This window comes from Blastomonas sp. CCH9-A1 (genome assembly GCF_001557175.1).
GTDB classification, from domain to species: Bacteria; Pseudomonadota; Alphaproteobacteria; order Sphingomonadales; family Sphingomonadaceae; genus Blastomonas; species Blastomonas delafieldii_A.
Genome location: NZ_LSHM01000032.1, coordinates 1 through 57,213 on the forward strand (window position 1 = coordinate 1; position 57,213 = coordinate 57,213).

The following is a 57,213-nucleotide window of genomic DNA, read 5'->3' on the forward strand; positions in this document are numbered from 1 at the left end:
CACCAGCAGCACCTAAATCTCCACCGAAAATTACACCACGAGCGCGGACGCTAACCGCGCTTATCATGCAGCTATCGCAGCAGCGGCCATCCTGACCTTGTCGGGTTGCGGCAACATGGCCAGCAACCGGGGCCTGGATAGCGTCCACCAGGCCGTCGTATCGCGGAGCAACTACACGCTCGACCTGAATGCGGCGGGTGGATCGCTGCCCGCGCAGGAGCAGCGCCGACTGGCCGAATGGTTCCAGGCAATGGACCTGGGCTATGGCGACCGCGTTTCGATCGACGATCCGGCCGGCCGCAATGTCGTGGTCAAGTCCGCGATCGAGGCCGCAGCCTCGCGCCATGGCCTGCTGGTCAACGACGTGGCACCGGTCACCACCGGAGAAATCGCGCCCGGCGCGGTCCGCGTCGTGGTCACGCGCAGCACTGCCGAGGTGCCGGGCTGCCCCGATTGGAAGACGAAGCTCGAGATGAACTATCGCAACGCGACCAGCAGCAATTTCGGCTGTGCCTTCAATGCGAATGTCGCGGCGATGGTCGCGAACAAGGAAGACCTGGTGCGGGGCGAGCCGGGAGCATTGACCACCTCCACCCAGCGTTCGGACACCGCCATCAAGCAATATCGCGAGACCCCGCCGACCGGCGCTCAGGGCCTGAAGCAGGGCGCGACCCAGCAGGGAGGATCGCAGCAGTGAACGCACCCTGGAAACCGGGCATGACGGCCAATCGCGACCAGTTCGCGGCCTTTGTCTGTGACGAGGCGACGCTCGACATCGTGCGCGCGATGGCGATCAACATGGGCTGGCCGCCGGAAAAGTGCAGCAAGGGCGGCCTGCGCAATGCAGTCCAGTCGTTGTCGATCACCGCAAGCCCCAACATCCTGCTGGTCGATCTTTCGGAATCGGGCGATCCACTCAATGACATCAACGCGCTGGCCGAGGTCTGCGAGCCCGGCACCGTGGTGATCGCCATGGGCCAGGTCAACGACGTCCGGCTGTATCGCGACCTGATCGCGAGCGGCCTGCACGACTATCTGCTCAAGCCCGTGGGGCCGGATCAGATCCGCGATACCATCCTGCAGGCGCAGGCGATGCTGAACGCACCCAAGGCGGGGGAAGCGGCGATCGAGCGCGCGCATGTCGGCATCATGGTCATCGGGACGCGCGGCGGCGTCGGCGCATCGACCGTGGCGACCTCGCTCGCATGGCAGCTCAGCAAGAACGCCGGTCGCATGACCGCGCTGCTCGACCTCGACCTGCATTTCGGCACCGGCGCGTTGACCATGGACCTGGAGCCTGGCCGCGGTCTTACTGACGCGATCGACAATCCCAGCCGCATCGACGGCCTGTTCATCGAACGTGCGATGATCAAGGCCAATGACAAGCTGTCGATCCTGTCGGCCGAAGCGCCGATCAGCTCACCGCTGATCACTGACGGCACCGCCTTCTTCCAGCTGCAGGAAGAATTCCGCCACGCGTTCGAAAATACCGTGGTCGACCTGCCGCGCCAGATGCTGATCGACTATCCGCATCTCGTCGCCGAGACCAACATGGCGGTGCTGGTGACCGAGTTGACGCTCGCCTCCGCACGCGATGCGATCCGGCTGCTCGCCTGGCTCAAGTCGAACGCGCCCGCTGCGCGCGTGCTGGTGGTGGCGAACAAGGTGCAACCGGCCGCGCTGGAGATCAGCCGGGCCGATTTCGAGACCACGATCGAGCGCAAGATCGATTTCCTCATCCCCGCCGATCCCAAGACCGCAGCCCAGGCTGCCAAGCTGGGTCAGCCTTTCTGTGAGGCGGGCAAGTCGACCAAGGCCGGCGCGGTGATGAAGGCGCTGACCGACCGGTGCCTCGGCCTGGCCGAGGAAGAGGCCGCAGCGGAAAAGGACACCGGCGGCGCCAAGAAGTCGCTGCTCGGCAAGTTCGGCGATTTCAAGTCGCTGCTTCCGGCCAAGCCGGGCAAGGCCGCAAAGGCCGCCAAGAAGTAACCGGTACCGCCGCGCCATATCGGCCAGCGGCGGCCCGAAATTACGGGTGAAGAGCGCATGGATATGGTGCAGACATTGCTGTTGGCGGCGGGCCTTGCGAGCGTCTTCGGTCTGCTCGTCTTGGCGTTTTCCGGCCCGTCCGAACGCAAGGAACTGCAGCGCCGCATCCTGACGGTGCGCGAGCGCTATAGCGAGAATGCCAGCGCCAAGGTCGAGGCGCAGATGCGCAAGGCCATCGCCAATCGCAAGCCGCGCTTCAACCAGACCGGTGAAGAGCTCACCAAGGTGCAGATGCTCGCGCGTCGCCTGGCGATGACCGGCAAGCACTGGACCGTGGTCCAGTTCGGGCAGGTCGTGGTCGGCCTGGGCCTGCTCGTGGCAATGGCGGTCTATTTCCGCACGGGTCAGCTGATGATGAGCCTGTTCGTCGGATCGGCGCTGGGCTTCGGATTGCCGCACATGGTGGTCGGCCATTTCATCAAGCGGCGCCTCAACCAGTTTACCGCACGCTTTCCCGACGCGATCGACCTGCTGGTGCGCGGCCTGCGTTCGGGCCTGCCGGTGACCGAGACGCTCACCGTGGTGGCCAAGGAAATTCCCGGCCCGGTGGGCGAGGAATTCAAGCTGGTGACCGAGCGGATCAAGATTGGCCGCTCGATGGAAGACGCGCTGCAGGAAAGCGCCAACCGGCTGCAGACCCCGGAGTTCAACTTCTTCTGCATCACCCTGGCGATCCAGCGCGAGACCGGCGGCAACCTCGCCGAAACGCTCTCGAACCTTGGCGCCGTGCTGCGCTCGCGCGCGCAGATGAAGCTCAAGATCCGGGCGCTGTCCTCCGAATCCAAAGCCTCGGCCTATATCGTCGGATCGCTGCCCTTTCTGGTGTTCATGATGATCTGGTGGGTGAACCCCGAATATCTGGCCGGCTTCTTTGTCGAGGAACGCCTGATGATCGCCGGTATCGGCGGTCTGGTGTGGATGGGCATCGGCGTGTTCATCATGGCCAAGATGGTCAGCTTCGAAATCTGATCGGGGACTAGGGACGATGCAGGAAGCAGCCAATCCTACCCTGATGGGAATTGACGTGATCTTCGTGGCGACGATGCTCGCTGCGGTGGCGACGCTCGCGGTGCTGATCGCGATCTATGCCGCGACCACGGTGCGCGATCCGATGGCCAAGCGGGTCAAGGCGCTGAACGAGCGACGCGAGCAGCTCAAGGCCGGGATCACCGCCTCCACCGCCAAGAAGCGCGCCAAGATCGTTCACAAGAACGACACCACCGACAAGATGCGCAGCACGCTGCAATCCTTGCGCGTGCTGCAGGACGAACAGCTCAAGGCCGCGCAGCAGAAGCTGGCCCAGGCCGGCATCCGCTCCAAGGACGTGGCGGTGTCGATCATCTTCGGCCGCATGGTGCTGCCGATCGCGCTGGGCGGCCTCGCCGCGCTGCTGATCTATGGCCTCGACGTGCTGGTGCCCGACTGGTCGCCTATCAAGAAATTCGGCCTGTTTGCTGCCATCCTGATCGGCAGCTACAAGGCGCCGGACCTGTTCGTGCAGAACATGATCACCAAGCGCACCGATGCCATCCGCAAGGGCCTGCCCGACGCGCTCGACCTGCTGGTGATCTGCGCAGAGGCGGGCCTCACGGTCGATGCGGCCTTCAACCGCGTCGCCAAGGAACTCGGCCGCGCCTATCCTGAACTGGGCGACGAATTCGCGCTGACCGCGATCGAACTCGCGTTCCTGACCGAGCGCCGCCAGGCCTTTGAGAACCTGGCCTATCGCGTGGCGCTGGAATCGGTGCGCGGGGTGGTGACGACGATGATCCAGACCGAGAAATACGGCACGCCGCTCGCCTCCGCGCTGCGCGTTCTCTCGGCCGAATTCCGCAACGAGCGCATGATGCGCGCCGAGGAAAAGGCCGCGCGCCTGCCCGCGATCATGACCGTGCCGCTGATCCTTTTCATTCTGCCGACGCTGTTCGTCGTGATTCTCGGCCCGGCGGCATGCTCGATCGCCGATGCCTTTGCCAAGCAGTGACCGGTCGGGCCACCGACACGCGGACGGAATCAAAAAAGGGGCGGTAACCGTTGCCGGCACCGCCCCAGGTCACTGATGTTCACTGCCCGATGGTGTCCTATCGGGCAGTGTCCCCCATCAATTCACGATCTCAATATTTCGCGCGCAGCGTGATGCCGTACATCCGCGGCTCTTCGACAAAGGCGATCCGCGAACGGGTGCCGGCACCGCCGCGCAGCGGGGTGTTGGCGGTGATGCCGCGCGTGATCTCGTTGTTGAGGTTCGTGCCCCAGAATTCGAACGAGAAGCGGTCATCCGGCGTGGTGAAGCCGAGGCGCGCATTCATCTTGAAGAAGGCGGGCTGGATGTCGAGCGGATTGGGCAGGCCATTGGTGTCGAGCGCCGAGGTGGCGGTACGACGGCTGCTCGAATAGTTGATGTTGAAATTGGCCAGCATCTTCCAGCCGGAATCGGTGATCTCGTTGTCATAGGTGATGCCCGCAACACCCGTGAACTTCGGCGCGTTGGTGAGATCCTGGCCGCACAGGGCCCGGATCGTCACCAGGGTCGGCGCGGATGCGACGACACCATCGGCGCAATTGCCGGGATAGCGCGCATCTGCATAGGTCATCGCCAGATTGACCGAGATTCCTGATTCAAACTGTCCGAACAGTTCGAGTTCGGCACCGGTCGATTTTGCCGCAGCGACGTTGAAGGTCTGGAACTGCACGCCGGTAAAGTCGAGCACCTGGAAGTCGCTCATGTCCATGTGGAACACGGCAAGGTTGGCGCGGATCCGGCCATTGGCGAACTCGGTCTTGATCCCCGCCTCATAGGCATCGACCTTTTCCGAATTGAAGCGCGGATCGGCACCCAGTGCGGCCGCTGCCGGGTCAAGGTTGAAACCGCCCGACTTGAAGCCCCGGCTGAAGCCCGCATAGGCGAGGAAGCCGTTGTTGCTGTTATAGGCCAGCTGCGCGGTATAGGTCAGCTCGTCATCCTTGAAGACGAGGTCATATTCGCGCGGCAGCGGCAGGCCGGGAATGGTGTTGGCCAGAACCGTGCCACCCGTGCCCGGCACCGTGATGCGCGCCGAGGTTGCGAACGGGAAGCAGGTCAGGCCCAGCGCGCCAGCGCGCAATGCGGCCGGGATGGCACCGGTGATCACGCCATTGACGATCGCCTGACAGGCCGGGGAGTTGGCAGCCAGCTGATTGAAGCTGCCATCCTTGGTCTCCTCGACATAGCGAGCACCCAGAGTGAGGCTGATATTGTCGGTGAAGTTGATGACATTGTGGGTGAAGATCGAGAAGCTTTCGGCATCCTGCCGGAAACGATTGACGGCAAAATTGCCTGCAGCATTGACCGGCACGCCGCCATTGCCCAGCGCGGTCAGCGCAAACAGCGGATTGACGCCGGCGACATTGCCGAAATTTCCGGCGCTGACGGCGCGCTGGAAGTCGGTCCCCAGCGTCAGCGACTGGATCTCATCGATCTTTTCGTCCGAATAATAGGCGCCGACCAGGAAATCGAGCGCATCATTGAAGGCGCTGCCCTGGAAGCGCAGTTCGTGCGTCATCGTCTTGATCGGGCCGCCATTGCTGGGCGTGGTCGGCGCTGCCGTCGATCCCGCACCCGAGCTGAAGATGTTCAGGCCGACAAAATCCGATTCCTGGTCCGACGAAGCCTCGAAGTGGCGATAGGAACCGATACTAGGTCATCTGCACCGGGCCGATGTCCCACTTCAATTCGCCCGAGAAGCCATATTGCTCGGTATCGTTGTTGAAGAGCTGGCTGTTGGTCTGCAGCCGCCTCAGCGCCTGCGGACCGGAAGCAGCGACCCCGCCATTGGCCGGCAGGCCCTGGAAGGCGAAGAACGGCAGCAGCTCGGTTTCGCGCACGATCACCGCGTCGCAGCAATTCTCATCGGCCTTGGCGTAATCGCCGATCAGCCGAATGCTGACATCGGGCGACGGCTCCCAAAGCAGCTGCGCGCGCAGGATGTAGCGATCGCGATTGCCGCTGCGGGCACCGGGGACGGTCACGCTGCGCAGATAGCCGTCGCGCTTGCGATAGGCTCCCGAGATACGCAGACCGAGCTGGTCGGTGACCAGTGGCACGCTGACACCGGCCTGGACGTTGAAGAAATCGTAATTGCCGTAGGTCACGTTGCCGAAGGCCTTGACCTCGGTCAGGTCGGGGCGCTGGGTCGTGATGTTGAGCGCGCCAGCCGAAGTGTTGCGCCCAAACAGCGTGCCCTGCGGGCCGCGCAGGATCTCCAGCCGTTCCAGATCGAGCAAATCGCCCAGCGCGATCCCCGGACGCGACTGGTAGACGCCATCGATGAACACGCCGACCGAGCTTTCAAGGCCCGTATTGTTGCCGGTGGTTCCGACGCCGCGGATGCGGATCGAGGTGCCCTGGCTTTCGGTCTGCGAGGACTGGATGCTGAAGCTGGGCGAGATCGAGGTCAGCGCCTTGATGTCCTGCACGTTCTGGCGGTCGAGCTCGGCCGGGCTGACAGCGGTCACCGCCAGCGGAATATCCTGCACATCGGCCGCGCGCAGCGTCGCGGTCACGATGATGACATCGCGCTCGGGCGCCTGATCATCGGCTTGCGCATCCTGCGCCTGAGCCATCGATGTCATTGAGACAGTGCAAAGCAAGCCCAGAACGGGCTTCCACAAAGTGCGCATCCTCTTCTCCCACAAGCAACCTGTTGGTTGTGCTTTTGCCCCCCTCACTCTGCAGGTGATGTTGGGTGCGAAGTGAAAGCTGTCACAATGGCTGCCGGAATGCAATTCGTTTTAATTCCCTGATTAAACTTTTGCAGTGCGGCAAGAATGGCGGAAATCCTGACCTTTTTATTTGTTGCAATGCAACATCAAGCTTCCGTTACGGGAAGGTCACTGTTCCGCAACACCCGCACCCTGCATTTTGCATCGCGGCGATCAACCCACTTGCCAGCCCGCGCCCTGACCTCGAAATCGGGCTTGCATTGGACGCCGTCGACGCTAGCGTGCGCCCCTTAATCGATCAGTTAAACAAGGTGGAGAGATATGGCGGGTGCACTGGCAGGCGTGACGATCATCGAACTGGCGGGAATCGGTCCCGGCCCGTTTGCCGCGATGATGCTGGCCGATCATGGCGCGCGCGTCATCCGCGTCGAGCGCGCCACCGGCCGTGCGACCATGGGCGATTCCGGCAATCGCGATATCCTCAACCGCAACCGCGAGGTGATTGCGGTCGATCTCAAGTCACCCGATGGCATTGCCCATGTCCGTGAACTGGTCCGCGCCGCCGACGGGTTGATCGAAGGCTTCCGTCCTGGCGTGATGGAGCGGCTGGGTCTGGGTCCCGACGTGCTGCTCGCCGACAATCCCCGCCTCGTCTATGGCCGCATGACCGGATGGGGGCAGACCGGTCCCTACGCGCCGCTTGCCGGGCACGACATCAACTATATTGCGCTGTCGGGCGCGCTGCACAGCTATGGCCGCGCAGGCGAGAAGCCGACCCCACCGGTCAACGCCGTGGGCGATTTCGGCGGCGGCGGCATGTTCATGGCGTTCGGCATGGTCGCCGGCATCCTGTCCGCGCGCAGCACGGGAAAAGGCCAGGTCATCGATTGCGCGATGACCGATGGCGCGGCGGTGCTCTCGGCGATGACCTATACCTTCCTCGCCAACGGCCAGTGGCGCGACGAGCGCGGGGTCAACCTGCTCGATACCGGTGCGCATTTCTATGACACCTATGAATGCGCCGACGGCAAGTACATCTCGATCGGGTCGATCGAACCCCAATTCTACGCGCTGCTGCGCGAGAAGGCCGGCCTTTCCGATCCCGCCTTCGACCTGCAGATGGACCCGCGCCAATGGGGCCCGCTCAAGGAAAAGCTCACCGCACTGTTCCTTTCGAAGACGCGCGACGAATGGTGCGCGATCATGGAGCATACCGATATCTGCTTCGCCCCGGTGCTGAGCCTCAAGGAAGCGCCCGAACACCCGCACAACAAGGAGCGCGGCACGTTCATCGAGGTGGACGGCATCCTCCAGCCCGCCCCCGCGCCAAGGTTCAGCGAGACGCCTGCGCCGCCGGTGCGGATGGGGTAGCCACGTCCGGCAAGCTGAGCACGGCGCTCAGGTTGCTCAGCCGCGCGCCAAGGCTCTGGACAGCCGATTTCAATCCCTTGAGCTTCTCTGCAGCTGCTGCCTGATCGATGAAGACCTGCGACGTTACGATAGCAGTCGCAGACAGCTGCGTCAGCTTGAGTTCCACCAGCCAGTGGCCATCCTTGTCGAGATACAGAGTTGATGCACCATGACACACGCTGTTGCGTAGGTCGGCATAGGGCTGGAAACGATCAAGCGAATGGATCGCAAGGCGCGCTCGCTTCGGGTCTGTGGCTTCCAGCGCTTGCAAGCCGTTGCGCAGTATCTGCAGCTTCTGGCCGAACAGATATGCCTTGCCGAGCTCGACGCAAACGGACGATTGGTGCGCCATAAGAAGCAACGATGCGCTAACCACGCTCTCCGCCTGCGTAAAGCAGTCGAGGCAACGTCCCAGCCATAGATGCAGATCGATCTGCGCTCGGTCCCAGTCGGCGAGGGGGGCTGCAGGGCCAAGACTTGTCAGGGCGTTCATACCAACCAGTGTATCAGCTCCTCCTTTATTAATAATTGCACCAAATCAGTTCAAACAAACACGCTCCACCCGGTCGCCTCGACCAGTTCCTCGAGCGCGATCGCGCCGACCATCGAGGTGCCCGAGGCGTTGAGCCCGGGCGACCAGACCGCGATCGCGCCATGGCCCGGCGCGATGCACAGGATGCCGCCGCCGACGCCGGACTTGCCGGGCAGGCCGATGCGATAGGCGAAATCGCCGCTATTGTCGTAATGGCCGCAGCTCATCATCACCGCGTTGATGCGGCGGCAATTCTCGCGCGTCACCAGCTGCTCGCGGTTGATCGGATCGCAGCCATCGAACGCCAGGAACAGGGCGGCGCGCGCCAGCTGGCGGCAGCTCATGCGCACAGCGCACTGGCGGAAATAGGCGCCGAGGCTCTCTTCGACCGGATTGGCCATATTGCCGAACGCGGCCATGAAATACGCGAGCGCGCGGTTGCGCGATCCGGTGGCGGATTCGGATTCCGCCACCTCCTCGTCCACCGCAATGCTGTCATCGCCCGACAGCCGGTGGAAGCGCCCGAGCAGTTCCGCCTCAAACGCTTGCGCACCGCTGCGCGCCACCAGCATGTCGGTCACCACGATCGCGCCTGCGTTGATCAGCGGATTGCGCGGGATGCCCTTTTCGTTTTCCAGCTGGACGATCGAATTGAACGCGCTGCCCGAAGGCTCGCGCCCCACCCGGTCCCAGACATGTTCGCCATAATGCTTGAGCGCCAGCGAGAGGGTGAACACCTTGGAGATCGACTGGATCGAGAACGGTTCGTGGCTGTCGCCCAATGTCACCATCGTGCCATCGCCCAGCACGATCGCCATGCCGAACTTGGTCGGATCGATCCGCGCGAGCGCGGGGATATAGTCGGCAACCTTGCCGGTGCCGATATGCGGGGTGACCGCAGCCTCTATGCGCGCGGTGATCACCGGCCAGTCCATGCCCCCTCCCCCAGAATTCGGCGCTGGATCGTTCCGATCGTTGCGCAACCGAACAAAACATAGCAGGGGGAAGCGGCATGTCGATTCTTACGCGCTTCATTCCCGACCGGTTCGTGCTGATGCTGCTGCTGACCGTCGCGGTCGCCGCCGTGCTGCCCGTGACCGGCCAGGCGGCGGTCTATGCAGGATACGGCGTCTCGGTCGCGATCTTCCTGCTGTTCTTCCTCCACGGCCTGCGCCTGCCGCGCGCCGAGGTGATCGTCGCGATGAAGAACTGGCGGCTGCAGGGCCTGATCTTCGCGTTCACCTTTGCGTTCATGCCGCTGCTGGGTCTGGCGGCGTCGCAGGCACCGGCCGGACTGCTGCCGCACGGGCTGGTGATCGGGCTGCTGTTCCTCGGCATCCTGCCCTCGACCGTCCAGTCTGCGATCAGCTATTCCTCGCTCGCGGGGGGCAATATTGCCGCCTCGGTCATGGCATCGGCACTGCTCAACCTTGCCGGTATCATCATGACCCCGCTGCTCGTCGCGCTGCTCATCGGCGCGGATGGCGGCGCTGCGATCAGCAGCGATACCGTGATCAAGATCCTCTCGATCCTGCTGCTGCCCTTTGCGCTGGGTCAGATCGTTCAAGCCTGGCTTGGCGCCTGGGCGCAGCGCAACAAGTCTCTGCTCACCCTGCTCGACCGCAGTTCGATCGCGATCGCGGTCTATGTCGCCTTCAGCTCGGCGGTCGCGGGCGGCAAGATGCAGACGCTCGGCTGGAGCGTCCTTGCTATGCTGTGCGCCATCATCCTGCTGATGCTGGTGCTCTCGATGCTAGCCGCCTGGGGGCTGGGCGGGCTGCTCGGCTTGCCCCGCGCCGACCGCATCAGCCTGTTGTTTGCGGGATCGCACAAGAGCATCGCGACCGGCGCGCCGCTCGCCGCAATCCTGTTTGCAGGGCCGCAGGCGGGCATCGTTATCCTGCCCGCGCTGATCTATCACCAATTGCAGCTCGTTCTATCGGCTCCGCTGGCATCCAGACTGGCGAAACACGACGAGGCCTGACGCTTTTCGCTTGGCGGCGATCGGCGACGCAGCGATATAGTCAGCAGCATGAGCACCGCCGCCAGCCCGTTCGCGATCGACAATGCCCCGCCGCTCAACCCGGCCAAGTTCCGCGACCCGCTGGTCACCGCCAAGGGCGAAACGCGCGCGAGCGTCCGCATGACCGGGCTGGAGACGCTGTGGTTCAACACCGGAACCCTGTGCAACCTCGCGTGCCTGAGCTGCTATATCGAAAGCTCTCCGCGTAACGATGCGCTGGTCTATCTCTCGCTCGCCGAGGTCACTGAATATCTCGACGAGATTGCTGCCAGCGGCCTCCCCACGCGCGAGATCGGGCTGACCGGGGGCGAGCCGTTCATGAACCCGGACATCATCGCGATCCTGGAACTTTGCCTGGCGCGCGGCTTCGAGACGCTGGTCCTGTCGAACGCGATGCGCCCGATGCGGCGGCACGAGGCGGCGCTGCTCGAGCTCAAGGCGCGGCATGGCGACCGGCTCACCATCCGCGTCAGCCTGGACCATTACACCCAGTCCGTCCACGAGGCCGAACGCGGCGCGAACAGCTGGGACAAGGCCTTGTCCGGCCTGCAATGGCTGGCGCAGCACGGCTTCAGGATCGCGATCGCCGGACGGCATCTGGCGCACGAAAGCGATGCCGAAGCGCGCGCCGGTTTTGCGGCGCTGTTCGACCGGCTGGGCCTTGCCATCGACACCGGCAATCCGCAGCAGTTCGTGATGTTTCCGGAAATGGACGCAGGCGCCGACATCGCCGAGATCAGCACGGGCTGCTGGGACATATTGGGCAAGAGCCCCGATGCGATGATGTGCGCGACCAGCCGCATGGTGGTGAAGCACAAGGGCGCACATGCGCCGACCGTCGCGGCGTGCACGCTGCTGCCCCATGATCCCGGTTTCGACATGGGCGCGACGCTGGCCGAGGCATCGCGCGCGGTATCGCTCAACCATCCGCATTGCGCGCGCTTCTGCGTGCTGGGCGGGGCGAGTTGCAGCTAGGCAGGCGCGCACCTACATAGCGGGCGAGGCGCGCGCCTATCCCGGTCGCGCCAAGCTGACAGGCCGACACACCCCGATGCTCCCCCCCAGAACGCGATCTTCCGGCCAGGCCGTCCCCAGCGGCCGCCTCTCCCGCTTTGCCAGCTTCGGCACCATGGTCGGCGGCGTCGCCGGATCGATGCTCGTCGATGGCACCAAGCAGCTCGCGCAGGGCCGCCGTCCCTCGATCGGCGACCTGCTGCTCACCCCCGCCAACGCGCGCAAGATCGCTGACCGGCTGGCGACGATGCGCGGCGCGGCGATGAAGCTGGGCCAGCTGATGTCGATGGACACCGGCGATTTCCTTCCGCCCGAGCTGACCGATATATTGAGCCGGTTGCGCGCCGATGCGCAGCACATGCCGCAGGGCCAGCTGCGCAATGTGCTCAATCAGAACTGGGGTCGCGGCTGGGAAAAGCGCTTTGCCAGCTTCGATTTCAGGCCCGTCGCCGCCGCCTCGATCGGCCAGGTGCACCGCGCAAAGACACTCGACGGGCGCGACCTTGCGATCAAGGTGCAATATCCCGGCGTGCGCCAGAGCATCGACAGCGATGTCGACAATGTCGCCGCGCTGATCAAGCTCACCGGGCTGCTGCCGCCCGAGCTCGACATCGACCCGATGCTGGCCGACGCCAAGGCGCAGCTGCACGAAGAGGCCGACTATGCGCACGAGGCGGCGCACCTGGCGCGCTTCGGCGAGCTGCTCGCAGGAAATGCGGACTTCCGCGTCCCCGCATTGCATGCCGACCTCACCACCACCGACATCCTCGCGATGGATTATGTCGAGAGCATCGCGATCGAGGACACGATCGCCATGGACCAGGCGACGCGCGACGGCATCGTGCTGCGGCTTGTCGGATTGCTGCTGCGCGAGCTGTTCGAGTTCAAGCTGATGCAGACCGACCCCAATTTCGCCAATTACCGCTTCGATCCGGCCAGCGGCAAGCTGGTGCTGCTCGATTTCGGCGCAACGCGCATCGTCAAGGATCGGGTGTCGAACGCCTATCGCACGCTGCTGCGCGGAGGGCTGGAGCGCGATATCGCCCTGATGCGCGAGGGAGGCCTGACCCTGGGCATGCTTCATCCCGATGCGCCCGAGAGCCACAAGGTGGCGGTGTTGGGGATGTTCGACACGGCGTTCGAGCCGCTGCGCATCGACGGGCCGTTCGACTTCTCTTCCAACGAGATGACGAGCGAACTGCGCGACGAGGGCATGGCCTTTGCCAAGGAACGCACCTTCTGGCAGGTCCCCCCGGTCGATACGCTGTTCATCCAGCGCAAGATCGGCGGCGTGTTCCTGCTCGGCAGCCGGCTAAAAGCCAATACCAATGTGCACCGGCTGATCCGCGACGCGGTGATGTAATCCGCACGTTTACTTGCCGAGCGCGGTGACTTCCTGGCCCGCCGGGCTGGTGAAGGTGAAGCCCGACAGCTTGTTCTTGGCCAGCGTGTTGACGAAGGCCTGCGCCTCGTCCGCGCTCTTGAACGGCCCGGTCAGCAGCCGGTTGGTGGCATTGAGCGGCGTCCACCAGCCCTGCTTGCCCTTGAACAGGGCGGGCGAGGTCGTGGTCAGCCGCTTCCATTCCTTGGAAAGGTCGGCGCGATTGGCACCGCCTGCCACCTGCACCCAATAGCGCTTGGGATGCTTGGGCTCGGCCTTTTTCGCAGCCGCAGCCTTTTTCTCGGCTGCCAGCTTGTCCGCTGCCTTCTTGTCCGCCAGCTTCTTGTCGGCGAGCTTCTTGTCCTCTTCCGCCTTCTTGACGGCAAGTTCCTTCTCGTCGGGCTTTTTCGGTGCTGGCGGCAGCTTGGTAACATCGACCGCATAGTCCGCTGGCGCGAGCTCGGCTGCGGGAACCTGAATGCTGGCAATGACCGACGCCAGGCTGATCCGGGCAGGCTCTGGTGCGGATGGCAGCGGCTGCACAGTCGCCGGAGAAGCCCCCGCGCTGGCCGTCGTGGCACTGGCCGCCGCCGGACTGGAACTGGACAAGGTCAAAGGCGCCTGCCCCGGCGCAACGGCATTGGTCGACGTCACTGCAGAGCCTGCAAGCCCCGTTGGCGCTGCCGAGCCTGGCGCGCTGGTCGCAGGCGGAGGGGGCGGCGTCGCGCTCGTCGTTGCCGCTGTCGGATTGGCGACCGAAGTGAAGCCGGGCCGCGGCAACTCTGTCATGCCTGAAAGCACGACCACCTTGTCATCAGGGCCGATCAGCGGGCCCTGCGTTGCCCGATCGCGCGCGGACGATGGTGCTGGCAGTTCCTTGAGGTCAGTGACCCTGACCGAGGTCGCGAGCGCGAGCTGGTTATCCGCCGGTCGGTCAGGCTGTACGCCGGATTGGACGTTGGTCGCCAGGGCAGGACGATCGCCGCCGCCACGTGCGACGTTGGCCGGGGCTGCCGCCGCGTTGCGTGACGCCGCACTGCTGTCGGGCAAGGACTGAACGGTCGCGCGTGATCCGGGCAGCGGCTGAACGGTCGCGCGGGCGGTCTGCACATTCTGGATCGTCTGGATGGTCTGCTGCGATGGCGCCGATGAGGTGCCGCGCCCGGGCATCAGCAGATCGGGCGGCGGCACGGGACCCGGCGCGCGTGTTTGAACCGGGACGGGCTGTGCAGCGGCCTGCGCCTGGGCAAGCGCGATCGCCTCGCGCTCCTTTTTCGAGAGCTTGCCCGGGATACGCCGCTGCGACTTGTCGACCTTTGCCACCCGGCGGCTCTTGGTCTCGGGCGTCGGACCCAGCGGCTCGCCCGCCGGGATCAGCCCTGCATCGGCACGGCCCGAACGGACGCGCGGCGTACCCAGCGATGCATATTGCCGGTTGCGCGGATCGTCCTTGCCCACCGCCGCCGCTGCCGGGAAATGCCCGAAATGTGCCGCTGCAGCCTGTTGTGCCGGGGTGAGCCGGCCCATGAAGCGGAAAAAGGGCTCGATCGACGCGGCCATGCGCTTGGGCATCGTCGCATCGGCAATCGCAATGGCCCCTTCGGCATCGCCCGACACTGCGAGCACGAAGGCGCGGGTGCGCCAGGCCGCAGCGTCGCGCTTGCGCAGCAGCGGATCGAGCTGGGCTTCGGCAGCCGCCCGGTCGCCCGAAATGCCCAGCGACAGCGCATAGCGACGGATGGTCTCGTCATCGGCTCCGCGGCGCAGTGCCAGTTCGTAATCGTCCTGCGCGGCGTTCGAATTGCCGACCAGGTCGTAGGCGAGACCCCGGTCTGCGGCATAGACGGTCTCAGGCACGCCCAGCCTCTTCGCCTCGTCGAACAGGCGCAGCGCTTCATAGGGGTTCTCGTTGAGCAGCAGCGCCGAGCCCAGCCCGGCCTTCACCCGGCCATTGCCCGGCGACATCTCATCGGCGCGCGCGAAAAAGCCGATCGCCGCCTGCGGGTCCTGCAGCAGCAGGGCGGCATTGCCTGCATCGATCAGCGCGTCGATGTCACCGGGATAGAGCGCCAGCCGCTGCAACGCATTCTGCAACTCGCGCGTGCCGCGTGGCTGCGCGACATCGAGCGAGCTATAACCGGTTTCGGGCGCATCGGGCCCTTCCTCCTGCGCCTGGGCAGAGGTGAGCGAAACACTGGCAACCGCGCCAAGCAGAGCAGCGAAACGAAGTTTCCGGTGACGCAAAAACGGGGTCAAAGCCATATCGCCCCGTCAGTCGCGCTTTGCAGGCACGATTGCAAGCGCAGCATACCGGGCATCACGGCAGGGCGTGTGCGGTATTCGGTGGCTTGCGGGAACCAAATGCCCGCCGGGTGCACAGGCACGCGGCGGGCAGCAGGATTACTGGTTGTTCTGGCGGCCCAGGAAGCGCGGGATGTTGAGCGGCGGTGCATCGGCACCGTCGTCATCTCCCTCGTCCTCGCTGCGGGCACCGCCGCGCGACAGGCTCGACATCCGTTCGAACAGGGTGCCACCGCCGGTTGCGACACGCGGGGCCTTGGCGACCGGATCTGCCGTCTGCGCGGGCGGCGCAACGAACGGTGCGGGCTCCTGCGGCAGCTGGGCGCTCGCGGGATCGAGCAGCAGCTCATCGGCGCCGGCATCGTCGTCGAGCGACTGGGCTGCAACGCCGAGGTCAAGCGCTTCGGGCTCGGCCGCCGCAATTGGCGTGGGCGCCGGAGCAGGGGCGGGTGCCGGGCGCGGGGCCGCGGCGAAGCTGGGTGCGGGCGTCGGCGCAGCGAAGGCGCGCGGGGCGGCCTGGTTCAGCGAGAACGGACGCGCCTCTTCCTGCCCCTGCTGCATCGCATCGCCATCGATTCCGGTGGCGACCACCGAGACGCGGATCTTGCCTTCGAGATCGGGGTTGAACGCGCTGCCCCAGATGATGTTGGCATCGGGATCGACCAGTTCCTTGATATGGTTGGCCGCTTCGTCGACTTCCATCAGGCGCATGTCGTCGCCGCCGGTGATCGAAACGATGACGCCCTTGGCGCCCTTCATCGACACGCCATCGAGCAGCGGGTTGGCGATCGCGCGCTCGGCGGCTTCGAGCGCCCGACCATCGCCCTCGGCCTCGCCGGTGCCCATCATCGCCTTGCCCATTTCGCGCATCACCGAACGGATATCGGCAAAGTCGAGGTTGATCAGGCCGGGATTGACGATCAGGTCGGTGATCGAACGCACGCCCTGTTGCAGCACCTCGTCCGCCAGCTGGAAGGCTTCCTTGAAGGTCGTGTTCGGGTTGGCGACCAGGAACAGGTTCTGGTTCGGAATGACGATCAGCGTGTCGACATTCTTCTGCAGCTCGGCAATGCCCGCTTCGGCAGCGCGCATGCGCCGCGTGCCTTCGAAGGTGAACGGCTTGGTGACGACGCCGACGGTCAGGATGCCGCGATCGCGCGCAGCCTTGGCGATCACGGGCGCTGCACCGGTGCCGGTGCCGCCGCCCATGCCGGCCGCGATAAAGCACATGTGCGTGCCTTCGAGGATCGCCTCGATATCGCCGACGGTCTCTTCCGCTGCCGCACGGCCGACTTCGGGCCGCGATCCGGCGCCCAGACCCTGGGTGACATCGGGACCCAGCTGGATGCGCTGCTCGGCGGTCGAGCTGTTCAGCGCCTGCGCGTCGGTATTGGCGACGATGAAATCGACGCCCTCGACGCTGGCCGCGATCATGTTGGCGATGGCGTTGCCGCCAGCCCCGCCGATCCCGATCACCGCAATGCGCGGGCGCAGTTCGTCGACGGTCGGCGGTCCGATGGTGATGCTCATGCCTTAATTCTCCCCTGCTTCATTATTCTGAAGCAAATACCAAAAACCACATTGCACAGATTGATTCGCGAATTCACCCAAAAAATCGGGTTTTTCCACCACTTCCTGCATGCAAGACGACGAACCGCGCCGCATCGTCAGAAATTTCCAACCAGGGCACGCCACAATCGCTGCAGAACAGCAGCGCCAGAATGACGGTGAACCTGCTGATAGCTGGAGGCAACGCTGCGAATATCGACCGGTTCGTCGGCCGCGAACAGCGCCAGTCCCGCCAATGTCGAGAAGGCCGGACCCGCATGTGCATCGGGAAGGCCCGCGATGCCGGTCGGGCGACCGATCCGCACCGTGCGGCCCAGCGCCACCTGCATGTGATCGGCAAGCCCGCGCAGTTCGGCGCACCCGCCGGTGAGCACGATCCGCTGGCCCTGCGCGCCGGTAAAGCCCAGTTCCTTCAGCCCCTTGGTGATCTCGCCGATCAGATAGTCGAGCGGCTGGCGGATCACCGAGACGAGCTGCGCGCGGCTGATCGAATGCTTGTCATCCGTCCTCCCGCCTGCGCCGACCAGCTTGCTGTCCTCTTCGGGCAGACGCAGGTCGATCATGTCGTGATTGTCGCGCGGCGAGGATGTCGCGGCACCATGAAAGCACTTGATCCGCTCGGCCTCCGCCCGGCGCAGCCCGAAGGCGGAGGCGATGGCATCGGTAATGTCCGCGCCGCCGAAGGGAATGGTGAACAACCCGACGAGCATGCCGCCGGCATAGAGCGAGATATTGGTGACCGCCGCGCCCATCTCGACCAGCGCGACGCCGAGCTCGCGCTCTTCCTCGCCCAGCACCGCAGTGCCCGCGGCGATCGGCGCGGCAACGATGCCGCTGACGCCGAGATAGGCGGCCGCGACCGTCTGGTCGATATTGCGCACCGGCGCACCGTCGGCAAAGATCACGTGGATATCGACGCCCAGCCGCTCGGCATGCAGGCCGATCGGCTTCTTGACGCCGGTTGCGCCGTCGAGCGTGTAGAGCGCGGGCTGCGCGTGCAGCACCATGCGACCGCCGGGCTGGATCGTCTCGCGCCCCGCTGCCAGCAGATGGTCGACATCATCCTCGTCGATCCGCCCGCCGCCCAGATCGATCTCGACCCGCGCGATCGTGCTGGTCAGCCCGCCCGAAGTGCAGCCGACATGGACATGGTCGATGTTGAGCCCCGCGATCCGCTCGGCCTGTTCCACCGCTTCGCGCACCGCCAGCTCGGTCGCGGCCATGTCGGTGATATAGCCGCGCTTGACGCCCTCGCTGGCGCGCTGACCAGTGCCCAGCACCAGCAGCTCGCCCGCGTCGGTGCGCCCGATGATCATCGCGCAGACCTTGGACGAGCCGATGTCGAGCGCGCCATAGGTCTTCTCGATCCGGGGGACGGCCGCGCCGCCCTTGCGTGCCTTGCCGCTGCTCATTGGTCGGCTGCCGATGCCAGGGCATCGCCTTCGGGCTTGGCGGGGCTACGCGGACGGCGCAGATAGGCGCGCTCGGGATCGCGCAGGTCGAAATAGGTCACGCCCTTGCCCAGCAGCCGGTTGACCCCGTCCATCCGCGCGAAGTTGATCAGCGCGGCCTGCGACAAATCCTCGCCCTCGGGCAGCGCCAGCACCTCGCCGGTATGGAAGCTGAGGTTCCAGCGTCGGTTGCCGACCCATTCGGCCTCCTTGACCTGCGGGGTCAGCGCGGGCGCGGCGTCGAGCAGCTTAGTGAGATCCTTGATCCGCGTATTGGCGCGCTTGCCGACGATGCGCAGCATCTTCGGATCGATCTGGCCGGCGCTCGGCTCGAGCGCGACGCCCTCGGCATCGACCAGCATCACGCGCCCACGATCCTCCCACACCGCCAGCGGCTCGCGCTCGACGATATCGACGATCAGCGTGTCGGGCAGCTGGCGCGAGATACGCGCATCGGCGATCCAGCTGAACCGGGTCAGCTCACGGCGCAGCTCTTCCAGATCGACCTGCGGCATCGACCGGTCCTTCTGCGCGAGCACGATCTCGTAGACCTTGAGCTCGTTCATCTTGTCGACGTTGCGCACCTCGACCTTCTTGACCTCGAACCCGGCGCGTCCGGCGGCGAGCGCCATTTCTTCCTGGACCATTCCGGGCACGCCCATGAACTGGGCGGTGATGACGCCGCCCAGTGCGAGAATGCCCAGGATGCCGATGGTCGCGGCCTTCTGCATCTGCTCTTCGGTAAAAGGCAGACGGGCGAGAAACGCGTTGGTGCGCGAGCGCTGCGGCGTGCGCGGCTTGGCGCGCGTCGCGCCCCGTTTCGCCGATGTGCCGCGCTTAATCCGTGTCGCCATGCCGGGTGCCCCCCAATGCCTGTTCAACGATGATCTCGACCAGATCGGCATAGCTGATGCCGATCGCCGCCGCCTGTTCCGGCACGAGGCTGAGCGGGGTCATGCCCGGCTGGGTGTTGACCTCCAGCAGGTACAGCCCTTCCAGCCCCTTTTCGTCATCCCAGCGGAAATCGGAGCGCGACGCGCCCTTGCAGCCAAGGATGTTGTGCGCCTTGAGCGCCAGCTCCATGCAGCGCTGCGCGATCTCTTCGGGGATTTCCGCCGGACAGATATGCAGCGTCAGCCCGTCGGTATATTTGGCGTCATAGTCGTAAAAGCCCGACTTGGTCTGCAATTCGGTAACGCCCAGCGCGCGGTCGCCCAGCACCGCAGTGGTCAGTTCGCGGCCCTTGATGAACGGTTCGGCGAGCAGTTCGTCGAACTCCTGCCATGGGCCGATGGCGTCTCGGGCAATCGGGTCGCCATAATTGCTGTCCGCCTTGACGATGGCGACGCCCACCGACGAGCCCTCGTTGACGGGTTTCAGCACATAGGGACGCGGCAGCGGATCGCCCGCATAAAGGCTTTCCGACCGGACGATATACCCGCCCGGCATCGGGATGCCATGCGGCACCAGCGCCTGCTTGGTCAGCACCTTGTCGATCGCGATCACCGAGGTCGCCATGCCCGAATGCGTGTACGGAATCTGCATCAGGTCGAGCATGCCCTGCACGCTGCCATCCTCGCCCGGCGTGCCGTGCAGCGCATTGAACACGATATCGGGACGGATGCCCGCCAGCACGGCAGCAACATTGCGGTCCATGTCGACCCGCGTCACCTGATGCCCGCGCGATTCCAGCGCCTTGGCGACGCCCTCGCCGCTCATCAGCGACACCTCGCGCTCGGCCGACCAGCCGCCCATCAGCACGGCAATATGGAGCTTGGGCAGGGTCATGAATTCGGCTTTCCTATCCGCTGGATTTCCCATTCCAGCGCGACACCCGATTGCGCGAGGACGCGGGCGCGGACTTCCTCGCCCAGCGCCTCGATATCGGCGCTGGTGGCGGTGCCGGTGTTGATCAGGAAATTGGTGTGCTTCTCGCTGACCTGCGCGCCGCCGAGCATCAGGCCGCGACAGCCGGCCGCATCGACGAGTTGCCAGGCCTTGTGCCCTTCCGGGTTCTTGAAGGTCGATCCGCCGGTCTTGCTGCGCAGCGGCTGGCTCGCCTCGCGCGAGGCGGCGATGCGGTCCATCTCGGCCTGGATCGCCTCCGGCGCATCGGGATGGCCGCGAAAGGTCGCCGCGATCACGATCGCACCTTCGGGCAGTTCCGAATGCCGATAAGTGTAGTGCAGGTCAGCGAGTTGCAGGGTCTGGCGCTTGCCGTTGCGCAGCACGACTTCGCAGTCGATCAGGATATCCTTGACCTCGCGACCATAGGCACCGCCGTTCATCCGCACGAAACCGCCGACCGTGCCGGGGATCGAGCGCAGGAATTCCAGGCCCCCGATACCGGCATCGCGCGCGGTCGAGGAGACCAGAATGCCCGAGGCCCCTGCCCCGCAGGCCAGCGTCACGTCATCGATCCGCTCGACCTTAGAGAAAGCCTTGCCGAGGCGAACCACGACACCGGGCACGCCGCCGTCGCGGACGATGAGGTTCGATCCCAGTCCCAAAGCCATCACAGGCACGGACGGATCGAGCGCGGCCAGGAATTGCGCGAGGTCATCGGCGTCCTTGGGCTCGAACAGCCAGTCGGCGGCGCCCCCGGCCTTGAACCACACCAAAGGGGCCAACGGCGCATGCGCCGTCAGCTTGCCGCGTACATCGGGCATGGTTTCAGGACGAGGCGCGGTTGAAATCACGCAGGCACTCTCCGCGAACCAATCGCCGCAGCCAGGCCCGCCGCCCATTTCGTGATATCGCCTGCGCCCAGGCAGATGACCATGTCGCCGTCCTGCGCCTCGGCCGCCAGCAGATCGGCCAGCTCGTCCGGCCCGGTGATCGTACGCGCCTGGCGATGGCCGCGCTGCTTGAGGCCGCTCGCCAGCGTTTCGGCGCTCACGCCCTCGACCGGCTCCTCGCCCGCCGCATAGACCGGCGCGACATAGACGATATCAGCATCGTTGAACGCCTGCTGGAACTCGTCCATCAGATCGCCCAGACGCGAATATCGGTGCGGCTGGACCACCGCGATGATGCGGTTCTTGACCCCCTCGCGCGCCGCCGCCAGCACCGCGCGGATTTCCACCGGGTGATGGCCGTAATCGTCGATGATCGTCACACCATCGACTTCGCCCACCTTGGTGAAGCGGCGCTTGACCCCGCCGAACTTGGCAAAGCCGGTGACGATATCGGCGTCCGCCATGCCCATCTGCAGCCCGACCGCGATCGCGGCGATGGCGTTCTGCACATTGTGGCGGCCCGGCATGGGGAGTTCGATGCCCGTGATCTGGCGGGTGGAGCCGTCGCGCTCGCGCACGGTCACGTCGAAGCGGTTGCCGCCGGGGATCGAGACGACATTGTCGCCGCGCACATCGGCCTGGGCGGAAAAACCATAGGTCACCACGCGCCGGTCCTTGACACGCGGCAGGATCGCCTGGACCTCGGGATGGTCGAGGCACAGGATCGCCGCGCCATAGAAGGGCACGTTCTGGACGAACTCGACAAAGGCGTCCTTGACCCGGTCGAAGCTGCCATAATGGTCGAGATGCTCGGGATCGATATTGGTGACGACCGCGATCGTGCCGTCGAGCCTCAGGAAGCTGCCGTCGCTCTCGTCGGCCTCGACCACCATCCATTCGCTGTCGCCGAGGCGCGCGTTCGATCCGTAATTGTTGATGATGCCGCCGTTGATCACGGTGGGGTCGATGCCGCCTGCGTCGAGCATCGCCGCGATCATCGAGGTGGTCGTGGTCTTGCCGTGCGTGCCGGCGACCGCGACGGTGGACTTGAGCCGCATCAGCTCGGCCAGCATCTCGGCGCGGCGGACGACAGGGACGCGGTTCTCGAGCGCCAGATCGACTTCGGGATTGCCGCGCTTGATCGCGGTCGAGGTTACGACCACCGCAGCGTCGCCCAGATTTTCCGCCTTGTGCCCGATCATCACCTTGATGCCGCGCTTGCGCAGGCCCTCGACGACATAGCTTTCGGCAATGTCCGACCCTTGCACCTTGTAACCCAGATTGTGCATCACCTCGGCAATGCCCGACATGCCGATGCCGCCGATGCCGATGAAATGGATGGTACCGATGTCGATTCCGACGCCCTTCATGCTTCCTGTCCTTCAGCTTCGCGGGCCAGGGCCTCGCCGCCCAGGGCCTGGCCCTTGGCGGCGGGAGCCACGCGAATAATGTCTGCGAGCGGCGCGGCGCCGAAGCTCTCGACGAGATCGGCGAGATCGCGCACCGCATTAGGGTAACCGCATTTGTGCGCGGCAAGCGCCGCATTCTCGAGCGCCTGCGGGTCGAGCGCCATCTTCTGGATCTGCTTGGCGAGTTCCTTGGGCGTGAAAGCCTCCTGCCGGATCGAGCGCGCGCCGCCGGCCTTGACCATCTCGCGCGCATTGGCGGTCTGGTGGTCGTCGGTGGCAATCGGCAGCGGCACCAGGATCGCCGGGCGGCCAGCAACCGTCAGCTCGGCGATCGTCGATGCGCCCGCACGGCCGATGAACAGGTGCGACCAGCCGAGCTTTTCGGGCAGGTCGTTCATATAGGTGGCGAGTTCCGCCGGAATGCCATGCTCGGCATATTTGGCGCGGACGCCCTCGATATCCTCCTCGCGGCACTGCTGGACCACCTGGAGGCGGCGGCGCAGATTGACCGGCAGCATCGCCAGGCCATCGGGCACGACTTCGGACAGCACCCGCGCGCCCTGGCTCCCCCCGGTGACGAGCACGCGGAACACGCCATCCTCCAACAGCGGCGGGTAATTCTCGCCGCGCAAGCCGAGCACCGCGTCGCGCACCGGATTGCCGACCAGATGAACGCGATCCTTGAGCCTGGGGTTCAGCCGGTCGACCTGCTTGTACGCAGTGGCAATCGCGTTGACCCGGCCTGCCATGAAGCGGTTGACCCGCCCCAGCACCGCATTCTGCTCGTGGATGATCGTCGGGATGCGCGCCTTCTGCGCCGCGAGCAGCGTCGGCAGCGCGGGGTAGCCGCCGAAACCGATGACCGCGCTCGGCTGGAAATTCTCGAACAGGTTGAGCGCCATGGAGCGGCCCGCCCAGATGCCCCTCATGCCGCGGAGCCAGCCGATCGGCCCGCCCGCGATGCGTCCGGGCGGCAGAATGTGCACCTGATCGCCCTCGAAAATTCCGGGGATCTTCGCGCCGCGCTCGTCGGTCACCAGCGCGATATGATGCCCGCGCTGCTGCAATTCGCGCGCAAGCGCATAGGCCGGAATCAAATGTCCGCCGGTGCCGCCTGCGGCGAGCACATAATGGCGTGAGATGGTCATCAGTTCTTCCAGTCCGGTCCGAGCAGGCTGCGGTCTTCGAACGGGTTACGCCGGGTGAGCGACAGCAGCAAGCCCGCGCCGATGCCGAGCGCGATCATCGAAGAGCCGCCATAGCTGATGAACGGCAGCGTCATGCCCTTGGAGGGGAACAATTGCAGGTTCACCGCGATGTTGATGAACGCCTGCCCGCCGAGCTGCGCGGTAAGGCCCGTCACCGCGAGGATGGTGAACAGGTCGCGCTCGTCGAGCAGCCGCATGCAGATGCGCACGATGATCGCAAAATAGACCAGAGCGATGGCGGCGCAGGCGAGCAGGCCGAACTCCTCGCCGATGACCGAGAAGATATAATCGGTATGCGCCTCGGGCAGGTTGAACTTGTGCACGCCCAGGCCCGGTCCGGTGCCGATCAGCCCACCGCCGGTCAGCGTCTTGTGCGCGAACATCACATGGTCATACTCGCCCGCGCCGAACAGCCAGCCGTTGATGCGCTGCGTCGCCACCGGATAGAAGAAATAGGCGAGCGTCATGCCCACCGCGCCCGCACCGACACCAAGGCCGACCACCTGCATCGGCAGGCCAGCCAGCAGCATCAGCGTGAACCAGATGCCGATGAACATGATCGTCTGGCCAAGGTCCGGCTGGCGCATCAGCAGCACCGCGATACACGCGGTGATCGCCATCGACAGCTTGAGCACTGGCAGGCTCGGGTCCTTGACGCGCAGCGAGATGATCCAGCCCATGGTCACCGCATAGGCGGGTTTCAGGAATTCGGACGGCTGGATGCCGATGCCATAGCCGATCCAGCGCTTCGACCCGTTCACGGCATTGCCGAAGATCGGCACCAGGGCGAGCAGCACGAAGAATACGCACGCCATGATGATCGCCAGGCGGCGCGCCTCGCGCTTGGGCAGCATCGAGACCACGAACATGAAGCCCAGGCTGACGATCACCCAACCAAGCTGGCGGTAGAAGAAGTAGAGCGGGCTCAGCGTCTCGGTCGCGGTCGAAAGGCGGCGCGCGGTCGCGGGCGATGCCGCCTGCACCGCGATCAGGCCGATGGCGATCAGCATCATGATCATTGCCAGCAGCACGCGGTCCAGTTCCCAGAACCAGATCGCCAGCTGCGACCGGTCGCTGCGGCCCAGCCTGCGCCCGAGATTGCGCGGCAGCTTGTACGCGCGCTTGCCCGAAAGACCGGTTGCGGGGGCGGTGGCAGCAAGATCACTCATCGCTCGGCATCCTCCTCGTGGTTCGCATCTTCGGCAATCAGCGCATCGACGATCTTGCGGAAGCAGTCGCCGCGCGCCTCGAAATCGCGGAACTGGTCGAACGAGGCACAGGCCGGCGACAGCAGCACCACCTCGCCCGGCTTCGCATTGGCCATCGCGCTGCGCACCGCGTTCGCCATCAGCTCGGCACGGGTCACCGGCATGACCTTTTCGAGCTGGTCCGCGAACACCGGCCCGGCCTCGCCGATGGTATAGGCGTGAACGACATGATCGAAATGCGGCGCGCATTCGTCGAGGCTGTCGCCCTTGGGGAGGCCGCCGACGATCCAGTGGATGCGCGGATAGGCCCCCAGCGCAGGCGCGGTCGAGGCCGGATTAGTCGCCTTGCTGTCGTTGACATAGAGCACGCCGCGATGCTCGGCGGTGCGCTCCATGCGGTGCGGCAGGCTGGAATAGGTGGCGAGCGCCGCGCGGCTGCGCGCCTTGTCGAGCCCCAGCGCATCGACAGCTGCCAGCGCGACCGCGACATTCTGCGCGTTGTGCGGGCCCTGCAATGCGGGCCAGGCGCGCTGGTCTTCGGCCAAGATATCGGCTGCGTGAACCTCGATCGGGTCGGTCAGCGTCGCAGCGATGCCGCGGGTCGGCTCGTCATCGGTGGCGATCACCGCGACATGCTCAGGATCATGCTGCATCGCAAACAGCCGCGCCTTGGCGGCGCAGTAACCGGCAAAGCCCTCATAGCGGTCAAGATGATCGGGCGTGATGTTGAGCAGCACCGCGACATTGCAATCGAGGCTGTAGGTCAGGTCGATCTGATAGCTCGACAGTTCCAGCACATAGATCCCGCCTTCGGGAAGCGGCGGCTGCGACAAGATGGGCAGGCCGATATTGCCGCCCATGATCGTCGGCACGCCCGCCTCGCGGATGATGTGGTGGATCAGCGCAGTGGTGGTCGACTTGCCGTTGGTGCCGGTAATGCCCACCACGCGGTGCGGCGGCAGGCTCGCCCGGGCGAGCGCGAACAATTCGATATCGCCGATGATCGGAACGCCCGCAGCGCGCGCGCGATCGGCCACCGGATGGCGGTTGAGCGGCACGCCGGGGGAAACGATAAGGCCATCGAACCCTTGGAGGTCGATCTCCATCGGATCGCCGATCCGCACCTCGGGGTGGTGCGACACCGCCGTCTCGCGCGCTTCGTCGCGATTGTCCCATACGGTGCACTCGGCACCCGATGCCATCAGCGCATCGAGCGTCGCCAGGCCCGAGCGCGCCAGGCCCAGGATGCAATAGCGTTTCGCGGCAAAGGCGGGCGACGTGATCACCGGATCTTCAGCGTCGCAAGACCGGCCAGCGCGAGCACCAGCGAGATGATCCAGAAGCGCACGACAACGGTCGATTCCGCCCATCCCAATTGCTCGAAATGGTGGTGGATCGGCGCCATGCGGAACACGCGCTTGCCGGTGCGCTTGAAGAAGAACACCTGGATGATCACCGACATCGCCTCGACCACGAACAAGCCGCCGACGATACCGAGAACGATTTCATGGTGCGCCGCGACCGCGATCGCGCCGAGCGCGCCGCCCAGCGCCAGCGAGCCGGTATCGCCCATGAACACGGCGGCAGGAGGCGCGTTGAACCACAGAAAGGCAAGGCACGCGCCGATGATGCAGCCGCAATAGATGGCCAGGTCACCCGCGCCCGGCACGTGCGGAATGCCCAGATATGCTGCAAACTTGGCGTTGCCGACCATGTAGACGATCAGCAGGAACGCGAGGCTCGCGATCACCACCGGGAAGGTGGCAAGGCCGTCGAGCCCGTCGGTCAGGTTCACCGCATTGCCGAAAGCCACGATGGTGAACGCGGCGAACGGGATGTAGAACAGCCCCAGGTCGAACGGCGGATAGTTGATGAAGGGCACATAGAGCAAGGTTCCGGTCTGACCCAGGATGACCCAGCTCGCCACGCCGGCGATCAGGAACTCGCCCAGCAACCGCACCTTGCCCGACACGCCCTTGTGGCTCGCCTTGCGCACCTTGTCGAAATCGTCGAGGAACCCGATCAGCCCGAAGCCCAGCGTCACGCACAGGCACGCCCAGACGAAAACGTTGGTCAGGTCCATCCACAGCAGCACCGAAATGGTGAGCGAAATCAGGATCATCAGCCCGCCCATGGTCGGGGTGCCGCGCTTGGCGAGGTGCGTCTGCGGGCCGTCGAGGCGGATCGGCTGACCCTTGCCCTGGCGCATGCGCAGCATCAGGATGAAGCGCGGGCCGATGATCAGGCCGATGAACAGCGCGGTGACGATCGCCGCGCCCGAGCGGAAGCTCAGATAGCGGATGAGGTTGAGCGGCCCTTCAAATTCCAGATATTGCGCCAGCAGATACAGCATCAAACCCCCTCCCGCGACACGGCGGATGCGGCCGGCGATGCTGCCAGCGCGCGCACCAGTGCGGACAATCCCACGGAATTGGACCCCTTGACGAGCAGGGCATCGCCATCGCCCAAAATGGCCGTCAGCGCGTTCAGCGCCGCATCGGCGGCGGGCACATGCGCGATTGTGCCCCGCCACTCAAGCGAATTGGCGAGTACATCGGCCAAGGGTGCCATTTCGTCGCCGACCAGAATGACATGATCGACCTTGGCCGCGAGGATCGGCGCGGCGAGCCCTGCATGATAGCTGTCCGAGGTCTCGCCGAGCTCCTTCATCGCACCGAGTACGGCGATGCGGCGGCTGGCCTGTTCCTGTCCGAGCAGTGCCAGCGTCGCCGCCATCGAGGCTGGGTTGGCGTTATAGGCCTCATCGATCAGCAGCGCACTGCCGCCATCGGGCGTCGCAACCTGCACACGCTCGCCGCGACCCGACATGCCAGGCAGATCGGCGAGCGCGAGGCCAGCCACCGCCAGATCGCCGCCTGCCGCGTCGACCGCGGTCATTACCGCGAGCGCGTTCATCACCCAGTGCTCGCCCGGCGCGGAGACGCGGAAGCACAGCCGCGCCTCGCCGATCTCGGCAGTGACCAGCGATCCGCCTTCGGGCGCGCGGATCGCATCGATCAGCCGGGTTTCGCTGTCCGGCTGGCTGCCGAAGCGGCGGATGACATGGGCGCATGCCTGCGCAGCGGCATAGAGGCGCGGATAATGGCGGTTGTTGTGCGGCACGATCGCGGTACCGCCGGGCTCAAGACCCTGGAAGATCTCGGCCTTGGCATCGGCAATACCTTCCTCGCCATTGCTGAAATTGCCGATATGGGCAGGCGCGATCGTCGTGATCATCGCGATATGCGGGCGGACGATGCGGGTCAGTTCGGCCAGCTCGCCCGCATGGTTCATGCCCATCTCGAACACGCCGAACCGGGCGTCGCGCGGCATGCGTGCCAGGCTCAAGGGCACGCCGACATGGTTGTTGTAGCTCTTGACCGAGCGATGCACTGCGCCCGGGGCCATCCGGTCGAGCGCGTGGAACAGCGCCTCCTTGGTGCTGGTCTTGCCCGCCGATCCGGTCACGCCGATGACCGTCGCGCCGGTCCGCGCGCGCGCGGCATGCCCTAGCGCGGTGAGCGCGGCGGCGCTATCCGCCACCAGCACATGCGGGTGATCGACCGGCTGCTCGCAGATCACGCCCGCCGCGCCTGCCGCCATCGCGCGGTCGATGAACAGATGCCCGTCGGTCGCCTCGCCGCGCATCGCGATGAACAGGTCGCCCGGCTGGATTTCGCGGGAATCGAACGCGACGCCGGTCACCTCGAACTCCGCCGAGGCGGTGCCGCCAGTTGCCTTCGCGAGCTCGGAGGACGTCCAGAGGCTCACGCGGCGCACTCCCGCGCAACCTGGACGTCGTCGAACGGCAGCACACGGTCTCCGACGATCTGACCTTGCTCATGGCCTTTCCCGGCGAGCAGCACGATATCGTCCTTGCCCGCCATGGCGATGGCAGCGGCAATCGCCTCGCGCCGTCCGCCGATCTCGGTCGCACCGGGCGCCGCGGCCATGATCGCGGCGCGGATGCTGGCGGGGTCCTCGGAGCGCGGATTGTCGTCGGTGACGATGACGACATCGGACAGCTCGGCCGCCACCTTGCCCATTTCGGGGCGCTTGCCGGCATCGCGGTCGCCGCCCGCACCGAACAATGTGATCAGCCTGCCCGAGACATGCGGGCGCAGTGCGGCAATCGCGGCGACCAGACCATCGGGGGTGTGGGCATAATCGACATAGACCGGCGCGCCTTCGCGGGTGATGACCGCGCGCTCGAGCCGTCCGCGAACCGGCTGCAGCCGCGCCATATGGTCGAACACCTGCGCCGGCGTGCCACCCGATGCGATGACGATGCCGGCGGACACCAACGCATTGGCCGCCTGATAGGCGCCGATCAGCGGCAGGTTGACCTTCACCTGCTTCCCATCATGCTCGAGCACCAGTTGCTGGCCGAGCTGGGTCGGGGTGCGGCTTACGAGCGTGATCGCCTCGCCGCCCTCGCCCACCGTCATCAGCTTGAGCCCGCGCGCGTTGACGCGATCGATCACGCGTGCCGACCATTCGTCATCGGCCCAGACGACGAAATGGCCGTCCTCGGACACGACCTCGTCGATCAACCGCATCTTGGCCTCGAAATAGGCCTCCATCGTGCCGTGATAATCGAGATGATCGCGGCTGAGATTGGTGAAGGCGCCCACCTGGACCGGCAGTCCTTCGGTGCGGAACTGCGACAGGCCGTGGCTCGAGGCCTCGAAGATCGCATGGGTCACGCCCTCGCGCGCCAGGCCGGACATGTTGCCGAGGAACGTCACGATATCGGGCGTAGTGAGCCCGGTGGACGCCTGATCGACCGAGGTGGTGACGCCGAGCGTCCCGATCGAGGCAGCGTTGTGCCCGGCCATGCGCCAGAGCTGCCGGGTCATCTCGGCGGTCGAGGTCTTGCCGTTGGTGCCGGTGACGGCAGCGACATGCGCGGGCACGGGAGTGAAGAAGCGCGCGGCGATCTGGGCAAAGGCGCGGCGGGGATTGGCGTCGGCGATGTGCACCGCGCCCTCGACCTTCGCACTGGGCGCAGCGACAATGGCGATGGCGCCGGCAGCAACGGCATCGGCGATGAAATCCTCGCCGTTGAAACGGGCACCGGCAAAGGCACCGAAGACGGTGCCGGGTGCGACCTTGCGGTGATCGATGGCAAATCCGGTGACAGTCCGCGCCGCATCGTCGCCGGAAAGACCCGAAGCCAGTTCACCCAATTTCATTGCACGTCCCTTTTGCCGACCCTGAAAATCCCCGCCTCCTCTATGTTTCGCCGCTTCAGATGCAACCCCCTGCATCGCGGCGCCTGTGTATAATTGCCTATACCGGATCGTCCGATTTCTTGCCCGGCGCCTTCCACAGCAGCGGCATCAGTTCGGACACATCGACATCGCGCCTGTCGTCAGGGATGACGCCCAGCATCGGGCCGATCCGCGGAACCAGCTTGGCCACCACCGGCGCGGCGGTCCAGCCTGCGGTGCGCTGGAAGGACGACGCCTGGTTGCCCGAGGGCTCGTCGATCATCACGATGACGACATAGCGCGGCTTGTCCATCGGGAAGGCGGCAGCGAAGGTCGCGACCACCGAGCTGCGCTTGTAGCCGCCTGCGCCCGGCTTTTCGGCAGAGCCGGTCTTGCCGCCGACGCGGAAGCCCGGGGCCTCGGCCTTGCGACCCGTGCCATCGCGCACGATCATGCGCAGCAGCTGGTTCATCCGCGCGCTGGTCGAGGCCTTGAACACGCGCTCGCCCCGCGGCACGTCGGCGGGATTGAGCTTCATCAGCGTCGCAGGACGGTACAGCCCGCCATTGACCATCGCCGCATAAGCCGAGGCGAGATGCAGCGGCGTCACCGCGATGCCATGGCCGTAGCTGACGGTCATGTTGGTCAACCGTCCCCATTGCGACGGCCAGAGCGGCTTGGCGCGCTCGCGCAGGTTGATATCGGCCTGGCGATCGAAATGCAGCTTGCGCATCACTGCCTGCAGCCGTTCCGGACCCAGCTCGTCGGCAATCTGGGCGGTGACGATGTTGGAGCTGTGCACCAGCGTTTCGGGCACGTTGAGCCAGCGGCCCGACGAGTGGGAATCGCGGATCTGGAAACCTGCGACCCTGAGCGGCCGGCTGGCGTCATATCGGCGCGCCATGCTGGTCACCGTGCCCGCATCGATCGCGGCCGCGACGGTCAGCGGCTTGAAGGTCGAACCCAGCTCGAAGAAGCGATAAGTGACCTGGTTGGCTTCGAACGCCACGCTATTGGCGTTGAACTGGTTGGGGTTGAAACTGGGCAGCGAGGTCATCGCCATCACTTCGCCGGTCTCGACATCGAGCACGATCCCGGCTGCGGCCTTGGCATCATAGGCCTTCATGCCCTTGCCGAGTTCGTCCTCCAGCGCCGCCTGGACGCGGATGTCGATCGACAATGCCGAGGGCGTGAGCCGCTTCTTCGGATCGAGCAGCTCCTGGTCCATCGCGCGCTCCATGCCCGAGACACCATGGCCATCGGGATGGACATAGCCGAGGACATGCGCCGCGAGTTGCAGCTGCGGATAGAAGCGCTCCTTCTCGCGTGGGAACTCGATGCCGACCTCGCCCAGCGCGTGGACGCGATTGACCTCTTCCGGAATCGCGCGGTGGCGCAGATAGGTGGGCTTGGTGCGGCTGAGCAGCTTGAGGAAGCGCTGCTCGGATGTGTCGGGGAAGATTTCCGCCAGCTTGGCGGCGAGCACCTTGCGGTTGCCGATCAGCTTCGACGGCACCACGCGGATGGCATAGCCATCGATCGTGCGCGCCAGCGGCACCCCATTGCGATCAACGATATCGCCCCGCCCCGGATCGACCAGCGCGCCGCGCGTCGCGGCCTGGGCCTGTTCGCCGAACACGCCGATAAACGTCAACCGCAGGAGGATCGCGCCGACGCCGAGGCCAAACAACGCGAGCACCGCGACCAGGCGGACCTGCGCGGTGAGCGTGAGATGCTGGCGCTTGCTGGCCAGACGAACCCTGTGACTTCCGGATGCAAGCGCGGTCATTGACCCCCCGTCTTCTTCAGTTCGGCATCGGCCTGTTTGTTGATCCGGTCGAGCAGCCGGTCATCGAGCAGACGACGGCCCGAGCCCTTTTCCTCGCCCGCCTTTGCGGCCTTGGGTGCGGTCGCCGATGTCGCAGCGCGCGCCGGGCTGATGATGGCGACGCTCGCCGAGACCGAGAGCGGCTCGGGCGTCTTGACCGTGTTGGCAGCAAGCTCGGCGGGCTTGATCGGCGTAGGTTCGGCCTGCGGCTTGATCGTCATCGCGGCGACCCGCACCGGCTCGTCGAGCGGCTTGTCGATCTCGCCCAGATTGGCCAGTTCGCGCTCGCCATCGAGATACTGAGCGGCGCTGGGCGCCTCATAGCCATATTCGAGGTCGTTCCACATCGCGAGCTGGGCAAGGCTCGCGCGGGTGGCGAATTCGGTTTCCAGATAGCGTATCTCGGCGCGGGTGCGCAGGATGTCGCGCTCGGTGCGCGTGAGGTCGCTGCGCAGCGTCGCGACGCTGAGCGAGAGCGGATAGAGCGCGATCGCGACGATGAAGATCAGCGCGATCCAGCCGATGGTCTTGAGGCGCTTGACTGCCAGGATCATGCCGCCTGCCTTTCCGCATCGTCATGCGCGCCCCAGGCCGGGGCATCGCTACGGACTGCAACCCGCAAGGTGGCCGAACGCGCGCGGGGGTTACGCGCGCATTCGGCCTCGCCCGCCCGGGTCGGTCTGGCGGGTTTCTCGAAACTGGGGGTCCGGCGCTGGCCGGGATTGTCGGGCAGGTGACGCGATCCTGCGCCCTCGCCGCCGCTGCGCGCCTTGAGGAAGCGCTTGACGATGCGGTCTTCCAGGCTGTGGAAGCTGACAACGGCAAGCCGCCCGCCCGGTGCGAGCATCGCCTCGGCCGCGACCAGGCCCTCGCGCAGCTCGTCCAGCTCGCCATTCACATGGATGCGGATCGCCTGGAAGGTGCGCGTCGCCGGATCCTTCGGCGCGCCGGGGCGATAGCCCAGAGCCTTGCGCACCACCGTCGCCAGCTCGAGCGTCCTCTGCAACGGACGGGCGGCGACGATGGCGCGGGCGATGCGGCGCGATTGACGCTCCTCGCCATAGAGATACAGGATATCGGCGATATCGCCTTCGTCGGCGGTGTTGACGAAATCGGCAGCACTGAGGCCGTCCTGGCCCATGCGCATGTCGAGCGGACCGTCCGACTGGAACGAGAAGCCGCGCTCGGCCTGGTCGAGCTGCATCGACGAGACGCCGATATCGAAGACGATGCCATCGACCTGGGTCACGCCTGCCGCGCGCAGCATCTGCGCCAGCTGCGAGAAGCGCCCGGCGTGGAAGGTGAAGCGGCCTTCGCTCTGCCCGGCCAAAGCAGCTCCGGTGGCCACCGCGTCGGGATCGCGGTCAAAGCCATGGACCTGGGCACCGGCGGCCAGCATCGCGCGGCTGTATCCGCCTGCACCGAAGGTCGCGTCGACATGCACTTCACCCGGCAGGATCGCCAGGCCTTCGAGCACCTCTGCGAGCAGCACCGGAATGTGCGGCGCGTCGTGCGTCATCGCGGGAGAATCAGCGGCCATCAGCGCTTGCCTCCCAGTTCTTCCATCAGGAAACGCGCGTTGAATTGCTGCGAGGCGAGACGCGGGTCGTCGAGCGACATCAGATGCTCGTAGCCCCAGACGCTGAAATCGGTGCCGTTGCCGCTGAAGAACACGTGCTTCTCGATCCGCGCCATCGCCACCAGCATCTTGGGCAGGATAAGACGGCCGCTGCCGTCGAAGCTGATCGTCGAGGTGGAATTGAACCTGGGGCCACCGAAGAGTTCGGTGCGGAATTCCTCGCCGGTCTCGTTGGCGATTTCCTCGCGGCGGCGCATCTGTTCGAGCAAGGCGTTCAGCCGCTCGGTGCCATAGCCTTGGAGACACTGGCCCTGCGCGTTGAACGAGAAGACGACTGCGCTTTCGCCGTTCGAGTTTGCGATGATGGGATTGCGGAAGGCAGCCGGGATGGCCATCCGCCCCTTGGGGTCGATGGTGGTCAATGCAGAACCCAAAAAGGCACTGATTTCCGCCACTTGGTCGACTCACCCCTTTTTCCGCGCCCTTGCGTATCCCTGACATGCCGGGGGTGTTCGCCTGACCCTTGCCTGACCTGCAAACAGCCCTTGCCCGTCGCTCCGCAGGCAAAGTCCTCAGGCCCCCACGCCGCGCTAGCGCCGCAGGTCGGAAAGGAATCACAGATGGTTGAACCCCGATTAAGGAGGTTCATAACAAGGGATAGTTGGGGATGGAAGGGGTTTTTTGGGTCTAGAACGGTAACATTGGGGTCAATGTTCCATATTCGGGGTGAACCGAAAATATTCGGGCAGTTGGCATCATCCGCTGTCCTCCTGCATCAGTTCGAGCAGCAGATCGCGAATGAACGTGCGGTTGGCGGCCCCGGAAACGGCGCGGTTTGCGAGGATTTGAGGATCGAGCAGATCGGCATCGGCAACGATCACCGCACGCCCCTTGCCTATGCTGCAGCGGACCACCGAAGCGTGGAAAGCCGGGTGGCATGATCCGTCCCCAGATTTCCCCAGCAGAACCCCGAATTGCCCGGGATGGACCAGTAACACGCCCGATTCACCCAGCCGGACCGATTCGATTCCCGGATTTTGCAGCTCCAATCCCCAATGGCGGAGCAAGGGCGAGATCAGCGACGTGCGCTGCGGACCGCGCGGATCGGCCAGCCCGACCCCGTGCGGCCAATCGAGCTGCGGATCGGCAAACAGCAGCAGCCGGCCGCCAGCGCGCACATAGTCATCGAGCGCCACCAATTCGTCGGGGCCGAGCGCGCGCGGTTGCACCAATATGGCCAGCCGCACATCCTTGAGCGCAGCGGCATCCAGGGCATCGGGTACGACCAGATCATGCGCCGCGGCGAGCGCCGCATGCAGCGGGTGCGGATCGGCCTTGCCCGCGATCACGTCCGCCATGTCGACCCCCGCGCCATAGACCAGCGGCAGGCTGCTCATCAGCGCGATCTTCTGTCGCGGCAGGCTGGGGACGATCGGGGATGGTTCAGCGCGCTGGGCCGGCTGTTCGGAAGAGGCAGGGACGCAGGCGGTGACCGCAAGGCTTGCCGCCGCGAGCGCGTGCCCTGCGCGCATCACTGCTGGGGCTGGCTGGGCGAACCCGATTGCGGCGCGTTCTGCAGCTCGCCGACCACCGGCGTCTGCCCGCCCGCGCTATGCTGTATGCCTTCTGCCGGAAGATCGGGGACGACGCCCAGATCGACCAGCGGTTCGCTGGCGGCGGGCGGCTGCACGACGGGCGGAGCGGTGGTCGCAGCGACACCGGGCTCGGCGACACTGGCGCTCTCCGCCGGAGCCTCGGTGGCCGCGCGTTGCAGCAGCATATCGGCGAGCGCGACCATCACCAGCACGGCAAAGATGCCGCCGATGCCGATCTGCAATCGGTGCATCAGGGGATTGCCCCCCGGCGTGCGGGCTTTGTCAGCGGCCATCGCGCCAGTATAGGTCAATCGGCCAGCCAGGGGAAGACGGGCAATCCCTTGGCACGCAGCCATTCGGGATTGTACAGCGTGGACAGATAGCGGAACCCGGTATCGCACAGGATGGTGACCACGCGCGACCCCGGGCCGAGTGTCCGCCCCAGCTCGACCGCACCTGCGACATTGATGCCCGAGGAAAGGCCCAGGCACAGCCCCTCTTCCTTGAGCAGCCGCTGAACCCAGTAGATCCCGACCTCGTCCGAGATGCGGAACTGCGTGTCGATCGGCGCATCTTCCAGATTGCCGGTGATCCGCCCCTGGCCGATGCCTTCGGCAACCGACGAGCCTTCGGCCTTGAGTTCGCCATTGGCATAATAATTGAACAGGGCCGCACCGTGCGGATCGGTGAGCGCAATCGTGACATTGGGGTCGTGCGCCTTGAGGCCCATGCCGACGCCCGCGATGGTGCCGCCAGTGCCTGCCGCGCAGGTAAAGCCATCGATCCGGCCGTCCATCTGCGCCCAGATTTCCTCGGCCGTGCCCTCGATATGCGCGCGACGGTTGGCGATATTGTCGAATTGCTGTGCCCAGACCGCGCCGGGCGTCTCTTCGGCCAGGCGGCGCGAGGTGTGCACGAAATGGCCCGGATTGGCATAGGGCGCTGCCGGGACGAGCACCAGCTCCGCCCCCAGCGCGCGCAGCGTGTCCATCTTTTCCTTGGACTGGGTCTCGGGCATCACGATGATCGTCTTGTAGCCCTTGGCATTGGCGACCAGCGCGATGCCGATGCCGGTATTGCCCGCCGTGCCCTCGACGATCGTGCCGCCGGGCTGCAGCGTTCCGCGCTCCTCGGCATCGCGCACGATATAGAGCGCCGCACGATCCTTCACCGACGCGCCGGGATTGGCGTATTCGCACTTGCCGAAGATGTCGCACCCGGCGGCCTCGCTGGGGCCGTGCAGGCGCACGAGCGGGGTGTTGCCAATCAGGTCGAGCGTGGTCGGTGCAATGGTCATCGCCGCTAGATAGCCACCGGGTCCGCAGGCGGCAAGGTGCCGTGACCCTCCGCCCCCGCCCGGGCCGCGATCAGGCGGGCCGCTCGGCCAGAAGGCTGCGCACCAGGGGCTGCATCTTCTCGTCGAAGCGCGCCAGCATCACGTGCTCGTCGGCGGTCTCGTAATGCGTGATCAGCTCGCGCCCGTTCCACCAGTGCAGCGCGAAGGCAGGCGGATCGGCGATGATCATGTTGCGGCCATCGGGCCGGTCGGGATCGATCGGTGCAAGCTCCAGCGCCACCTGCGGCGCGCTCGACGGACAGATCGCGACGGGAAAGCCGTTCCACTGGCTGACGATCGCGCGGTGGACATGGCCGCAGACCATGCCGATGACATTGGGGCGGTTCGCCAGGCATCCGCGCAACCGCTCGACCCAGGGCTCTTCGGGGTGCGTGTTCATCCATTCGATGCCGACCTCGATCGGCGGATGATGCTGGACGATCAGCGTGGGGCGATCGGTCTGTTCGGCGAGCCGCGCGCGTAGCCATTCGGCGCGGATCTCGCAGAACGCGCCGCCATGCCGCCCCTCTTCGAGCGTATCGAGCACCAGCAGCCGGATGGGTCCCGCGTCGACCTCGTACTGCACGAAGCCGTCGACCATTGGCACGTGGGGAAATTGCGAGGCAAAGGTGTCGCGCTGGTCGTGATTGCCCATGCACATGTGCACCGGGAACGGGCAGACCGAAAACGCATTCTTGAGCCGGCGATAGCTGTCCTCGTCACCACGATCGATCAGATCACCGGTGGCGAGCAGAAGATCGGGCACCGGGTCCAGATCGCGCAACATGGCGATCACCTGATCGAGCCGCTTGCGATTGAATTCGGCGGGATTATCCGGATCGAAGCCCAGATGAATATCGGTGATCTGAGCTATCAGCATTGTGCGACCCGGTCCCCTGTCTTTTGTGCGCTCAGGCGCGGCAGCTATCGTCGCAGCCGCGCCGCTGCCCCTCCCGGATGCGCCATGGAGGCCGTAATCTCTGGCCGCTTTTTCTTCTTGTCTTGCTCGCGAAGCAGCCATGGCGCCCCCTTATCGGCATGGTAATCGTGACACATTGCGCAGGTGGATTCGACCGGTTTCTTCACCTTGATCAGCGAAGCGCCAGTCTCGCCGACATGACAGGTCCGGCAGTCCTTGATTCCGGGCAGTAACAGGTCGGATGCATCGCTCGACTTTTCGGCGAGATGGCAGCTGGTGCACTCTTCCTTGTCATGCGCGTCGTGCGTGAACCAGCCCTTCTGCATGTAGCGACTGGTCTGCGCGACCGGAGCAATACGGAAATCGAGCCCGCCCGATCCCGAAGGGGGCACCACGACATGACAGTCATAACAGGCACCGCCGCGGCTGAAGACCTGACGGATCGCCTGATCGGCCCGGCCGCCGCGGAAATTGACCGCGCGCGCATAATCCGCCGCCGTCCGCCGCGAGTTCACGACGCCGGGGCGCTGGCGTGCCAGGCTGCCCAGGTTGATCGGGCGTGCAGGCGGGGTCGAGCGGTAGAAGGCGCGCAGATCCGCCTTGACCTGCTCGGGCTGGCCATGGCGCAGCGTGCGATAGGTGTCGCCGATCTTGTCGAAGGCCAAGCTGTGGCACATCGCACAGCTCTTCTCCATGTCAACCTCGACAAAGCCGACATTGTTCTTGTCCGGCTCGTGGCAATCCTTGCACTCGAGCGCGTCGCCAAAGCCGTATTTGGCGCTGAGCCGCCGTCCCATCTGCGCGACGCCGTTGGTCTTGCTCAGATGCATGTCGTGCGGGAACTTGAGGCCGTTATTTTCCTTGGGCTTCCTGTCGAGCGAGATGCGCTTGCGCGGCGCCTTGGCATCGTCGCCGACCAGCGGACGCACCAGCACCGCCGCCTGGAACTGCGGATGGGCCTTACCGAAATCGGCGGCATTTCCGAGTTTGGTGTCGGTCAAGCGCGTGTTCATCCCGTCGTGACATTCAGCGCAGAATCGCTGCTGTGTCGGTTCCATAGCACCCGCACCCTCATGCTCGGTGTGACATTCGACACAACGTCCCGCAGGTTTGTTGAAACTGGCTGCAACGAATCGGGTGAAAGCGGCAAATCCGGTGGGGTCGCCACGTGCATCGAGCTGACGCGCCATCGGGGCGTGAGGTCCTGCATCCTTCTGGTGGCAGGTCATGCAGGCATTGTCGCGGACGGACACGAACGCATCGACATGGCACGACTGGCAATCGTTCTTGAGGGTCTTGTGCGCCAGGCTGAGCTTGCCCGAAGACCACATCGTGTCGGCATGAAAACCGGCGGGCCGCGAGATTTTCTCCTTGTAGGCCAGGTCCTTGTAGCTCGACCAGGTATAGACCGGCCAGGCCAGGCACGCGATGAGGACCAGCAGCGCAAAGCCCCAGGCGCTCATCCGCTTGCCGGGCAGCAGACCTTTCAGCGAATAGATCGCGGCCTCGTCCTTGTCCTCGGCGCTGTCCGATACCGCTTCGACGCGGCGAACGGTCAGCGTGATCGCATCGCCTTCGGTGCCCAGCGCGATGATATGGCCGCCAAAACGCAGTTCGGCACCGCGCGCCACATCAATTGAGGTCGATTCGACGCTGCGCCCGTCGACATCGAAAGGTTGCGCCGATTCGGCGGTGACGATTAGCTCGCCGCCGCGTCGCACCATGCGCGCGTGGACTGGGTTCACCGCGAGGTCGGGCAAGTGCACGCCGTTGCTGGCGTTGCGGCCGATGAGGATCTCCTCGCCCGCGACCTCGGTCTGGCGGACGATCTCGCTGCCATCTGCCTTCAAGGCCACCTGGCGGACGATAAACATCATTCAACTGCCCCCAACACTTGCCGACACCCCGCCCCGGGACTTTGGATCACCAGTAGAAAAACACGCTGAAAATGTGCGCCGACAGCGCGGCGAGCAGCGCGAACGTCATCGGTACATGGACATAGAGCCAGACCTGCAGCAGCGCCTTGATCTGAAGATGCTTGCGCAGCCGCGCCAGCGTCGATTCCTTGCGCTGCAAGAGCCCGTCGACCTTGTCGAGCGGGTCGTCGCCCATGCGCGGCTGATAGGCGCGCATCCGGCGCAGCTCGGCAATGGCAGCACGGGTCTCGCAGCCCGAATAGCTGTTGGTGATGCGCTGGATGAAATTGCCGGCAAACGGGTCCTGCTCGAGCGAAGCCTGGACCAGCGCGGCCTGCGAAGGATCAAGCGGCTGGCCGGCATCGTGCAGCTGCCGGTCGAGCGAACGCAGCTGCTCGATCATCATCTTTTCGGTCACCGCACCATCGGTATCGGCGCGGTTGCTCGACAGATTGTCGGGCAAGGTCGCGTAGAAATAGATGCCGACAATGCCGGAGACGATGACGATCATCATCAGCGACCAGGCCAGCGTGTGCACGTTCCAGCCGAGCTGGAAGCCGGTGTGCAGCGTGCCGATGACGATCAGGCTGAGCCCGAGATAGACATGCGCGCTGGTCCAGGCCTTGAGCGACCAGCCCCCCGGCGTGATCGCGCGCTTGCGCAAGCCCAGGCAGGTCAGCCACAGGATCAGCGCTGCGCCGATGGTGCCGAGCGTATAGCCATACCACGAACCGCCATTGTGCCGCGGCTGCACGTCGATGAGAAAATAGCTGACGAGGCACGTGATGCTGAGCACCGTCGCGATTTTCATCCAGCGGAAATTCTTGTGGCGAAGAAAGCCGTCATGCATCGAATTGCGCTGACGTCCGGTGGTCTTCTTGCGCACCACGGGTGCGGCGGTTTGCGCCTGGCTGGCCATGGTCAAGCCTCCTCCTGCTCGAGCCGCGCGACGGTCAGGAACTCGTCCGGCGCAACGCGGATCGCCGCGCCCGTCGGGCAGGCGCGCACGCAGCTGGGGCCACCCTCGATCCCGGCGCACATGTCGCACTTGATCGCCTTTTTGGGCTTTTCGACGCTGTGGTCGCTATTGGCATAGGACCATTTCTTGCTCGGCTCGCCAGGGCCGGGGCCGAAGCCGAAGAACAGCCAGGAGAGCAGGCTCGGCTTCTTGGGCGGCACCTTGTCCATGCGGATCACGCCATAGGGGCAGTTGCGCTGGCAGTTGCCGCAGCCGATGCACGTGTCGTTGATATAGACCTCGCCATCGGGGCCGCGATTGATCGCATTGGGCGGGCAATCGGCCATGCAGTGCGGATGCTCGCAATGGCGGCAGCTGGTCGGCACGTGCAGATGCGCATAGGTGCGCCCCGCCTCGCGATCGAGCCGCGACAGGCCGTCATGGCTGTCCGCACAGGCCTTTTCGCAATTGTCGCAGCCCACGCACAGCGTCTCGTCGATCAGCAGCACGTCGGTCGCCTCGCCGATGCCGTTTTCGACGAGGAAGTTGGCCACGCCCGAATACATGTCGACCACGCCCGAGAAGCTGTCCTTCTTCGCCTCGATAAAGGCGTTGATGTCCTGACGACTGGCCATGTCGCGCTTGGCGCGCTTCAAGAGTTCGGGATTGGCCTCCAGCACCTTCTTGAAGGCATCGCCATCGATCTGGATGACTTCCGACTTGATCGCCGCCTTGACCGTCGCGGTACGCCTGCCGCCCGCGATCAAGGCCATTTCGCCGACATAGGACCCGGCGGGCAGGTAGGAGAGGAACACGGGCTTGCCGCCGATCTCCTTCTCGACGATCATCGATCCCACGCGGATCACATAGATCTCGTTGCCCTCATCGCCTTCCTTGAGGATCGCCTCGCCCGGCCGCACCTGGCGGATCTTGCTGGTATCGACGACTTCGCGGATATCCTCGGGCTTCAGGCCGGAGCCGAACATCTGCAGCAAAAGGCGCTCGGTCGAGATGCGCTCGATCGCCTTTTTCGCGGTCGGCACCTGGCTCTGCAGCTTGAGCGCGGCGTTGCGCGAGATTTCGACGCAGATCGTGTCCTCGGCAGCGACCACGGTCGCGCCGCGACGGCGCCCCGAGATCAGGCCGACCTCGCCGAAGATCGAACCCTTGCCGATCGGTACGGTCTTCGACGGGTCATTGGGGTCGATCTGCACCGCGACCGATCCTTCGGCGATCGCGAACAGCGACGATCCGGGCGCGGCGCGCTCGAAGATCACATCGCCGCGGCGATAGAATTTGGCATCCGAATCGAGCATGAACTCGCGCATCTGCAGCGGGTTCATGCCGTTGAGGATCGTCACGTTCGCGCGCAGCAGGTCGAGCCATTCGGCCACCGACTTGCGGCCCGGCAGGTCCTTGAACTTGCCCTCGAGGATCGGCTCGTCCGCCGGCTTCAGTTCGGTATTGCCGTTGATGAACTCGATGACGTCATAGCCCTGGTTCATGCAGTGCTTGATCAGCGGATAGCCCGCGAGCGCGCCGATCACGAAGATGCTGGGCGCGGTCGATTCGAACACCGGCGACAATTGCGGGAAGGCCAGGCGATCGGCGCTGGTAAAGGCGATGCCGCATTCCTCGATGAACGCGCGCGGCGGCGCCGAACCGATACGCGCGATGATGCGGTCGCAGCGCACCCGCTCCTCGCCATCGCGGGTGCTGAAGGTGATCCAGCCGGGTTCGATGCTGGCGGTATCGGTCTCGAAGCGGATCTGCAGCTTGCCCGCATTGCGATCGGCGAGCAGCGCCAGCGCGTTCGCCTCCTTGGCGGTGGGGAAGGTTTCCTTCGGGCTCGGCGCTTCGGGTCCGCGGTTGACGATGGTGACGACGTTGCCCTGCGCCGAATCCTCGGCCAGGCCGCGTGCATTCTCGATCCCCGCATCGCCCGCGCCGATGACGACGATATGCTCATCGACATATTCGGTGGGGTCATCCAGCTGGTACTGCACATGCGGCAGATCGCCGCCGGGACAGCGCATGCGGTTGGGATTGCCCTGGGTACCGATGGCGAGCACGACATTCTCGGCGATGATCTTCTCGCCATTGGTCAGCTCGATCTCGTAGGGCGGGGCGTAGCGCTGGATTTCCTTTTTCGTCACCGATCCGTCGCGCGCGCGCTGTTCGATCACATGGACGCTGCCCTCGATCGCGGGGCCTGTGCCCTTGATCGCCTTCACCTCGGCGTTGAACTTCACGTTGACGTTCAGTTCCTTGGTGCGCGCATTCCACTTTTCCAGGATCGCCTCGCGCTTGCCCGCCTCGAACTCATGGTCGGAGCGCAGGACCAGCTGCGATGGCGTCGCCATCACGTGCTTGCCCTTCTGGTATTTGTAGATCGTGTCCGAAAGATGGTCGGTCTTTTCGAGCAGGACATGGCTCATGCCGAGGCTCGCGGCACGCGCGGCTGCGCTTTTGCCTGCCGGGCCCGACCCGATGATAGCAACGCGGTAGATCTCGCTCACTGGTTCGCGTCCCCCAATTGCGGACGCTCGCGCGACCGCGCCTGCCAGCAAACGCTGCCCCATCCGGCGGCCCGCAACCCGATTTCTCCCCGATCGGTGCTGCTATCGCCAGATTGCCCCGCTGCCGCAAGAACTTGCCCAAAATTCGGTTGCGAACCCTATGCCGATATTTCTAGCAAAGAATGTGATCTTTACCACTTAGAAATTGGAAAATCTGGCCGATCGGCTAGCCTTCCACCCGGACGCGACAAAGAGACAGCCCGCATGACCGACCAACAGACCGATACCGACATGCCCCTTGCGGCAGAACCGGCTTCCGCGCGCGCTTCCGGCGGCCGCCCCGGTGTCGGCACGATCGCGCTGGCGGCCGCCGCGCTGATCGCCGTCACGGCCGTGGGGTACAAGGTCTATAGCGACCAGAAACCCGCTGCATCGGGACCCGTTGCCCCCCTGAACGCGCAGGGACAGCCCGCATCGGTCGATGAGGTCATCACCCAGCTCGAAGCCCGGCTGCGCGAAAACCCGAACGACGCCGAAGGCTGGCGGATGCTGGGCTGGAGCTATTTCGAGACGCAGCGCTTTGCCGAATCGGCCACCGCGATGCGCCGCGCCATCCAGCTGGCCCCCGGCAATTCGGAATATCACTCGATGCTGGGCGAGGCGCTGGTCATGGCCAGCAAGGACGAGGCGATCAGCCAGGATGCCCGCACTGCGTTCAAACGCGCGGTCGAGCTCGATCCCAAGGATGCGCGCGCGCGCTATTTCCTCGCCGCTGCCAAGGATATCGATGGCAAGCATGCTGAGGCGATCGAGGACTGGTTCGCGCTGCTCGCCGAGACGCCCGCCGACGCGCCTTATGCCAAGGACATTCGTGACGTGATCCGCAATGTCGGCAAGGAGCGCGGGATCGACGTGGAAAAGCGGCTCGCCTCGGCCAAGTTCGCGCCGCCCACGGCGGGCTTCCGCACCGACGGCGCCGAAACCGCGACCGCTGGCATCCCCGGCCCGACGCCCGACCAAATGGCGGCGGCCGCTGCCCTTCCCCAGGGCCAGCAGGACATGATGATCCAGCAGATGGTCGATGGCCTGGCCGAGCGCCTCAAGCGCGAGCCCGGCGATACCGATGGCTGGATCATGCTGTTGCGCAGCCGGATGCAGCTTGGCGAGACGGGCAAGGCCCAGGCGGCGCTGCGCGACGCCACGGCAGCGCTCAAGAACAAGGCTGCTGACCAGCGCAAGGTGCGCGAAGCGGCAGCGGCCCTGGGCGTCCCTGGCGCCTGAAACGATCGGCCAGCGCCACCCCGCCCGATCTTGTCCCCGACGACGAAATTGATCCGAACTGGATCGATGTAACGGTTTAATCGTTGCGTAGCGAACGTATCGTCAATAGCGATTCGCAAATCATTATCAATTAACCGTGTTACTCGCAGGCGAATCCCTGCTATTGCGCGTAACCATTGCCAACCGGGATTTCGACCAGCCTCATGCCCGAACTGGACCATGTCGAGCGCGCATCGCAGGCCATAGAGGCTGCGCAAACGCTTGAGGAACTTCTGGAAATTACCGCGCAAGCGGCAACGCCCTTCGGCTTTGCGCATGCAGCGCTGGCGCGTCACGTGCACGTGCAATCCGGGCTGATGGAGCCCGAAATGGTTACCAACTATCCACAGGCCTGGCACGATCTGTTCGCGCGACGGGATTATGGCCTGACCAGTCCGGTGCTCGCGGCATGCCAGCGCCGCGGTGGCGCCATCCGCTGGGAAGATCTGGAAACGATCATTCCGCTCACCCGCATCCAGCGCGAATATCTGGAAGAGATGCGCAAGCTGGGCTTGAATTCGGGTTGTACCATTGCCGGGCACATGCCCGACAGGCCCACCATCTCGGTGCATTTCGTCGTCGCCGGCGGCGAGCCGCTCGAAGCGCGTCCGTTCATGCTCGCCATCCTGCTCGGCATTGCCGCCGGGCAACAGGCGCGCACGCTATGGCAATCGCAATTGCCCCAGGTGCAGGTGACCCAGGAAGAGCGCCTGTCGCCTCGCCAGGTCGATTGCATCAAGCTGGTCGCACGCGGCATGACGAGCTGGGAAATCGCGGCGGTGCTCGGCATTTCGGACCAGACGGTGAGCGAATATCTCACCGATGCGCGCCGCCGCCTCGGCGTGTCCAACCGCGCGCAGCTGGTGCTCAAGTCGCTGAAACTCGGCTATTTCACACTCGACGACGTCACCGAATAGCCACCGGTTGGCCCCAGGCCTGTACGATCGTCCAGCCCGATCCGCTGCTCCGAGCAGCGACACGTGGCGGTGGGGCGCATCGCCGCTCCGATCGCTTCTGGAGATCGACCTGTGGAGCATGCGGTCGCTCGCCCCGTTTCTATGGCCAACGCTACGGGCCGGATATCATCCGGGGAACATTGCCCCGGTCTCAGCGCCCCGTCTTGCACGTGTGAGCGCCTCGCAAGCCTGTACGAATGTCCCGAAATACCGGCGCGCGGCCATGGCTGCTTCAGGACAGGCGCGCGCTTTGAACAATGCGATGGAAATCGTCGATATTGCGTTCGAAGTAATGGAGCCGCGGGGCATCGAACCCGATCATGTAAAGCCGGCCTGCGATGATCGCGGCATGCGCCTCGCCCTTGCGGGTGAGCTGATCCTGGTCGACATATTCATATGTGAACATGACACCATCCTGCCCCAGAAAGCGCGTCGGCTGCACATCGGTAACGCGGAAATCGGCGATCTGCTTGGCGGTGCGATAGGTTGCCTCGAACAGTTCGGGCAGTTCCACGAGCAGGGTTCCGGCACCGAATTTGGGCAAGGGCTCGCGTTTCTTGCTGCGTTCGCGCACGAGCGGCTTGCCCGGCTCGATCCCGGCGAAAAAGGTGAGATCGTTGAGCTGCCCGCCATCGAGCGTCCAGGTCTCCGTATGCTTGCCGACATTGCCGTCGAGCCGGTTCCAGTCGCGCCCCGGTGTGACGGTGAGCGGCGAATCGGCGATGCTGACCGCCACCCCCTGCTCGCGCAGCTTGTGCGCCATGGCGGTGGACGGCAGCAATGCGATGATCAGCGTCGCGGCAAATGCAGCGATAAGACGGGACATCATGGCGCGGGCACCTCTTCGGGGATCATCATGCCGATCAGCTTCGCATCCGCTGCATCGGGCTTGAGTTCGAGATAACGGCGGAGCGCCTGCTGCCCTGCGGCCGCCTGACCGGTCTTGAGCAGTGCCAGGCCGAGGCCGCGATGCGCCTCGGGATGGGCGGGATCGAGCGTGATCGCCTCGCCATAGAATTGTGCGGCATGGACGAGATCGCGCGGCGCGCCGCGCAAGCGATAGAGCTCGCCGCGCGCATGCCAGAGCGGCGCGGTCCAGCCGCTTTCGGCCAGTGACTGGATGATATATTCGCTTGCGCCGAAATCGTTGAGCTTGATCTGATCGTCCAGCAGCTGCGGCAGCCAGGGCGCGAGCGCCTCCCGGTAGCGCGCCGCGCCATCGTCGCGCGTCGCAGCATCCGGCCGGGCGAGGAGGGCGAGCGTCGTGGCGCGCTCCGCTTCGGGTGGGTGCGTCGCATAAAAGGGAATCCGGTCGAAGCGCGGCTTCTTGAGTCCCTTGGCTCGGGCATCGGCGGTAAACTCCGCCATCAGGCGCTCCCAGACCCGCGCCGCCGCCTGAGGTCGGAGCGCGCTGGTGTTGAGATAGCCAATGCCGAGGCCATCGGCCTCCCGCTCCTGGTCGCGATTGAAGCGATAGATGCTGCCGATAATGGTCAGCTGCAGATTGCGATAGGTGCGCAGCATGTCATAGCTCGGAGCGAGCGAGCCGAGCACCGCCGCCCAGGCCAGCACATCGCCTCCCGAGCGCTGCGCCTTCAGCCTCTCGAGGGAATGGCGCGCTTCGAAATGGCCAAACTCATGGCCCAGCACTGCGCCCAGCTCGGCCTCGCTATGCACACGCAGCAGCAGTCCGGAATAAACCTGCATGAGCCCATTGGGTGACATGCTGGCGTTGAACATCGGCACGCGAACGATATAGATTCGCGTTGCGCCGCATCGATCCTGCCCGACCGTATCGCACAGAACCTTCGTGACATAGGCCTGCAAGGCCGGATCGCGGACGATCATGTCGGACTGGGCAAATCGGCGCTCCTCCTCGTCCATTTCGCGCCAAAGACCCTGTTCATCCACGCCCTGCGGTTGATAGGCCCCGGCATAAGGCGGCGGAAGCGGAGGTTCGGCTTGAGCGGAAACGCCCGCAGCAAGGGCCAGCATGCCGATCGCCAACCGCATCCGCGCGATCATGGTCTGGCCTGCGCGGTTGCGGCTGGCGCTGCGGCCTCTTTCGCAATCGTACTGCCCGGAAAATCCTCGAGCAGCTGGCGCACGCGCTTCATCGCGCCCTCGGCCTCGCGCACATCGCCGCCCATCTGGAAATCGGCGTTCAACCACAGCAGGTCACCGGTCCTGAGGTCGACCAGCCCGGCATAGCCCGCGTGCACGCCCGAGGTGAAGCCGACCCCCGCCACCAGTCCGACGATCTGCAGCATCTTCCGCCCGGTCGATCCATATTGATCGTCCGTATAGAGGAACAACGCATAATCGGCCTGGTCTGCGCCGGGCAGCTTCGCCACACCGGGCCCGAGCGACCAGTCGAACTGGCCCGCCTTGTTGTCACGCTTCTTGGTGGGCAGTCGATTGCCGACGAAGAACTGATATTCGATGACGGCCCGCGATACCGCGGCAAACAATGCCTGATGCTCCGCGACCAGCCGGGCATCCTCGCCATAGGCTTCGGGCGCAGCGACAACCGTATTGCCCAATTGCCGCTGCAGCTCGACCAGCGCCGCATCGATATGGCGGCGCGCCTGATCGGTCCATTCGGCGCGCGGCTCGGCCATGCCCCCGGTCGATTGCTCGGCCACGCGCACCGAGGGGCGCAGCACCAGGATGGTCTTGCCGCTTTGCGGTGGAAGGGCAAAGCCCTGACGCACCGCCGATCGCTCCTGCGCCAGTACCGGAGCCGAAACCGCCGCCCCCCATAACAGAAGCGAAGCCAAAAGGCCGAATATCGCACGCATCCCCTACCCCCGTTCCATCATGGGAGCATAGAATAACTTGTGTCCGTTATTCTATGGGAAAGCGTGCGATTGCTTCATTATGGATATGATTGTCGGCATCGTCCGGAAATGCTTAGCGGGCCCCGAACAGGGCGGAACCGACCCGGACATGCGTCGCGCCAATTCTCACGGCGGTCTCGTAATCGCCCGACATGCCCATGCTGAGCTGATCGAGGCCATGGTCGCGCGTCAACTTGGCGAGCAGCGCGAAATAGGGCGAAGGCTCCAGATCGGCGGGCGGTACCGCCATCAGCCCGATGACGGGCAGATCGAGCGCGCGCACATCGGCGAGAAACTGCGGCAGCTCGGCGATCGCGCAGCCGCCCTTCTGCTCTTCCTCGCCGATATTGACCTGGACGAAGCACGGCACACGCCTGCCCGCCTTGTCCATCGCCGATGCCAGCGCCTTGGCCAGCGACGGGCGGTCGAGCGAGTGGATGCAGTCGAACAGCGCGACCGCTTCGTCCGCCTTGTTCGATTGCAGCTGGCCAACCATGTGCAGCTGCAGATCGGGGTAGCGCTCACGCAACGCCGGGAACTTGAGCGCGGCCTCCTGCACCCTATTCTCGCCGAAGACCAGCTGCCCCTCGCCGATCAGCGCCTCGATGGCCTCGACCGGCTTGGTCTTGGAAATGGCGATCAGCGTGGTCGATCCGCCGGGGCGACCGGCGATCTTTTCCGAGCGGGCGATATTGTCGCGCACGGTCGAAAGCGGGGTGGTGGGGGCGTCGCTTTGTATATCCATGGGGCGCGGCTATAAGCCCGGACATGCGCCGCCGCCAGCCCGGAAACACGACGTCAGGCAACGTCCTGCCCACACTCTGGCTGATCAGCGATGCACGCAACGATGCCGTGCTCGAACGCGCGATCCGGCGGCTGCCGATGGGAGCAGGGCTGGTGTTTCGCCATTATCACCTCACCACCGAGTCACGGCGCGCGCGGTTCGAGCGGCTCGCCAAACTGATCCGCGCGCGCGGCGGCATGATCGTACTGGCGGGCGATGGGCGCACCGCAAGACAGTGGCGCGCCGATGGCAGCTATGGGGCGCCCGGCGGCAAGGCGGATGCGCGGCTGATCCGATTGCTGACCGTTCACGACATGCGTGAACTCGCCCGCGCCAACCGGCAAGCTGGACCAGCACAGGCGCTGATCTCCCCGGTCTTCGCCACGCGCACGCATCCCGGGGGCGCATCGCTCGGCGTCCCACGATTCGCAGTACTGGCGCGGCTATCCCGCCTGCCAGTGATCGCACTGGGCGGGATGACGCGGGCGCGGTTCCGAAGGGTTGCACGGATTGCAGAAGGCTGGGCGGCGATCGACGGGTTGTCGGGCTGAGCTATCGCGTCAGCCGAAGGAACGCCGCGCCATCTCGATCAGGGCCTTGAACGCGGCCGAGGCATTGCGACGGTTTGGATAATAGAGACAAAGCCGTTCCAGCGGCGGTGTCCATGGTTCGAGCAGGCGAACCACCCGACCCGCCTCCAGATCCTCGCAGATATCCGATTCCATGAAATAACCGATGCCGACATTTTCGAGCACGGCGATGCGCGCGAGACTTGCCTCGTCGAGCGTGATTGGCCCCTCGACATCGATCTGTAACGGCTGGCCGTCATTCTCGAACTGCCATCGGTGCAGCGCGCCGTTTGGCAGCCGGACGCGCAGACAGCGATGCCGCAACAAATCCGGCGGTGTTGCCGGCACGCCATGCGCATCGAGATAGGCGGGGGATGCGACCACCGCGAAACGGCGTGGCGACCCGACGGGGATGGCGATCATGTCGCTGGGCACCAGATGCGCGCTGCGCAGCCCAAGATCAAACCCTTCGGCGACGATGTCGACGATGCGCCCCTCGGTGACGAGATCGATATGCACCTCGGGATAGCGCTGGAGGAATGGTAGCAGGAGCGGTGCCAGAATTTCGCGCGCAGCGGTCGGGAAAGCGTTGATCCGGATCGTGCCAGAGGGCGAATGCTGCTGGGCGCTCGCCGCCAGCATCGCATCGTGCAGCGTGGCAACGGCGGGTGCTACCTGATCGACGAAGCTGCGACCGGCATCGGTGAGCGAGACACTGCGCGTGGTGCGGTTGAACAGGCGGACGCCGAGCCGCCGTTCGAGCGCGCCGATCAGGTTGCTGAGGCTGGTGGTCGAGAGACCGAGCTCGATCGCCGCGGCGCGGAACGATCCCCGCCGCACAATGGCCAGCACGGCGTCGAACTCGATCAAGCCCTGTCTCGACATTATCCTTCCTTTCGCAACACTACATACCTCTCTATCCCGCTTATTAGCAATTATTGGCCTCTCTATAATCGCTCCGACCCCATCAAGGAGCAGAGCCATGCCGATCGATCTTCCCTGCCCCATTGCCGATTATGTCGCTGCCAACGCGCGACTCGATATCGATGCGATGCTCAAACCTTTCACGCCCGACGCGATCGTGGTCGACAATGGCAAGCGGTATCAAGGCACAGCGCAGATCCGCACACTTTTCGAGCGGGAGGTCATCCCGGTCGCGGCGATCTTCACGCCAGACATGGTTCGGACAGAAGGCGATCGGGTGATTGTCGAAGGGCCTGTGCATGGCAGCTTCAACGGTAGCCCCATTGGCTTCACCTATGACTTCGCGCTGACCGGCGATGCCATCGCGGCGTTGGAGATCACACTGTGACGTTGCGGGTCGATCCAAACGAGTTTGCGGGCAAGCGCATCGTCGTCAGCGGCGGCTCAAAGGGATTGGGGCGTGCGACCGTCGAGCGCTTCGTGGCAGGCGGCGCACGGGTCGTGACTGCAGCCCGGTCCAGCGTGGAACCGAGCGAAGGCGTCTTGTCGGTTCAGGCCGATCTGACCACCCCACAAGGCATTACGGCGCTAGCTCAGGCCGCGCTCGATCATCTCGGCGGCGTCGAGATCGTCGCGCATGTGCTCGGCGGGTCCTCCTCACCGGGCGGCGGCTTTGCCGCGCTGTCGGACGAGCATTGGCTGGCCGAGCTGAACCTCAACCTGATCGCGGCGGTGCGTCTGGACCGGCTGCTGGTCCCGCAAATGACCGCGCGCGGTTTGGGTGCGGTGGCGCATGTGACATCGATCCAGTCGGTCATGCCGCTGCCCGAATCGACCACCGCCTATGCCGCCGCCAAGGCCGGCTTGAGGACCTATAGCAAGGCGCTGTCCAAGGAGATCGGGCCGCAGGGTGTGCGCGTGAACAGCGTCTCGCCCGGCTGGATCATGACCGAAGCATCCTCGGAGTTTCTCGAGCGGCTGCAGGCGGCCGAAGGCGGAACGATCGAGCAGGTGCGGCAGCGCGTGATCGACGGGCTGGGCGGCATTCCGATCGGGCGGGGGGCCGAGCCGCACGAGGTGGCCGATCTCATCGCCTATCTCGCCTCGGATCGCGCGGCGGCCATCCACGGGGCGGAGTTCGTCATCGATGGAGGGACGATCCGGACGGTGTGAGGTGAGCGGCGCCGTATCACCCTCTCCCAGCTTCGCCTAGCTCGCTTCGCTCACAAGGCTTCGCAACCCTCTCCCATCCAGGGAGAGGGCAGTCAGTGCTGATACATCGCGAAATCAGAAGCGGAACTCGGTCCCGACATAGACAGCCTGGCTGTCATACTGCTCGTTGGTGAGCCCGGTCAGGCGGTCGCGTTCACTGCGCAGGCGGATGCCGGCGGTGACGTCGAGATTGCGGGTGACCTTGTAGGCGCCGCCGACGTCGAGCGAATAGCTGCCCTGGTCGTTGAACGGACGCACCGCGCGGGTGGTCGGGGCCTGGACATCGTCCATCTCGATCCGCGGGCTGAACCGGCTCTTGCGCTGCGATGCACCACGGCCGAGCTCGCCGATATCGGGCAGTGCATCATCCGACTGGCGGATGCTGGTGGGCAGTGCGAATTTGGTAAAGCCCTTGGCCACGCCCAGGCTGTAGGCGGTCGGCGTGATCTGGACGACACCGTCGCCCTTGCCGCCGTCGCTCGCCAGATCAGGCCGCATGTTGATCGCCTTGGCCGAGTCGGGGCGGATGCGCACCGCGATGGTCAGCGCGCGCGGACCGTCGGTCGCGGCAGACGCTGCAGGCGTGAAGCGGAACATCTTGTCACCGCGCAGTGCCGAGAATTTGAGCTTGTCCGCCAGACGCGGATCGACCGAGGCAGGCGTGAACGAACCGATGCCGCCGCGCGCATCGATCGAGACGGGTCGCGAGTCGAAACCGGAGGAAAAAGCGAGCGCAATCGACGGCACCAATGCCGCAGACCCGAGCAAAAGCCCTGAAATTGCCAGCTTTTTTGTAACTCCCGCTTTCATCGTCTTATTCCGACCCCGCCGCATCCCTGTAAAACGCGTTAACACAAAAACGCGTCCATGGGGGATCAAAGCACCTTCCCGTAAAAATAATCTCAAACCGTTGCAAACAATCCACAATCGGTTGCGGCTCTTTCTGCCCCGTCCTGCGGGGTACCAGAGCTCTGCCAGACGGCAGAATATCCGGGGAATTCTTGCTGCGCGCTGAACATGCACCGGCATGCGCAAGTGCTTGCCGAAGCAGCCCAAGCCACTATAGAAGGCCGCTGTTTCAAGCTGCGAAGATATAAGGAAGCCGCCATGCCCGTACCCCGTTTTGCCCGTGCCGCCCTTTGCGCCGCTGGCACGCTGGCGCTGCTTTCTGCCTGCGGTGGCGGGGAAAAGCGCGCCGAGGCGGATATCGCCGCCAGCCAGGTGACCACCATCGGCGTCAACAGCTATCTGTGGCGCGCCTCATTGGACGCGCTGTCGTTCATGCCGCTGCTCCAGGCGGACAGCGCCGGCGGCGTGATCGTGACCGACTGGTACGCCAATCCGCAGAGCCCGTCCGAGCGGATGAAGGTGACCGTATCGATCCTCGACCAGGATCTGCGCGCCGATGCGCTGCGCGTCGCCGCCAGCCGCCAGGTCAACCAGAACGGCCAGTGGGTCGATGCGCCCGTCCGCGCTGCCACGGTGCAGAAGCTGGAAGAGGTCATCCTCACCAAGGCCCGCGACCTGCGCCAGTCCGCCATTCGCGAATAACACCCTGTCTTTCAGAGGGATACAATGAACGAGAAGACGCGGTTCAATCCGCTGGCCGCCGATGCCCGCTGGCAATCGGTGTGGGACGAGCGCCAGTCCTTCAAGGCAGACAGCAACAGCCCGAAGAAAAAGGCCTATGTGCTGGAGATGTTCCCCTATCCGTCGGGGCGCATTCATATCGGCCATGTGCGCAACTACACGATGGGCGACGTCATCGCGCGCTATCGCCGGATGCAGGGCTTCGAGGTGCTGCACCCGATGGGCTGGGATGCGTTCGGCATGCCCGCCGAGAATGCCGCGATGGAAAAGGGCGTGCACCCCGGCGGCTGGACCCGCGACAATATCGCGGCGATGCGCAAGCAGTTGAAGCGCCTCGGCTTCGCGCTCGACTGGAGCCGCGAGCTGGCGACCTGCGAGCCCGAATATTACGGCCACGAACAGGCGCTGTTCCTTGACCTGTACGCAGCAGGCCTGGTCTATCGCAAGGAAAGCGCGGTCAACTGGGATCCCGTAGACCAGACCGTGCTCGCCAACGAGCAGGTGATCGACGGCAAGGGCTGGCGCTCGGGCGCGCAGGTCGAGCGGCGCAAGCTGAGCCAGTGGTTCCTCAAGATCACCGACTTTGCCGACGAGCTGCTCGAAGGGCTGGATACACTCGAGGACTGGCCCGAAAAGGTCCGCTCGATGCAGGCCAACTGGATCGGCAAGAGCCAAGGGCTGACATTCAGCTTCACGCTTTCCGGCGGTGCCAGGACCATCCCCGTCTATTCGACCCGGCCCGACACGATCTTCGGCGCGAGCTTCGTTGCGATTGCGGCTGACCATCCGCTGGCGGTCGAACTCGCCGCGAGCAATGCCGACGCCGCCGCGTTCATCGAGCGCTGCAAGGCGGGCGGCACCACCGCGGCCGAGCTGGAAACGGCGGAAAAGCTCGGTTTCGACACCGGCCTCAAAGCCATTCACCCGTTCGACCCGAGCTGGGAACTGCCCGTCTTCATCGCCAATTTCGTGCTGATGGACTATGGCACCGGCGCGGTGATGGGTGTGCCCGGGCATGACCAGCGCGATCTCGATTTCGCGCGCAAATACATGCTGCCGGTGACCCGTGTGGTCGCAGCCGAGGGCGACGAGAACGCCCCGATCCATGACGAGGCCTATACCGGGCCGGGCAGGATCATCAATTCGAGCTTCCTCGACGGCATGGCGGCGGAAGAGGCCAAGGCCGCGGTGATCGCGCGCGCCGAGGCCGAAGGTTGGGGCCAGGGCACCACCGTCTGGCGGCTGCGCGACTGGGGCGTCTCGCGCCAGCGTTATTGGGGCACGCCGATCCCGTTCATCCATTGCGACGATTGCGGCGTCGTCCCCGTGCCGAAGGACCAGCTGCCGGTCACCCTGCCCGAGGATGTCAGCTTCGACATTCCCGGCAATCCGCTGGTGCGCCATCCGGCATGGAAGCATGTCGATTGCCCGAAATGCGGCAAGGCTGCGGTGCGCGAGACCGACACGCTCGACACCTTTGTCGATTCGAGCTGGTATTTCCTGCGCTTTGCCAGCCAGCCATCGGACAAGCCGTTCGACGCGCAAGAGATCGCCAAATGGCTGCCGGTCGGCCAGTATATCGGCGGGGTCGAGCATGCGATCCTTCACCTGCTCTACGCCCGCTTCTGGACCCGCGCGCTGGCGCGGATCGGCAAGCTCGACGTGCAAGAACCGTTCGCCAGCCTGTTCACGCAGGGCATGGTGACGCACCAGACCTGGCAGGACACGAACGGCAAGTGGCTTGGCCCGGAACAGGTCGAGAAGAACGGCGAGGATTGGATCATCACCGAGACCGGCGAACCCGCGATTGCGGGCCGCGTCGAGAAGATGTCCAAATCCAAGAAGAACGTGGTCGATCCCGACGAGATCGTGAACCGCTATGGCGCAGACGCGGTGCGCTGGTTCATGCTCTCCGACAGCCCGCCCGAGCGCGACCTGCCGTGGAGCGAGGCGGGCATCGAGGGCTGCTGGCGCTTCGTCCAGCGCTTGTGGCGCGTGTTCAACTCGGTCGAGGCGGCCGAAGGCCAGGACAAGGCTCTGGACCGCAAGCTGCACCAGTCGATCGATCTGATCGCCAAGGATATCGAGGCGCTCGCCTTCAACAAGGCGGTGGCGCGGCTGTACGAGCTGACCAACGCGATCGAGAAGGCCGCGCCCAGCGCCAGCCGCAACGTCGCGATCCGCGCGCTGGCAAGGCTGGTGGCACCGATGGTGCCGCATCTTGCCGAAGAAGCCTGGGAAGTGCTCGAAGGCCATGGCCTGATCGCCGATGCGAGCTGGCCCGAGGTCGATCCGGCGCTGCTGATCGAGGACGAGGTGACGATCGCGGTGCAGATCAAGGGCAAGCTGCGCGATACGCTCACCGTCGCCAAGGGCCTGCCCAATGAAGAGCTCGAACGGCTTGCACTGGCATCCGACAAGGTGCAGCGTAGCCTGGACGGCGCGGCGATCCGCAAGGTGATTGTGGTGCCCGACCGGCTGGTCAATCTGGTGGTGTGATGAATGCACGTGCCAACTTGCGTCACCCTGAACTTGTTTCAGGGTCTATTTCTCCCCATGCGGCTTCGGCTGCTGGGGCACGATGGATGCTGAAACAGGTTCAGCATGACGAAATTGGCGAGATAACTGCCTCCCACCTTACCGGAGCGAACTGATGCGCGCCCTCCTCCCCCTCGCCCTGCTCGCCACGCTGTCCGCGTGCGGGATGAAGCCGCTCTATTCGAACGGCACGCAAGGCGCGGTTTCGACCACGCTGGGCGACGTCGCGGTCGCGCCGATCCAGGGACGCGCAGGCTGGCTGGTCAAGAATGCGCTCGACGACAAGCTCGATGCGCTGAGCAATGGCAACCAGAAATACAAGCTTCAGGTCGTGCTCGACGACAAGATCACCGGTTTCGGTCTGCTCGCCAACGACCAGGTGACGCGCGAGCGCAGGACGCTGCGCGCGCGCTATCAACTGGTCGATATCGCCAGCGGCGAGACGGTGCTCGATGCGACCGCCGCCTCGGACGCGGGTATCGATATCGTCAGCAGCGAATATGCGACGATCGCGGCGGAAAATCGCGCGCTGGAAAACCTGTCGCTCGAGATTGCCGACCAGATCGTGACGCGCCTGTCGCTATTCGCGCGCGAGGTTTCGGCCGCGCGATGAAGGGCGATGTCGGCGCGATCCAGGCGCTCGCCCGCAAGCCGCGCCCCGATATCCGGCTCTATCTGATCTTCGGTACCGATGACGGCGGCAATGCCGCGCTGATGGCGGACATCATCGCGAGCTTCCCCAAGGGCACCGAACGCACCGATATCGACGGGCATCAGCTCGCCAAGGACCCCTCGCTGCTCGCTGCCGAGGCCGCCTCGCTCTCGCTGTTCGGCGATGCGCGCTATATTCGCGTCCATACCAGCGGCGAGGAAAGCCTGCCCGCGGTCGAGGCGCTGCTCGCGGCGGACAAGGCGGTGAACCCGGTCGTCATGCTGGCCACCAGCGTGACCGACAAGTCGCGCATCGCCAAGGCGGTGCTCGCCGCGCCCAATGCCATGGCGGTGCAGACCAAGATACCGGGGCCGGACGACATGGCGCGGATCGTCACCGAACTCGGCCGCGCGGCGGGGCTCACCATTGATGCCGAGCTGGCGCATGTCATTGCAGGGTTCACCGCTGCCGATCGCAGGCTGGCGGCGCAGGAGATTGAGAAGCTCTCCCTCTATCTCGATGCTAGCCCCGAAGAGCCCAAGCCGGTCACGCGCGAGGCGATCGCCGCGCTGCGCGCCGATGCCGAGGATGACGCGATGCAGCCGATCATCAACGCGGCGCTCTCCGGCGACCTCAAGCGCCTGCCGGAGGAACTCAAGCGAATGCGCGAGCAGGCAGTGTCCGAGGTCGGGCTGGTCATCGTGATGCAGCGTCAGGTGATGCAGCTTGCCGGGCACGCACAGCGCATGGGCCAACCGCGCGATGTTTCGGCTTGGGTGCGGCAGGAAATGCAGAGCCGCAGGTTGTGGGGCGGCGGCAGCGCGAACGACTGGACGCGCCAGCTGCGCGCCTGGGGCCGCCCGCAGGCGGTGGCGCGGCTTTCCGAACGGCTGCTCGCGCTGCAACAGGCGATGATGAAGGCAAGCCCCGGCCCTGCGCTGCTGCTCGAGCAGGAACTGCTCGAAATCGCC

At 65.1% G+C, this 57,213-nt stretch carries 51 protein-coding genes (1 of these 51 only partly in view); 17 read left to right on the top strand and 34 right to left on the bottom strand.

What is annotated here, in order from left to right; translation table 11 throughout:
- The first annotated feature begins 91 nt into the window (after window positions 1-91).
- From AX725_RS09750 to AX725_RS09765, 4 genes are read left to right on the top strand one after another with little or no spacing between them, the layout of a single operon-like run.
- A complete protein-coding gene (locus AX725_RS09750) occupies window positions 92-697 on the top strand; it encodes a CpaD family pilus assembly protein (protein WP_286132164.1) in 606 nt (201 codons plus the stop codon).
- Window positions 694-1,989 carry a CpaE/TadZ family protein gene (locus AX725_RS09755; protein WP_060978579.1) on the top strand — a complete coding sequence of 432 codons (1,296 nt, stop codon included), beginning with the start codon at window positions 694-696 and terminating at the stop codon, window positions 1,987-1,989. The genes AX725_RS09750 and AX725_RS09755 overlap by 4 nt, the downstream gene beginning before the upstream one ends.
- Window positions 1,990-2,046: 57 nt before the next feature.
- The gene (locus AX725_RS09760) at window positions 2,047-3,018 is read left to right on the top strand and encodes a type II secretion system F family protein (protein ID WP_060978578.1); all 972 of its coding nucleotides are present in this window, start codon (window positions 2,047-2,049) and stop codon (window positions 3,016-3,018) included.
- A gap of 16 nt (window positions 3,019-3,034) precedes the next feature.
- Window positions 3,035-4,033 carry a type II secretion system F family protein gene (locus AX725_RS09765; RefSeq protein ID WP_167348211.1) on the top strand — a complete coding sequence of 333 codons (999 nt, stop codon included), beginning with the start codon at window positions 3,035-3,037 and terminating at the stop codon, window positions 4,031-4,033.
- 130 nt (window positions 4,034-4,163) lie between these two features.
- On the opposite strand, the gene AX725_RS09770 is transcribed toward AX725_RS09765, so the two are convergent.
- Both AX725_RS09770 and AX725_RS09775 read right to left on the bottom strand, forming a co-directional pair.
- On the bottom strand, window positions 4,164-5,591 hold the full coding sequence (locus AX725_RS09770; RefSeq protein WP_066113860.1) for a TonB-dependent receptor domain-containing protein: 1,428 nt from the start codon (window positions 5,589-5,591) through the stop codon (window positions 4,164-4,166).
- A gap of 133 nt (window positions 5,592-5,724) precedes the next feature.
- Window positions 5,725-6,660 (bottom strand): TonB-dependent receptor, encoded by a 936-nt coding sequence (locus AX725_RS09775; protein WP_066113857.1) that lies wholly within the window; start codon window positions 6,658-6,660, stop codon window positions 5,725-5,727.
- Between the two features lie 411 nt (window positions 6,661-7,071).
- Between AX725_RS09775 and AX725_RS09780 the strand changes: the two genes are divergently transcribed.
- Entirely contained in the window at window positions 7,072-8,121 is a 1,050-nt protein-coding gene (locus AX725_RS09780; protein WP_060978576.1) for a CaiB/BaiF CoA transferase family protein, read from the top strand.
- On the opposite strand, the gene AX725_RS09785 is transcribed toward AX725_RS09780, so the two are convergent.
- Both AX725_RS09785 and AX725_RS09790 read right to left on the bottom strand, forming a co-directional pair.
- The gene (locus AX725_RS09785; protein ID WP_155645868.1) at window positions 8,084-8,653 is read right to left on the bottom strand and encodes a hypothetical protein; all 570 of its coding nucleotides are present in this window, start codon (window positions 8,651-8,653) and stop codon (window positions 8,084-8,086) included. The genes AX725_RS09780 and AX725_RS09785 overlap by 38 nt on opposite strands.
- Before the next feature lie 50 nt (window positions 8,654-8,703).
- Window positions 8,704-9,627 (bottom strand): glutaminase, encoded by a 924-nt coding sequence (locus AX725_RS09790; RefSeq protein WP_060978574.1) that lies wholly within the window; start codon window positions 9,625-9,627, stop codon window positions 8,704-8,706.
- Between the two features lie 77 nt (window positions 9,628-9,704).
- On the opposite strand from AX725_RS09790, the gene AX725_RS09795 reads away from it, so the two are divergent.
- The 3 genes from AX725_RS09795 (at window position 9,705) to AX725_RS09805 (ending at window position 13,092) form a co-directional block, all read left to right on the top strand.
- Entirely contained in the window at window positions 9,705-10,676 is a 972-nt protein-coding gene (locus AX725_RS09795; protein ID WP_060978573.1) for a bile acid:sodium symporter family protein, read from the top strand.
- A gap of 48 nt (window positions 10,677-10,724) precedes the next feature.
- Window positions 10,725-11,690: a radical SAM protein gene (locus AX725_RS09800; RefSeq protein WP_060978572.1), complete on the top strand. Its 966-nt coding sequence runs from the start codon at window positions 10,725-10,727 to the stop codon at window positions 11,688-11,690.
- Window positions 11,691-11,766: 76 nt separating this feature from the next.
- Complete coding sequence (locus AX725_RS09805) at window positions 11,767-13,092, top strand: ABC1 kinase family protein (protein WP_060978571.1); 1,326 nt, start codon at window positions 11,767-11,769, stop codon at window positions 13,090-13,092.
- A 9-nt stretch (window positions 13,093-13,101) separates the two neighbouring features.
- On the opposite strand, the gene AX725_RS09810 is transcribed toward AX725_RS09805, so the two are convergent.
- The 24 genes from AX725_RS09810 to AX725_RS09925 all read right to left on the bottom strand — a co-directional run bounded on the left by AX725_RS09810 (window position 13,102) and on the right by AX725_RS09925 (window position 42,857).
- On the bottom strand, window positions 13,102-15,366 hold the full coding sequence (locus AX725_RS09810) for an SPOR domain-containing protein (RefSeq protein ID WP_167348210.1): 2,265 nt from the start codon (window positions 15,364-15,366) through the stop codon (window positions 13,102-13,104).
- A gap of 144 nt (window positions 15,367-15,510) precedes the next feature.
- On the bottom strand, window positions 15,511-16,941 hold the full coding sequence (gene ftsZ / locus AX725_RS09815) for a cell division protein FtsZ (protein WP_060978569.1): 1,431 nt from the start codon (window positions 16,939-16,941) through the stop codon (window positions 15,511-15,513).
- A 137-nt stretch (window positions 16,942-17,078) separates the two neighbouring features.
- On the bottom strand, window positions 17,079-18,392 hold the full coding sequence (gene ftsA / locus AX725_RS09820) for a cell division protein FtsA (protein WP_197418000.1): 1,314 nt from the start codon (window positions 18,390-18,392) through the stop codon (window positions 17,079-17,081).
- The gene (locus AX725_RS09825) at window positions 18,389-19,285 is read right to left on the bottom strand and encodes a cell division protein FtsQ/DivIB (protein WP_060978568.1); all 897 of its coding nucleotides are present in this window, start codon (window positions 19,283-19,285) and stop codon (window positions 18,389-18,391) included. The genes ftsA and AX725_RS09825 overlap by 4 nt, the downstream gene beginning before the upstream one ends.
- A complete protein-coding gene (locus tag AX725_RS09830) occupies window positions 19,269-20,219 on the bottom strand; it encodes a D-alanine--D-alanine ligase (RefSeq protein ID WP_060978567.1) in 951 nt (316 codons plus the stop codon). The genes AX725_RS09825 and AX725_RS09830 overlap by 17 nt, the downstream gene beginning before the upstream one ends.
- Window positions 20,216-21,100, bottom strand: coding sequence for a UDP-N-acetylmuramate dehydrogenase (gene murB / locus AX725_RS09835; RefSeq protein ID WP_060978566.1), 885 nt, complete (start codon window positions 21,098-21,100; stop codon window positions 20,216-20,218). The genes AX725_RS09830 and murB overlap by 4 nt, the downstream gene beginning before the upstream one ends.
- A 26-nt stretch (window positions 21,101-21,126) precedes the next feature.
- A complete protein-coding gene (murC, locus tag AX725_RS09840) occupies window positions 21,127-22,539 on the bottom strand; it encodes a UDP-N-acetylmuramate--L-alanine ligase (RefSeq protein WP_060978565.1) in 1,413 nt (470 codons plus the stop codon).
- Window positions 22,536-23,726 carry an undecaprenyldiphospho-muramoylpentapeptide beta-N-acetylglucosaminyltransferase gene (murG, locus tag AX725_RS09845; RefSeq protein WP_060978564.1) on the bottom strand — a complete coding sequence of 397 codons (1,191 nt, stop codon included), beginning with the start codon at window positions 23,724-23,726 and terminating at the stop codon, window positions 22,536-22,538. Before murG ends, murC begins: the two co-directional genes overlap by 4 nt.
- Window positions 23,726-24,955 (bottom strand): FtsW/RodA/SpoVE family cell cycle protein, encoded by a 1,230-nt coding sequence (locus AX725_RS09850; protein WP_208597939.1) that lies wholly within the window; start codon window positions 24,953-24,955, stop codon window positions 23,726-23,728. The genes murG and AX725_RS09850 overlap by 1 nt, the downstream gene beginning before the upstream one ends.
- Window positions 24,952-26,280, bottom strand: a complete 1,329-nt coding sequence (gene murD, locus AX725_RS09855) for a UDP-N-acetylmuramoyl-L-alanine--D-glutamate ligase (protein WP_060978563.1) — start codon at window positions 26,278-26,280, stop codon at window positions 24,952-24,954. Before murD ends, AX725_RS09850 begins: the two co-directional genes overlap by 4 nt.
- Window positions 26,277-27,347 (bottom strand): phospho-N-acetylmuramoyl-pentapeptide-transferase, encoded by a 1,071-nt coding sequence (mraY, locus tag AX725_RS09860; protein ID WP_060978562.1) that lies wholly within the window; start codon window positions 27,345-27,347, stop codon window positions 26,277-26,279. The genes murD and mraY overlap by 4 nt, the downstream gene beginning before the upstream one ends.
- Window positions 27,347-28,765, bottom strand: coding sequence for a UDP-N-acetylmuramoyl-tripeptide--D-alanyl-D-alanine ligase (locus AX725_RS09865; protein WP_060978585.1), 1,419 nt, complete (start codon window positions 28,763-28,765; stop codon window positions 27,347-27,349). The genes mraY and AX725_RS09865 overlap by 1 nt, the downstream gene beginning before the upstream one ends.
- Window positions 28,762-30,189, bottom strand: coding sequence for a UDP-N-acetylmuramoyl-L-alanyl-D-glutamate--2,6-diaminopimelate ligase (locus AX725_RS09870; RefSeq protein ID WP_060978561.1), 1,428 nt, complete (start codon window positions 30,187-30,189; stop codon window positions 28,762-28,764). Before AX725_RS09870 ends, AX725_RS09865 begins: the two co-directional genes overlap by 4 nt.
- Window positions 30,190-30,286: 97 nt before the next feature.
- Complete coding sequence (locus AX725_RS09875) at window positions 30,287-31,996, bottom strand: peptidoglycan D,D-transpeptidase FtsI family protein (RefSeq protein WP_060978560.1); 1,710 nt, start codon at window positions 31,994-31,996, stop codon at window positions 30,287-30,289.
- Window positions 31,993-32,589 (bottom strand): hypothetical protein, encoded by a 597-nt coding sequence (locus AX725_RS09880; RefSeq protein ID WP_060978559.1) that lies wholly within the window; start codon window positions 32,587-32,589, stop codon window positions 31,993-31,995. The genes AX725_RS09875 and AX725_RS09880 overlap by 4 nt, the downstream gene beginning before the upstream one ends.
- Window positions 32,586-33,554, bottom strand: coding sequence for a 16S rRNA (cytosine(1402)-N(4))-methyltransferase RsmH (gene rsmH / locus AX725_RS09885; RefSeq protein WP_060978584.1), 969 nt, complete (start codon window positions 33,552-33,554; stop codon window positions 32,586-32,588). Before rsmH ends, AX725_RS09880 begins: the two co-directional genes overlap by 4 nt.
- A 20-nt stretch (window positions 33,555-33,574) precedes the next feature.
- Window positions 33,575-34,036, bottom strand: coding sequence for a division/cell wall cluster transcriptional repressor MraZ (locus AX725_RS09890; protein ID WP_060978558.1), 462 nt, complete (start codon window positions 34,034-34,036; stop codon window positions 33,575-33,577).
- Between the two features lie 333 nt (window positions 34,037-34,369).
- A complete protein-coding gene (locus AX725_RS09895) occupies window positions 34,370-35,011 on the bottom strand; it encodes a Gldg family protein (RefSeq protein ID WP_167348209.1) in 642 nt (213 codons plus the stop codon).
- Window positions 35,012-35,145: 134 nt separating this feature from the next.
- On the bottom strand, window positions 35,146-35,460 hold the full coding sequence (locus AX725_RS09900) for a hypothetical protein (RefSeq protein ID WP_066209114.1): 315 nt from the start codon (window positions 35,458-35,460) through the stop codon (window positions 35,146-35,148).
- 56 nt (window positions 35,461-35,516) lie between these two features.
- On the bottom strand, window positions 35,517-36,506 hold the full coding sequence (locus AX725_RS09905) for a cysteine synthase A (protein ID WP_060978555.1): 990 nt from the start codon (window positions 36,504-36,506) through the stop codon (window positions 35,517-35,519).
- 70 nt (window positions 36,507-36,576) lie between these two features.
- Entirely contained in the window at window positions 36,577-37,425 is an 849-nt protein-coding gene (locus AX725_RS09910) for a phosphodiesterase (RefSeq protein ID WP_060978554.1), read from the bottom strand.
- A 44-nt stretch (window positions 37,426-37,469) separates the two neighbouring features.
- The gene (locus AX725_RS09915; protein WP_060978553.1) at window positions 37,470-39,341 is read right to left on the bottom strand and encodes a cytochrome c3 family protein; all 1,872 of its coding nucleotides are present in this window, start codon (window positions 39,339-39,341) and stop codon (window positions 37,470-37,472) included.
- Window positions 39,342-39,387: 46 nt separating this feature from the next.
- Window positions 39,388-40,299: a hypothetical protein gene (locus AX725_RS09920; RefSeq protein WP_060978552.1), complete on the bottom strand. Its 912-nt coding sequence runs from the start codon at window positions 40,297-40,299 to the stop codon at window positions 39,388-39,390.
- A 2-nt stretch (window positions 40,300-40,301) separates the two neighbouring features.
- Complete coding sequence (locus AX725_RS09925; protein ID WP_060978551.1) at window positions 40,302-42,857, bottom strand: cyclic nucleotide-binding domain-containing protein; 2,556 nt, start codon at window positions 42,855-42,857, stop codon at window positions 40,302-40,304.
- Window positions 42,858-43,121: 264 nt separating this feature from the next.
- Between AX725_RS09925 and AX725_RS09930 the strand changes: the two genes are divergently transcribed.
- A complete protein-coding gene (locus AX725_RS09930; protein ID WP_060978550.1) occupies window positions 43,122-44,138 on the top strand; it encodes a tetratricopeptide repeat protein in 1,017 nt (338 codons plus the stop codon).
- A 203-nt stretch (window positions 44,139-44,341) separates the two neighbouring features.
- Window positions 44,342-45,094, top strand: a complete 753-nt coding sequence (locus AX725_RS09935) for a LuxR family transcriptional regulator (RefSeq protein WP_060978549.1) — start codon at window positions 44,342-44,344, stop codon at window positions 45,092-45,094.
- Window positions 45,095-45,365: 271 nt separating this feature from the next.
- Here AX725_RS09935 and AX725_RS09940 read toward each other — a convergent pair whose 3' ends face one another.
- From AX725_RS09940 to AX725_RS09955, 4 genes are all read right to left on the bottom strand, one after another.
- Window positions 45,366-45,962: a hypothetical protein gene (locus AX725_RS09940; protein ID WP_099046509.1), complete on the bottom strand. Its 597-nt coding sequence runs from the start codon at window positions 45,960-45,962 to the stop codon at window positions 45,366-45,368.
- Complete coding sequence (locus AX725_RS09945; protein ID WP_060978548.1) at window positions 45,959-47,158, bottom strand: M48 family metallopeptidase; 1,200 nt, start codon at window positions 47,156-47,158, stop codon at window positions 45,959-45,961. Before AX725_RS09945 ends, AX725_RS09940 begins: the two co-directional genes overlap by 4 nt.
- A complete protein-coding gene (locus AX725_RS09950; protein WP_060978547.1) occupies window positions 47,155-47,934 on the bottom strand; it encodes a hypothetical protein in 780 nt (259 codons plus the stop codon). Before AX725_RS09950 ends, AX725_RS09945 begins: the two co-directional genes overlap by 4 nt.
- Before the next feature lie 112 nt (window positions 47,935-48,046).
- Window positions 48,047-48,718, bottom strand: a complete 672-nt coding sequence (locus tag AX725_RS09955; protein WP_060978546.1) for a YggS family pyridoxal phosphate-dependent enzyme — start codon at window positions 48,716-48,718, stop codon at window positions 48,047-48,049.
- 23 nt (window positions 48,719-48,741) lie between these two features.
- Between AX725_RS09955 and AX725_RS09960 the strand changes: the two genes are divergently transcribed.
- Window positions 48,742-49,308 carry a thiamine phosphate synthase gene (locus AX725_RS09960; RefSeq protein WP_060978545.1) on the top strand — a complete coding sequence of 189 codons (567 nt, stop codon included), beginning with the start codon at window positions 48,742-48,744 and terminating at the stop codon, window positions 49,306-49,308.
- A 9-nt stretch (window positions 49,309-49,317) separates the two neighbouring features.
- On the opposite strand, the gene AX725_RS09965 is transcribed toward AX725_RS09960, so the two are convergent.
- Complete coding sequence (locus AX725_RS09965; protein WP_060978544.1) at window positions 49,318-50,211, bottom strand: LysR family transcriptional regulator; 894 nt, start codon at window positions 50,209-50,211, stop codon at window positions 49,318-49,320.
- A gap of 97 nt (window positions 50,212-50,308) precedes the next feature.
- Here AX725_RS09965 and AX725_RS09970 point away from each other — a divergent pair, with 97 nt between their 5' ends.
- Together AX725_RS09970 and AX725_RS09975 are read left to right on the top strand one after the other, a co-directional pair.
- Entirely contained in the window at window positions 50,309-50,638 is a 330-nt protein-coding gene (locus AX725_RS09970) for a nuclear transport factor 2 family protein (protein WP_060978543.1), read from the top strand.
- Complete coding sequence (locus AX725_RS09975; RefSeq protein WP_060978542.1) at window positions 50,635-51,423, top strand: SDR family oxidoreductase; 789 nt, start codon at window positions 50,635-50,637, stop codon at window positions 51,421-51,423. The genes AX725_RS09970 and AX725_RS09975 overlap by 4 nt, the downstream gene beginning before the upstream one ends.
- A gap of 114 nt (window positions 51,424-51,537) precedes the next feature.
- Here the strand turns inward: AX725_RS09975 and AX725_RS09980 are convergent, their stop codons facing one another.
- Window positions 51,538-52,209, bottom strand: a complete 672-nt coding sequence (locus AX725_RS09980) for a hypothetical protein (RefSeq protein WP_156441899.1) — start codon at window positions 52,207-52,209, stop codon at window positions 51,538-51,540.
- A 360-nt stretch (window positions 52,210-52,569) separates the two neighbouring features.
- Between AX725_RS09980 and AX725_RS09985 the strand changes: the two genes are divergently transcribed.
- The 4 genes from AX725_RS09985 to holA form a co-directional block, all read left to right on the top strand.
- Window positions 52,570-53,013 carry a DUF3576 domain-containing protein gene (locus AX725_RS09985; protein WP_060978582.1) on the top strand — a complete coding sequence of 148 codons (444 nt, stop codon included), beginning with the start codon at window positions 52,570-52,572 and terminating at the stop codon, window positions 53,011-53,013.
- A 24-nt stretch (window positions 53,014-53,037) separates the two neighbouring features.
- Complete coding sequence (gene leuS / locus AX725_RS09990; RefSeq protein ID WP_060978540.1) at window positions 53,038-55,551, top strand: leucine--tRNA ligase; 2,514 nt, start codon at window positions 53,038-53,040, stop codon at window positions 55,549-55,551.
- Between the two features lie 154 nt (window positions 55,552-55,705).
- On the top strand, window positions 55,706-56,203 hold the full coding sequence (gene lptE / locus AX725_RS09995; protein WP_060978539.1) for an LPS assembly lipoprotein LptE: 498 nt from the start codon (window positions 55,706-55,708) through the stop codon (window positions 56,201-56,203).
- Window positions 56,200-57,213, top strand: partial view of a DNA polymerase III subunit delta gene (holA, locus tag AX725_RS10000; RefSeq protein ID WP_060978538.1) — the 5' portion only. 24 nt of this gene lie beyond the right edge of the window; 1,014 of the gene's 1,038 nt are visible here — the first part of the coding sequence; its start codon is at window positions 56,200-56,202; its stop codon lies off the right edge, out of view. The genes lptE and holA overlap by 4 nt, the downstream gene beginning before the upstream one ends.

What these genes read in the sequence shown, in the direction of transcription:
- lptE (WP_060978539.1), top strand. Translation starts at nt 55,706, where the DNA reads ATGCGCGCCCTCCTCCCCCTCGCCCTGCTCGCCACGCTGTCCGCGTGC.
- AX725_RS09965 (WP_060978544.1), bottom strand. Translation starts at nt 50,211, where the DNA reads ATGTCGAGACAGGGCTTGATCGAGTTCGACGCCGTGCTGGCCATTGTG.
- AX725_RS09825 (WP_060978568.1), bottom strand. Translation starts at nt 19,285, where the DNA reads ATGGCGACACGGATTAAGCGCGGCACATCGGCGAAACGGGGCGCGACG.
- AX725_RS09850 (WP_208597939.1), bottom strand. Translation starts at nt 24,955, where the DNA reads ATGAGTGATCTTGCTGCCACCGCCCCCGCAACCGGTCTTTCGGGCAAG.
- AX725_RS09770 (WP_066113860.1), bottom strand. Translation starts at nt 5,591, where the DNA reads ATGACGCACGAACTGCGCTTCCAGGGCAGCGCCTTCAATGATGCGCTC.
- AX725_RS09960 (WP_060978545.1), top strand. Translation starts at nt 48,742, where the DNA reads ATGCGCCGCCGCCAGCCCGGAAACACGACGTCAGGCAACGTCCTGCCC.
- AX725_RS09910 (WP_060978554.1), bottom strand. Translation starts at nt 37,425, where the DNA reads ATGCTGATAGCTCAGATCACCGATATTCATCTGGGCTTCGATCCGGAT.
- murG (WP_060978564.1), bottom strand. Translation starts at nt 23,726, where the DNA reads ATGACCATCTCACGCCATTATGTGCTCGCCGCAGGCGGCACCGGCGGA.
- AX725_RS09760 (WP_060978578.1), top strand. Translation starts at nt 2,047, where the DNA reads ATGGATATGGTGCAGACATTGCTGTTGGCGGCGGGCCTTGCGAGCGTC.
- AX725_RS09920 (WP_060978552.1), bottom strand. Translation starts at nt 40,299, where the DNA reads ATGGCCAGCCAGGCGCAAACCGCCGCACCCGTGGTGCGCAAGAAGACC.
- mraY (WP_060978562.1), bottom strand. Translation starts at nt 27,347, where the DNA reads ATGCTGTATCTGCTGGCGCAATATCTGGAATTTGAAGGGCCGCTCAAC.
- ftsZ (WP_060978569.1), bottom strand. Translation starts at nt 16,941, where the DNA reads ATGAGCATCACCATCGGACCGCCGACCGTCGACGAACTGCGCCCGCGC.
- AX725_RS09805 (WP_060978571.1), top strand. Translation starts at nt 11,767, where the DNA reads ATGCTCCCCCCCAGAACGCGATCTTCCGGCCAGGCCGTCCCCAGCGGC.
- AX725_RS09915 (WP_060978553.1), bottom strand. Translation starts at nt 39,341, where the DNA reads ATGATGTTTATCGTCCGCCAGGTGGCCTTGAAGGCAGATGGCAGCGAG.
- AX725_RS09950 (WP_060978547.1), bottom strand. Translation starts at nt 47,934, where the DNA reads ATGCGTGCGATATTCGGCCTTTTGGCTTCGCTTCTGTTATGGGGGGCG.
- murC (WP_060978565.1), bottom strand. Translation starts at nt 22,539, where the DNA reads ATGAAGGGCGTCGGAATCGACATCGGTACCATCCATTTCATCGGCATC.
- AX725_RS09880 (WP_060978559.1), bottom strand. Translation starts at nt 32,589, where the DNA reads ATGATCCTGGCAGTCAAGCGCCTCAAGACCATCGGCTGGATCGCGCTG.
- rsmH (WP_060978584.1), bottom strand. Translation starts at nt 33,554, where the DNA reads ATGACGCACGACGCGCCGCACATTCCGGTGCTGCTCGCAGAGGTGCTC.
- AX725_RS09785 (WP_155645868.1), bottom strand. Translation starts at nt 8,653, where the DNA reads ATGAACGCCCTGACAAGTCTTGGCCCTGCAGCCCCCCTCGCCGACTGG.
- AX725_RS09905 (WP_060978555.1), bottom strand. Translation starts at nt 36,506, where the DNA reads ATGACCATTGCACCGACCACGCTCGACCTGATTGGCAACACCCCGCTC.
- AX725_RS09870 (WP_060978561.1), bottom strand. Translation starts at nt 30,189, where the DNA reads ATGAAATTGGGTGAACTGGCTTCGGGTCTTTCCGGCGACGATGCGGCG.
- leuS (WP_060978540.1), top strand. Translation starts at nt 53,038, where the DNA reads ATGAACGAGAAGACGCGGTTCAATCCGCTGGCCGCCGATGCCCGCTGG.
- AX725_RS09955 (WP_060978546.1), bottom strand. Translation starts at nt 48,718, where the DNA reads ATGGATATACAAAGCGACGCCCCCACCACCCCGCTTTCGACCGTGCGC.
- AX725_RS09930 (WP_060978550.1), top strand. Translation starts at nt 43,122, where the DNA reads ATGACCGACCAACAGACCGATACCGACATGCCCCTTGCGGCAGAACCG.
- AX725_RS09800 (WP_060978572.1), top strand. Translation starts at nt 10,725, where the DNA reads ATGAGCACCGCCGCCAGCCCGTTCGCGATCGACAATGCCCCGCCGCTC.
- AX725_RS09935 (WP_060978549.1), top strand. Translation starts at nt 44,342, where the DNA reads ATGCCCGAACTGGACCATGTCGAGCGCGCATCGCAGGCCATAGAGGCT.
- AX725_RS09875 (WP_060978560.1), bottom strand. Translation starts at nt 31,996, where the DNA reads ATGACCGCGCTTGCATCCGGAAGTCACAGGGTTCGTCTGGCCAGCAAG.
- AX725_RS09895 (WP_167348209.1), bottom strand. Translation starts at nt 35,011, where the DNA reads ATGAGCAGCCTGCCGCTGGTCTATGGCGCGGGGGTCGACATGGCGGAC.
- AX725_RS09900 (WP_066209114.1), bottom strand. Translation starts at nt 35,460, where the DNA reads ATGCACCGATTGCAGATCGGCATCGGCGGCATCTTTGCCGTGCTGGTG.
- AX725_RS09830 (WP_060978567.1), bottom strand. Translation starts at nt 20,219, where the DNA reads ATGACCCTGCCCAAGCTCCATATTGCCGTGCTGATGGGCGGCTGGTCG.
- AX725_RS09775 (WP_066113857.1), bottom strand. Translation starts at nt 6,660, where the DNA reads ATGACATCGATGGCTCAGGCGCAGGATGCGCAAGCCGATGATCAGGCG.
- AX725_RS09790 (WP_060978574.1), bottom strand. Translation starts at nt 9,627, where the DNA reads ATGGACTGGCCGGTGATCACCGCGCGCATAGAGGCTGCGGTCACCCCG.
- AX725_RS09765 (WP_167348211.1), top strand. Translation starts at nt 3,035, where the DNA reads ATGCAGGAAGCAGCCAATCCTACCCTGATGGGAATTGACGTGATCTTC.
- AX725_RS09940 (WP_099046509.1), bottom strand. Translation starts at nt 45,962, where the DNA reads ATGATGTCCCGTCTTATCGCTGCATTTGCCGCGACGCTGATCATCGCA.
- murB (WP_060978566.1), bottom strand. Translation starts at nt 21,100, where the DNA reads ATGCCCGATGTACGCGGCAAGCTGACGGCGCATGCGCCGTTGGCCCCT.
- AX725_RS09985 (WP_060978582.1), top strand. Translation starts at nt 52,570, where the DNA reads ATGCCCGTACCCCGTTTTGCCCGTGCCGCCCTTTGCGCCGCTGGCACG.
- AX725_RS09780 (WP_060978576.1), top strand. Translation starts at nt 7,072, where the DNA reads ATGGCGGGTGCACTGGCAGGCGTGACGATCATCGAACTGGCGGGAATC.
- AX725_RS09795 (WP_060978573.1), top strand. Translation starts at nt 9,705, where the DNA reads ATGTCGATTCTTACGCGCTTCATTCCCGACCGGTTCGTGCTGATGCTG.
- AX725_RS09970 (WP_060978543.1), top strand. Translation starts at nt 50,309, where the DNA reads ATGCCGATCGATCTTCCCTGCCCCATTGCCGATTATGTCGCTGCCAAC.
- ftsA (WP_197418000.1), bottom strand. Translation starts at nt 18,392, where the DNA reads ATGAGCAGCGGCAAGGCACGCAAGGGCGGCGCGGCCGTCCCCCGGATC.
- AX725_RS09945 (WP_060978548.1), bottom strand. Translation starts at nt 47,158, where the DNA reads ATGATCGCGCGGATGCGGTTGGCGATCGGCATGCTGGCCCTTGCTGCG.